45 protein-coding genes and 2 pseudogenes (2 of these 47 running past the window's edge) are annotated in these 57,671 nt (G+C 59.3%); 20 read left to right on the top strand and 27 right to left on the bottom strand.

Annotated elements, in window-relative coordinates:
• From AC0L2X_RS09505 to AC0L2X_RS09490, 4 genes are all read right to left on the bottom strand, one after another.
• Positions 1–419, bottom strand: partial view of a 2-dehydro-3-deoxy-6-phosphogalactonate aldolase gene (locus AC0L2X_RS09505; RefSeq protein ID WP_473554054.1) — the 5' portion only. Its footprint begins 220 nt before the window's first position; only the first 419 of its 639 coding nucleotides appear in the window; its start codon is at positions 417–419; the stop codon falls past the left edge of the window.
• Positions 416–1,366, bottom strand: a complete 951-nt coding sequence (locus AC0L2X_RS09500) for a 2-dehydro-3-deoxygalactonokinase (protein WP_473554201.1) — start codon at positions 1,364–1,366, stop codon at positions 416–418. Before AC0L2X_RS09500 ends, AC0L2X_RS09505 begins: the two co-directional genes overlap by 4 nt.
• A complete protein-coding gene (locus AC0L2X_RS09495; RefSeq protein ID WP_473599645.1) occupies positions 1,366–2,133 on the bottom strand; it encodes an SDR family NAD(P)-dependent oxidoreductase in 768 nt (255 codons plus the stop codon). The genes AC0L2X_RS09500 and AC0L2X_RS09495 overlap by 1 nt, the downstream gene beginning before the upstream one ends.
• A 132-nt stretch (positions 2,134–2,265) precedes the next feature.
• On the bottom strand, positions 2,266–4,062 hold the full coding sequence (locus AC0L2X_RS09490; RefSeq protein ID WP_473599644.1) for a GtrA family protein: 1,797 nt from the start codon (positions 4,060–4,062) through the stop codon (positions 2,266–2,268).
• Between the two features lie 132 nt (positions 4,063–4,194).
• Between AC0L2X_RS09490 and AC0L2X_RS09485 the strand changes: the two genes are divergently transcribed.
• The 4 genes and pseudogenes from AC0L2X_RS09485 to AC0L2X_RS09470 all read left to right on the top strand — a co-directional run.
• Positions 4,195–5,202, top strand: a complete 1,008-nt coding sequence (locus AC0L2X_RS09485; protein WP_473554050.1) for a glycosyltransferase — start codon at positions 4,195–4,197, stop codon at positions 5,200–5,202.
• Between the two features lie 8 nt (positions 5,203–5,210).
• Complete coding sequence (locus tag AC0L2X_RS09480) at positions 5,211–5,585, top strand: GtrA family protein (RefSeq protein ID WP_473554049.1); 375 nt, start codon at positions 5,211–5,213, stop codon at positions 5,583–5,585.
• 216 nt (positions 5,586–5,801) lie between these two features.
• A complete protein-coding gene (gene gshB / locus AC0L2X_RS09475; protein WP_473599643.1) occupies positions 5,802–6,743 on the top strand; it encodes a glutathione synthase in 942 nt (313 codons plus the stop codon).
• Positions 6,744–6,904: 161 nt separating this feature from the next.
• Positions 6,905–7,546, top strand: a pseudogene (locus AC0L2X_RS09470) (magnesium chelatase domain-containing protein); the annotation flags it as partial.
• Between the two features lie 163 nt (positions 7,547–7,709).
• Here the strand turns inward: AC0L2X_RS09470 and AC0L2X_RS09465 are convergent.
• From AC0L2X_RS09465 to AC0L2X_RS09450, 4 genes are all read right to left on the bottom strand, one after another.
• Entirely contained in the window at positions 7,710–8,324 is a 615-nt protein-coding gene (locus tag AC0L2X_RS09465) for a hypothetical protein (RefSeq protein WP_473599642.1), read from the bottom strand.
• Positions 8,325–8,998: 674 nt separating this feature from the next.
• Positions 8,999–9,475, bottom strand: coding sequence for a hypothetical protein (locus AC0L2X_RS09460; RefSeq protein WP_473599641.1), 477 nt, complete (start codon positions 9,473–9,475; stop codon positions 8,999–9,001).
• 1,023 nt (positions 9,476–10,498) lie between these two features.
• Entirely contained in the window at positions 10,499–13,294 is a 2,796-nt protein-coding gene (locus AC0L2X_RS09455; RefSeq protein ID WP_473599640.1) for a hypothetical protein, read from the bottom strand.
• 694 nt (positions 13,295–13,988) lie between these two features.
• Positions 13,989–16,799, bottom strand: coding sequence for a class I SAM-dependent DNA methyltransferase (locus AC0L2X_RS09450; protein WP_473599639.1), 2,811 nt, complete (start codon positions 16,797–16,799; stop codon positions 13,989–13,991).
• Between the two features lie 234 nt (positions 16,800–17,033).
• Here AC0L2X_RS09450 and AC0L2X_RS09445 point away from each other — a divergent pair, with 234 nt between their 5' ends.
• A complete protein-coding gene (locus AC0L2X_RS09445; protein ID WP_473599638.1) occupies positions 17,034–17,693 on the top strand; it encodes a recombinase family protein in 660 nt (219 codons plus the stop codon).
• A gap of 240 nt (positions 17,694–17,933) precedes the next feature.
• Positions 17,934–18,995, top strand: a complete 1,062-nt coding sequence (locus AC0L2X_RS09440) for a hypothetical protein (protein WP_473599637.1) — start codon at positions 17,934–17,936, stop codon at positions 18,993–18,995.
• Between the two features lie 479 nt (positions 18,996–19,474).
• Here AC0L2X_RS09440 and AC0L2X_RS09435 read toward each other — a convergent pair whose 3' ends face one another.
• Complete coding sequence (locus tag AC0L2X_RS09435) at positions 19,475–19,963, bottom strand: hypothetical protein (protein WP_473599636.1); 489 nt, start codon at positions 19,961–19,963, stop codon at positions 19,475–19,477.
• A 711-nt stretch (positions 19,964–20,674) separates the two neighbouring features.
• Here AC0L2X_RS09435 and AC0L2X_RS09430 point away from each other — a divergent pair.
• The 3 genes from AC0L2X_RS09430 to AC0L2X_RS09420 all read left to right on the top strand — a co-directional run bounded on the left by AC0L2X_RS09430 (position 20,675) and on the right by AC0L2X_RS09420 (position 22,056).
• The gene (locus AC0L2X_RS09430; RefSeq protein WP_473599635.1) at positions 20,675–20,980 is read left to right on the top strand and encodes an ArsR/SmtB family transcription factor; all 306 of its coding nucleotides are present in this window, start codon (positions 20,675–20,677) and stop codon (positions 20,978–20,980) included.
• Between the two features lie 99 nt (positions 20,981–21,079).
• Positions 21,080–21,538 carry a Ros/MucR family transcriptional regulator gene (locus tag AC0L2X_RS09425; protein WP_473599634.1) on the top strand — a complete coding sequence of 153 codons (459 nt, stop codon included), beginning with the start codon at positions 21,080–21,082 and terminating at the stop codon, positions 21,536–21,538.
• 56 nt (positions 21,539–21,594) lie between these two features.
• A complete protein-coding gene (locus AC0L2X_RS09420; RefSeq protein WP_473599633.1) occupies positions 21,595–22,056 on the top strand; it encodes a hypothetical protein in 462 nt (153 codons plus the stop codon).
• A 33-nt stretch (positions 22,057–22,089) separates the two neighbouring features.
• Here the strand turns inward: AC0L2X_RS09420 and AC0L2X_RS09415 are convergent, their stop codons facing one another.
• Both AC0L2X_RS09415 and AC0L2X_RS09410 read right to left on the bottom strand, forming a co-directional pair.
• Positions 22,090–22,491: a hypothetical protein gene (locus AC0L2X_RS09415; protein WP_473599632.1), complete on the bottom strand. Its 402-nt coding sequence runs from the start codon at positions 22,489–22,491 to the stop codon at positions 22,090–22,092.
• Entirely contained in the window at positions 22,491–22,817 is a 327-nt protein-coding gene (locus AC0L2X_RS09410; protein WP_473599631.1) for a hypothetical protein, read from the bottom strand. Before AC0L2X_RS09410 ends, AC0L2X_RS09415 begins: the two co-directional genes overlap by 1 nt.
• A gap of 115 nt (positions 22,818–22,932) precedes the next feature.
• Here AC0L2X_RS09410 and AC0L2X_RS09405 point away from each other — a divergent pair, with 115 nt between their 5' ends.
• A complete protein-coding gene (locus AC0L2X_RS09405) occupies positions 22,933–23,196 on the top strand; it encodes a helix-turn-helix domain-containing protein (RefSeq protein WP_473599630.1) in 264 nt (87 codons plus the stop codon).
• 52 nt (positions 23,197–23,248) lie between these two features.
• Here AC0L2X_RS09405 and AC0L2X_RS09400 read toward each other — a convergent pair whose 3' ends face one another.
• The 4 genes from AC0L2X_RS09400 to AC0L2X_RS09385 form a co-directional block, all read right to left on the bottom strand.
• Entirely contained in the window at positions 23,249–23,620 is a 372-nt protein-coding gene (locus AC0L2X_RS09400; RefSeq protein ID WP_473599629.1) for a hypothetical protein, read from the bottom strand.
• 404 nt (positions 23,621–24,024) lie between these two features.
• Positions 24,025–26,712 (bottom strand): DNA polymerase, encoded by a 2,688-nt coding sequence (locus AC0L2X_RS09395; RefSeq protein WP_473599628.1) that lies wholly within the window; start codon positions 26,710–26,712, stop codon positions 24,025–24,027.
• 141 nt (positions 26,713–26,853) lie between these two features.
• Complete coding sequence (locus AC0L2X_RS09390) at positions 26,854–27,741, bottom strand: DUF3800 domain-containing protein (RefSeq protein ID WP_473599627.1); 888 nt, start codon at positions 27,739–27,741, stop codon at positions 26,854–26,856.
• 528 nt (positions 27,742–28,269) lie between these two features.
• A complete protein-coding gene (locus AC0L2X_RS09385) occupies positions 28,270–28,929 on the bottom strand; it encodes a hypothetical protein (RefSeq protein ID WP_473599626.1) in 660 nt (219 codons plus the stop codon).
• 491 nt (positions 28,930–29,420) lie between these two features.
• Between AC0L2X_RS09385 and AC0L2X_RS09380 the strand changes: the two genes are divergently transcribed.
• Both AC0L2X_RS09380 and AC0L2X_RS09375 read left to right on the top strand, forming a co-directional pair.
• Positions 29,421–32,357 carry a TrlF family AAA-like ATPase gene (locus AC0L2X_RS09380; protein WP_473599741.1) on the top strand — a complete coding sequence of 979 codons (2,937 nt, stop codon included), beginning with the start codon at positions 29,421–29,423 and terminating at the stop codon, positions 32,355–32,357.
• Positions 32,358–32,548: 191 nt separating this feature from the next.
• Positions 32,549–33,076 carry a hypothetical protein gene (locus AC0L2X_RS09375; RefSeq protein ID WP_473599625.1) on the top strand — a complete coding sequence of 176 codons (528 nt, stop codon included), beginning with the start codon at positions 32,549–32,551 and terminating at the stop codon, positions 33,074–33,076.
• 86 nt (positions 33,077–33,162) lie between these two features.
• On the opposite strand, the gene AC0L2X_RS09370 is transcribed toward AC0L2X_RS09375, so the two are convergent.
• Positions 33,163–34,935 carry a recombinase family protein gene (locus tag AC0L2X_RS09370; protein WP_473599740.1) on the bottom strand — a complete coding sequence of 591 codons (1,773 nt, stop codon included), beginning with the start codon at positions 34,933–34,935 and terminating at the stop codon, positions 33,163–33,165.
• 82 nt (positions 34,936–35,017) lie between these two features.
• Between AC0L2X_RS09370 and AC0L2X_RS09365 the strand changes: the two are divergent.
• Positions 35,018–35,914: pseudogene (locus AC0L2X_RS09365) on the top strand (YifB family Mg chelatase-like AAA ATPase); the annotation flags it as partial.
• A gap of 41 nt (positions 35,915–35,955) precedes the next feature.
• Here the strand turns inward: AC0L2X_RS09365 and AC0L2X_RS09360 are convergent.
• From AC0L2X_RS09360 to lepA, 8 genes are all read right to left on the bottom strand, one after another.
• The gene (locus tag AC0L2X_RS09360) at positions 35,956–37,050 is read right to left on the bottom strand and encodes a hypothetical protein (protein ID WP_473599624.1); all 1,095 of its coding nucleotides are present in this window, start codon (positions 37,048–37,050) and stop codon (positions 35,956–35,958) included.
• A 132-nt stretch (positions 37,051–37,182) separates the two neighbouring features.
• Positions 37,183–39,357, bottom strand: a complete 2,175-nt coding sequence (locus tag AC0L2X_RS09355; protein WP_473599623.1) for a malate synthase G — start codon at positions 39,355–39,357, stop codon at positions 37,183–37,185.
• A 255-nt stretch (positions 39,358–39,612) separates the two neighbouring features.
• A complete protein-coding gene (locus AC0L2X_RS09350) occupies positions 39,613–41,646 on the bottom strand; it encodes a hydantoinase/oxoprolinase N-terminal domain-containing protein (protein WP_473599622.1) in 2,034 nt (677 codons plus the stop codon).
• 169 nt (positions 41,647–41,815) lie between these two features.
• The gene (locus AC0L2X_RS09345; RefSeq protein ID WP_473554039.1) at positions 41,816–42,187 is read right to left on the bottom strand and encodes an endonuclease domain-containing protein; all 372 of its coding nucleotides are present in this window, start codon (positions 42,185–42,187) and stop codon (positions 41,816–41,818) included.
• Positions 42,188–42,275: 88 nt separating this feature from the next.
• Complete coding sequence (locus AC0L2X_RS09340) at positions 42,276–42,899, bottom strand: CDGSH iron-sulfur domain-containing protein (RefSeq protein WP_473554038.1); 624 nt, start codon at positions 42,897–42,899, stop codon at positions 42,276–42,278.
• Between the two features lie 422 nt (positions 42,900–43,321).
• Positions 43,322–43,693, bottom strand: coding sequence for a hypothetical protein (locus AC0L2X_RS09335; RefSeq protein ID WP_473554200.1), 372 nt, complete (start codon positions 43,691–43,693; stop codon positions 43,322–43,324).
• A gap of 391 nt (positions 43,694–44,084) precedes the next feature.
• Positions 44,085–44,492 carry a hypothetical protein gene (locus tag AC0L2X_RS09330; protein ID WP_473554036.1) on the bottom strand — a complete coding sequence of 136 codons (408 nt, stop codon included), beginning with the start codon at positions 44,490–44,492 and terminating at the stop codon, positions 44,085–44,087.
• Positions 44,493–44,640: 148 nt separating this feature from the next.
• Positions 44,641–46,446: a translation elongation factor 4 gene (gene lepA / locus AC0L2X_RS09325; RefSeq protein WP_473554035.1), complete on the bottom strand. Its 1,806-nt coding sequence runs from the start codon at positions 46,444–46,446 to the stop codon at positions 44,641–44,643.
• Positions 46,447–46,604: 158 nt separating this feature from the next.
• Here lepA and AC0L2X_RS09320 point away from each other — a divergent pair, with 158 nt between their 5' ends.
• The 4 genes from AC0L2X_RS09320 to msrA all read left to right on the top strand — a co-directional run bounded on the left by AC0L2X_RS09320 (position 46,605) and on the right by msrA (position 49,937).
• On the top strand, positions 46,605–47,690 hold the full coding sequence (locus tag AC0L2X_RS09320) for a TadE/TadG family type IV pilus assembly protein (protein WP_473554033.1): 1,086 nt from the start codon (positions 46,605–46,607) through the stop codon (positions 47,688–47,690).
• A 344-nt stretch (positions 47,691–48,034) separates the two neighbouring features.
• Positions 48,035–48,745, top strand: a complete 711-nt coding sequence (locus AC0L2X_RS09315) for a DUF1223 domain-containing protein (protein ID WP_473554032.1) — start codon at positions 48,035–48,037, stop codon at positions 48,743–48,745.
• 78 nt (positions 48,746–48,823) lie between these two features.
• Positions 48,824–49,132: a hypothetical protein gene (locus tag AC0L2X_RS09310; protein ID WP_473554030.1), complete on the top strand. Its 309-nt coding sequence runs from the start codon at positions 48,824–48,826 to the stop codon at positions 49,130–49,132.
• A gap of 76 nt (positions 49,133–49,208) precedes the next feature.
• Positions 49,209–49,937 carry a peptide-methionine (S)-S-oxide reductase MsrA gene (msrA, locus tag AC0L2X_RS09305; protein ID WP_473554029.1) on the top strand — a complete coding sequence of 243 codons (729 nt, stop codon included), beginning with the start codon at positions 49,209–49,211 and terminating at the stop codon, positions 49,935–49,937.
• A gap of 158 nt (positions 49,938–50,095) precedes the next feature.
• Here msrA and AC0L2X_RS09300 read toward each other — a convergent pair whose 3' ends face one another.
• The 3 genes from AC0L2X_RS09300 to AC0L2X_RS09290 form a co-directional block, all read right to left on the bottom strand.
• A complete protein-coding gene (locus tag AC0L2X_RS09300; protein ID WP_473599621.1) occupies positions 50,096–52,660 on the bottom strand; it encodes a mechanosensitive ion channel family protein in 2,565 nt (854 codons plus the stop codon).
• 102 nt (positions 52,661–52,762) lie between these two features.
• Complete coding sequence (locus AC0L2X_RS09295; protein WP_473554026.1) at positions 52,763–53,767, bottom strand: cytochrome d ubiquinol oxidase subunit II; 1,005 nt, start codon at positions 53,765–53,767, stop codon at positions 52,763–52,765.
• Positions 53,764–55,137, bottom strand: coding sequence for a cytochrome ubiquinol oxidase subunit I (locus AC0L2X_RS09290; protein WP_473599620.1), 1,374 nt, complete (start codon positions 55,135–55,137; stop codon positions 53,764–53,766). The genes AC0L2X_RS09295 and AC0L2X_RS09290 overlap by 4 nt, the downstream gene beginning before the upstream one ends.
• Positions 55,138–55,401: 264 nt before the next feature.
• On the opposite strand from AC0L2X_RS09290, the gene AC0L2X_RS09285 reads away from it, so the two are divergent.
• The 3 genes from AC0L2X_RS09285 to AC0L2X_RS09275 all read left to right on the top strand — a co-directional run.
• Complete coding sequence (locus tag AC0L2X_RS09285) at positions 55,402–56,328, top strand: ABC transporter ATP-binding protein (protein ID WP_473599619.1); 927 nt, start codon at positions 55,402–55,404, stop codon at positions 56,326–56,328.
• Positions 56,329–56,342: 14 nt separating this feature from the next.
• On the top strand, positions 56,343–57,104 hold the full coding sequence (locus AC0L2X_RS09280; RefSeq protein WP_352451914.1) for an ABC transporter permease: 762 nt from the start codon (positions 56,343–56,345) through the stop codon (positions 57,102–57,104).
• 156 nt (positions 57,105–57,260) lie between these two features.
• Positions 57,261–57,671, top strand: the 5' portion of a protein-coding gene (locus AC0L2X_RS09275) for a MarR family winged helix-turn-helix transcriptional regulator (protein ID WP_473599618.1). Its footprint extends 81 nt past the window's final position; only the first 411 of its 492 coding nucleotides appear in the window; its start codon is at positions 57,261–57,263; the stop codon falls past the right edge of the window.

Below are 57,671 nucleotides of genomic sequence, written 5' to 3'. Positions count from 1 at the left end.
GCGCCAAGCACGCTTGCCGGGAAGAATTTCAGCGCCGAGGCGCCGAGCCGGATGGCCTGGAATGCCTCGGTTGGCGTGAACACGCCGGGCATCGTCACCATGCCGTACTGCATGGCACGGCCCATGACCTCGGCATCGATATTGGGGCTGACCAGCAGCCGCCCGCCGGCCTTGTGCAGGCCATCGACATCGGCGGCGGTGAGCACCGTGCCGGCGCCGACCAGCGCTGTCGGAGGAAGCGCTTCGACAATGCCGGCGATCGAAACAAGGGGCTCGGGCGAGTTGAGCGGCACCTCGATCGCTTCGATGCCGGCGCCGAAGACCGCCTGGCCGATGGCCACCGCCTCGCTTGGCTTCAGGCCGCGCAGGATCGCGACCAGACCCCGCTCGAGCTTTGGAAAAGGTGCGGTCTCTGTCATGCGGCAACTCCATTTCCGGCGATCATGCCATTTTCGCGCGCGGCTTCGGCAAGGCCGGCGCGCACCGCCTCGTCGGCGTCGACCGCCCTGAAAGCGAGCCCGGCAAGGCCGAGCGCCTCGGCATAGAGCGTGCCAAGTGCGCCCGACGCGATCAGCACGACGGGCCCAGCGCTTACCCCATAACGGCGATTTGCCGAAGCGATCTCGCCGCCGATCAGCAGGCCCGACAGGCAGGCGGCGGCATCCTCCGGCTTCAGATCCTGCAGCAAGCTGGCGGCGCGGATCGAGAACAGTCTTGAAACGATGTCACCGCCCTCGGCCAACGCCTTCAGGCACCAGTCCCGGAAAAACGGACTTTCGGCGGCAACCGGCTTCGGCGGCTCACCCAGCGAATGGCGCAGGATCGAGTGCGCGGCGAGCACCGAAAACAGCTCGCCGGTCGGCCACGTGCCGAAGCCGGCAACAGAGCCGTCCTCGACCAGCACCCATTTCGAATGGGTGCCGGGCATGCAGACGAGGTGGCGTCCCTTTGCCGGCAAACCGGCGCCGGCAAGCTGGGTTTCCTCGCCGCGCATGACGTCAGGTGCATCGGCGAGGCGTTGGGCAAGGCCGGGCACGATGCGGATGTCGCGGCGCTGGCCGGGGATGCGGGCAGCGCCGGCGAGGACAGCATCGATCGGCGCCGGCACGCTGACATAGGGCGCCTCCAGCCAGCCCTGGCGCGAACCGGCCATGCCGCAAATAATGACCGGCAGCGCCTCGGCTGCGCCCATGGCGGCCAGATGCCCTTCGAGAATGGACGAAAATCCCTTGGCCTGGGCGGTGATCAGCCCGTCATCGCCGCGCCGCTCGGCGAGAACCTTGCCGGTGCCGTCGAGCAGCCAGACCCGCATACGGGTGGTGCCCCAGTCGACGACCGCGACGGACGCTGACTTGCTCGGTGAAATCACAGGAACCCCCCGTCGACGATCAGCATCTGCGCGGTCAGCATGCGTGAAGCATCCGACGCCAGGAACAGCACGGTGCCGACGATGTCTTCCGGCTGCATCACACGCTTGATGCACTGCTTGGCGACGTGGGCGGCGAGCGCCTCTTCGGTGACCCAGAGCTTTCTCTGCCGCTCGGTAATTACCCAGCCGGGCGCGATCGCGTTGACGCGGATGCCGTCGACGCCGAGCTTGCCGGCGAGACCCTTGGTGAGGCCGACGATGCCGGCCTTGGCGGCGGTGTAGGCCGGCATATCGGGATGGTTGATGAGAAACGAGGTCGAGGTGAAGTTGATGATCGAGCCGCCGCCGGCCCGCTTCATGCCCGGGGCCACCGCCTGTGCGCTGAAGAAATGCGGGCGCAGGTTGATGGCATGGTTGTTGTCCCAGAACTCGACCGTGACGTCTTCGACGGCATGACGGTCATCCTGCGCGGCATTGTTGACCAGCACGGTGACGTCGCCATGCGCCTCGGCGGCCCTGGCGACTGATAGCCGCAATGCCTCGATATCGCGTATGTCGGTCTTGAGATAGAGCGGCCGCCGGCCGAGTTCCTTCTCGATGCGATCGGCCAGCGCCAGGCTCGGACGGTCGGCGATATCGATGAAGGCGACATTTGCCCCCTGGCGAACAAATCCCTCGGTCAACGCAGCACCAATGCCGGAGCCGCCGCCGGTGATCAGCACCGAAGCCCCTTCGAGGTCGGCAAAACGTGCCGATGGCATCATGAAATTCTCTCCCGGTCCAATGATCTCGGTCGGCCGGCGCGCATCCTATCCAGCCGTGTCGGGCGGGCAAGGGCGAAAGAGTGGATTATCAGGACTTATGTCCGACAAAAGGCCGCACGCGCCGCGGATCGATCAGCTGCCCGGCCGGACGCGGTACAATTCGACGGCGGCTCCGCTGGTCCCGGCAACCGGCTCAAGCCATTCCGGCACGCTGCCGCGCATCAGCCCGGCAAGAAAGCCTGCCGGCGCCTTGGTTGCGAGGAGCCTGCTTTCGGCGCTGCCGGAGCACAACGCGACGAGGCCGACGTGATGATCCGCCAGGACCGTCCTGGCATCGGCATCGGACCCAAGGAAGGCATCGAGCACCAGCAGGTTGCCGGCGACGTTGCGATGATAAGGCCCGGCGAAGACGCGATGTCCGGAATAGGCCAGGATCGGCGATCCGAGATTGGAAATTGCCAGCACGGTAGTGCCGGGCAGGCGGCCAAGCGCCGCAAAGGAGGCCATGCGCTGGCAAGCGACATCAGTGCCATTATCGGCCGTGGCGTTGCTGTCGTCGAAGGCTACCGAGGTTGCCGCGGCAGCCCCAGTCCAGACCGCATTCACCGAAACCAGCCAGACGGCAGCCATGCGCAGCGCCACGCCACGCGATGCGCTGGCCTCGGCCCGTTGACGCCATTTGGCAATCCAGGCGGCAAGCGGGATGACAGCGAAGGCGATCGAGAATGTCGAACCGCGCACCTGCCAGGCGCTGACGATGAACGCCACGACAAGCAGCGCACCGACAAGGCTGTCCTGCCGTCGCCAGCCGCCACGGCCAAGGCGAAGCGCCATCAGCACGAGCGCAATGAGCGGCGTGGCATAGCGCGCCACCACCTCAGCCGGATCCTCGGCGAGCAGTTTGAACAGCGACTGCGCCTCGTCGATGTGATCAAGCCATAGCTCCTTGAGGCGCGGATCGAGGTTGGCGTAGGGCGCTGCCAGGCATTGCGGAAACAAAAGGACGACGACAGTGCCCAATGCCAGTGCAAGCAGGCCAAGCGAGGCGAACCGCCTCCCGCGCGTGCGGCCGGCGGGCTCGATCGACGCTATCGCCGCAAGGCCGGTTCCGGCAATCGCTGCGACGACGAACTGCACGGTCGAGAAGGCGTCGCATTGCGCCTGGCCCCAGGCGGATGGCGCAATGGTGGCGACAAAGACGAGAGCGGACACGCCGGCAAAGCCGAGACCGAAATCCCTGGCGATCAGCCTCTCGCCATTGGCCTCGAGGGCAAACAGCGTGGCGACAGAGGCGCCGATGGTGGCGACATAAGGCGCGGTTTCCATGCCGACGGCCAGCATCAATCCGGCGCACAGGCCGGAGAGCAATGCCGCCGCCCTGCGCGACGGCGCTTCAAGCAGAAGGCTCAGGCTGGCCATGCTCAGCATCAGCTGGACATTGTGGTGGTCGAGCGCGCCGGGCGAAAAAATGCCGAGGAAATACAGTGCTGCGGCGCCGACGACGACAGCCGGCAGCACAGCGCCGTCACCGGCAAAGCTGCGAGCAGTGCGGGCGGTGAAAAACACGGTCAGGCAGAAGAGCAGCGCCGGCCACAGCACTTGAGCGACATTCTCGGCAAGGGCCGCGCTGCCGGTCAGGGCCGATACGGCGATGATGACGGCGGCGATCGGCGCATCGACCAGCCGCGACCAATGCATGACGAAACCGCCTTCCAGGCCCATCCGGTACTGGTGCAGATCGAACCAGCCCTGGCCGGCCAGCATGTCGCGAACTTCGACGAGGCGCAGCAGATTGTCGTTGTCACCGCCGGCATTGTTCAATTCCGGGAAGCCGGCAAAGGCATTGACGGCCAGCGCCAGCAATGTGGCAAGCAGCGCCAGCGCGATCTCGGACCTCCAACTGGAGGCGCCATCGTCGGCTGTGCTCATATCAGGACCTTTGGAAGGAATACTGGGCGGTTTAAACCTAGCCTTAACAGCTTCAATAAATAGTAAAGCCGCCCGAGCGAGGCCGGCGTTTGAGCGGCCAGGGGCCTCCTCACAGGGCATCCGGAGACGAAAATGCCACAAGACGTGCGCCATGAGCCGAGCATCGCCGTGCTGCTGCCTTGCTACAATGAGGAGCTGACGATCGGCGAAGTGGTGCGGCGCTTTCGCGAAACGCTGCCTTCCGCCGCGATCTATGTCTACGACAACAATTCCCGCGACCTGACGGCGCTCCGAGCCCGCGCCGCCGGCGCCATCGTGGTGCGCGAGCCGCGCCAGGGCAAAGGCAATGTCGTGCGCCGCATGTTTGCCGACATCGAGGCCGACATCTACCTGATGGCCGACGGCGACGGCACCTATGCGCCGGAGGACGCGCCGCAACTGATCAACACGCTGCTGACCGAGCGCTCCGACATGGTGGTGGGCACAAGGCGCGGCGTTGCCAACGATGCCGGCAGGACAGGCCACGCCTTCGGCAACCGCATCTTCAATAGCCTCTACAAGCGGCTGTTCGGCTCGGACTTTACCGATATCTTCTCCGGCTACCGCGCCTTCACCCGGCGCTTCGTCAAGAGTTTTCCCGCCGTTTCCGGCGGTTTCGAGATCGAGACCGAAATGTCGGTGCACGCCTCGCAGCTGAAATTGCCCGTCAGCGAGATCGGACTCGACTATGGCCGCCGGCCGGAAGGCTCCTCGTCGAAGCTGTCGACCTTTCGCGACGGCGCGAAGATCCTGTGGATGTTCGCCATGCTGATGAAGGAGACGCAGCCGCTGCGTTTCTTCGGCGCTTTTTCGGTGTTCTTCCTGGCATCGAGCCTGTTCCTGATGGCGCCGGTGCTGATCGAGTTCGCCGAAACCGGGCTTGTGCCGCGCATGCCGACCTGGGTGCTGTCGGTCGGGCTGCTGCTGCTGTCGATGCTGGCGGCGGTGACCGGGGTAATCCTCGATTCGGTGTCGCGCGGCCGGGCCGAGCAGAAGCGCATCTTCTATCTGTCGATGCCTTCCGGCCGCGTCGAACGCGAACGCGCAAGTGCGCTCGCGACTTTGAAGGCCGGACCGCGCAAGACCCCGCGGGCGGCTTAGAGCTCTAAATGGGACGCCTCGCCCGCTTCGTTATCGCCGGCGGCATCGGCTTCGTCGCCGATGCGGCGGCGCTTTGGCTGGTGCTGACGATAGCGCCGCTCGGACCCTTCGCGGCTCGCATCATCTCGATCGGTTTTGCCCTGTCCGTCACCTGGCTGATCAACCGCCATCTGACCTTCTCGCCTTCCAGCCGCGGCGTCGCGCAAGAGGGCGCACGCTATGGCGGCGTCGGCATTGCCACCAGCCTCGTCAATTATCTCGTCTATTGCGCCATGCTGTTCGCGCTGCCGATGGTGCCGCCGCTCATAGCTCTTGCGGTCGCCTCGCTGGTTGCCATGGCGCTGTCCTTCCTCGGCTATTCCAAGCTGGTCTTCGACCGCTGAAGGCACATCGCATTGGGGTCTGCGCCAAGCGAAGCGCAGCCTCATCATGATCTTGGCCGATTGGCAGAGGCCGCCGATTTCCTTATATCGCTGTCGTCGATGCATCGGCCCGAAAACCGGAATCGATTTTCGAAAAGCACGGTGCATGGATTCAAAAGTGTTGGAGCGTACTTTGTGCATCCAAGTGGATCGCCCCAAGTGCGCCGGAGAGCTGCCATGCCCCTTAAAGTCGCCGTCCAGATGGACCATATCTCCACCGTGTCGATTGCCGGCGACACGTCGTTTGCGCTGTCGCTGGAAGCGCAGCGGCGCGGGCACCAGCTGTTCCACTACACGCCCGACCGGCTGTCGCTGCGCGACGGCAAGGTGTTCGCCCGTATCGAGGCGATGCAGGTCCGCGATGAGAAGGGCAACCATTATTCGCTGGGCGAAGAAATCCGCACCGACCTATCGGAGATGGATGTCATCCTTTTGCGGCAGGATCCGCCCTTCGACATGAACTACATCACCACCACGCATATCCTCGAGCGCATCCATCCGACGACACTGGTGGTCAACGACCCGGCCTGGGTGCGCAACAGCCCGGAAAAGATCTTCGTCACCGAATTTCCCGACCTGATGCCGGACACGCTGATCACCAAGGACCCGCTCGAGGTCGCCGCCTTCCGCAAGGAGTTCGGCGATATCATCGTCAAGCCGCTCTACGGCAATGGCGGCGCCGGCATCTTCCATCTGCACGAAGCCGACCGCAACCTCGCCTCGCTGCTCGAAATGTTCGGCCAGATGTTCCGCGAACCGTACATCGTGCAGCGCTACCTCAAGGAGGTGCGCGCCGGCGACAAGCGCATCATCCTTATTGACGGCGAGCCGGTCGGCGCCATCAACCGCGTGCCGGCCGAGCACGATTCGCGCTCCAACATGCACGTCGGCGGCCGCGCCGAAAAGACCGAGCTGACGGAACGCGAACGCGAGATCTGCGCCCGCATCGGCCCCTCGCTGAAGGAGCGCGGCTTCATCCTCGTCGGCATCGACGTCATCGGCGACTACATGACCGAGATCAACGTGACCTCACCGACCGGCATACGCGAAGTGCGGCGTTTTGGGGGCGCCGACATCGCCAGCCTGTTCTGGGATGCCGTGGAGGAGAAGCGTAACTAGTCTCGCTTCGGGAGCGGCCGCGTTGCAAACCATTGCAGCCGTTGCGTTCACCCGTTCCCCAAATGTTCTTGCCTTCGCCGGAAATCTGTGGTTGTCTCCGGTGACGCCGTTCGCGGCATGATCGCAAAGGCTGGGGCAAAGCCTGCATCCGGGGTGACGACATGGTGGCGCGGGTTCGCACGGTTGCTTTCCAGGGCATCGAGGCCGTGCCGGTCGACGTGCAGGTGATGATCGCGCCGGGCAAGGTCAACATGCACATCGTCGGGCTGGCCGACAAGGCTGTAGCCGAAAGCCGCGAGCGGGTGCAGGCAGCACTGCATGCATCCGGCCTGTCGATGCCATCGAAGAAGGTCACCGTCAATCTGGCGCCCGCCGACCTGCCCAAGGAAGGCAGCCATTACGACCTACCGATCGCGCTCGGGCTGATGGCGGCGCTCGGCGCCATTCCGGGCGACATGCTGGCCGGCTATGTCGTGCTTGGCGAATTGTCGCTCGACGGCACCATTGCCGCGGTGGCCGGGGCGCTGCCGGCGGCGATCGGCGCCAATGCCGAAGGCAAGGGCCTGATCTGCCCGTTCGCCTGCGGGCCGGAAGCGGCCTGGGCCGGCAAGGATTTCGACATCTTGGCGCCGCGCAGCCTGATCGCCATCGCCAATCATTTTCGCGGCACGCAGGTCCTGTCGCGGCCGGAAGCCGGCATCCATGCTTCGGCGCGCGACCTGCCCGACCTTGCCGACATCAAGGGGCAAGAGACCGCCAAGCGGGCGCTGGAGGTGGCGGCGGCCGGCGGCCACAATCTTTTGAGAATGTGCGGTATTAATTATTTTAATAACATACAATATCCTAATGTTGTGCCTGATTAAACGTCGCACGATTGTTGCCGTCTCAGCGGCGGGGAGGCGTCCGGACTAGCAACCACGATCCAACAGTGATGAAGTCAGACGACGGAAATCATACGTAAATCCTCTAAGGCACAACCGGGACTATTTCAGATATTCCATACATAGCAAGTGTGTCGGACATCTCTGCAATACTGAGATTTAGGTCAGCTGAGCCGGTTTTAGTAAGCCAATCGTTGGCATAGGCGACGTACAATTCCCTTGAATAAGCCGCCAGGAAGGCCCAATCCATCGCAACGACTTGGCCCCAGGTTATGCAGTAGATCCAAGACTGATCGTATCCGCTGATAGGCACACAATGCCCACCGGCGCTTTGGCTGTCCATGTCGGCGGCACGCCATGGTCCTGCCGGATTGCTCCATGCTACGTACGGCAGATCGAGCGCGATAGCGGCCCCACCAAATCCGCATAGCAATCGATAAAGTCCAGCGCGGCGCATGGCGTGGACGTCCTTGTTCCATTGTCCGTCGCCAAGCGCATAAAGAGATCGGTAGAACCCACCCAGCTTATGGCCCGAAAAGCCAGCATCCATAGCAAACTGGAGACCCGACTTGACGGTCATGCCTGGATCTGGGTCTCCAGGATTCTTCCAGCCAGTGAACTTGCCATAAGCGGCAAGCACCTCATCGTCTTTTATTGCGATCCATTCCCTTTTGGCATGCCACGATGCGGCCTGCATCATGTGAGCGGCACAGGCGAGAACGCAATCCCCAGCTACATTGTTTCCGAGTGTGGTCCACCCGGAGCTGCCTGTTGTGAAATCTCTCGCGGACATCGCAACCCACGCCGAAATGGGCAGAGGCACACAGGCAAGGCCTTTCTCTGTAGCGGCGAGTGCCTCAAAGGCCGGATCAAAGCTATGAAATGGTGGTTTGGAATTGCATATTCTGGTCTCCTGTCTCGAGGGAGGCCACAAACCCGTTTCCCACCATCAGGCATGGCAGACCAGTGCCAAACATACGAACTATTCGACCGAAACTGCGAGCTTTCGCTTCAGGGACATCGCACGCTTCTAGGACACGCTTGCCCACTGAACTTGTCTTTTTTCGACATAGCGCTTGCATATTCTGACCGGAGACACGCAGAGCTTCTGACGTTGTTCCGAATGCCACCTGCCTGGCAAGCATGCAAGCATAAGCTATTTGCCGAGTTCACTTTCAAGAAGGCTCACTGAAGCACTGAAGGGTCTCTGCCGCTGCGAATCGCGTGTCCACCACGTCCCCGAGTAAGCTAATGGATCGTGGGCAGCGAACAGCGGCTAATCGGGACTGCAGGCGTGAGATGAAGCGTCGAATTCCCGGCGAGTCGGCCAACAGGAAGGTTCCGGGGCTCCCCGGGGGCACGGATAATGATCCCCTAGGGAAAGCTGCAGGTGACGGTCACCGGAAGATATGGTGTGTCGCGGCTTGTACAATAACCCATACCTCCATCGGTCGCAGTCATATACTCTTCGCCCTGACTCACACAAACGGCGGCTATAGCGGCGGTTCCGGCCGGACAGTACGCGATCTCATCCGACCTGACAACGAAGGTTCTGGGAGCCCACGGCCTCGAAGCGACAAGGCCGTTGATTTGCTTGACAAGCGTTTCGAGCTGTTCCACGCGGTCCGCCAACGCTTTGTTTCGCTCTAGTAGCTCAGTGACGCGATCGTCCATTAGCGTTTGATATGCGTCGGCATCCGTCTCCGCTGCCGTACTCGGTGTATCCTGCGCCGCAACTCCGAACGCGGTGGTCAAAAAGGCAAACCCCGCGATAAGCCTCAACAGTGAGCGATGGACTTGGACTAACCCGTTTCTGAGTGGCGGCGCTTCCGGGACTGCTGCCTTTATCATTGTGGATCCTCGGCTTATGTCTGGCGGTGCAAAACCAGGAACGGTAGCCAAGCTTCGAAAGTTTGGGGTCCAGCGCCCTTCGCAGGCTCGGAAGTACGGCAGCGTCCTTTCATCGGCAGGCAACTTGAGCGACGCCGGCAAACCGCGCGGTCCAGGCTCTGGACGTCTTCATCTCAGCCAACGGTGAATTGATCGCTTCATACTCCACCTTGGGCCGGCCTCCGCCCGGGCAATTCGCGTAGACTGGAATCTTAAAGAGAGGACATCGTGCAGGCTCGCCGACGACCATCTGAGAGTCGTTCCATGGTTTGGAATCAATGACGTTTCTGATCCTCTCATTTTCCGCCTTGAGTTCGTCAATTGTAACTAGAAGCGCTGCCAAGCGGTCGGCAACTAGGTCTTGGAACGCTTGGTTGTCGGCCTCTGTTGCGACGGTCCCGGGCTCCTCAGCTAACGTGCTAAATGCCATTGCAACGCTACCACGCTCAGCGGGACAAAAACAGCACGCTTGCCGAGCCAGAAACGCATTAAAACGTCACTTGCAAGCCACGTGCGCCTCGCGTCCGCCGTCGCACCTTGCGAACCAAACTCCTAGTACAGGTGTGGCTTGCCGGAATTCCACCGTTGGGGTTCCGCCGTCTGAACAATCCACATCGACGGGAGTCATCGGGAAAGGACACTGAACGCTGCCGCCGCTCCCGGGGGAGACGACCACCACAACATCCTGTGCCGCCACGGCTGCGGCCTCTAGCGCCTCGATTCTTTTTTGTGCAGCTTCATTTCTCGCCTTGAGTTGGTCGACCGTTGTTAGAAGAGCGGCTAGCCGATCGGTCATAAGATCTTCGAATGCATTCGCGTCATCGGAGGGGGCCGCCGCCGTCTCGTCGTTCGCTTTGACATTCACAAGGGTAAACGCCAGCGCTGCTATCGCCAGCACCAGTCGGGCAGTGGCCCAGGAAGGAACGTAGCCCAAATATTTCGATCTTTGTCGGTCTTGAGCCGGCATTGCAGTCTGGTCCATGATCAGCGAAGGAGGGTAAGAGCAAACTGCTCACGCTCTGCGGCGGGCACCGAAGAAAGCAGTCCATAATCTAGATAACGGTCGACGAGTTGGTCTCTCATTCTTAACACGGCGTAGAAGCGCGGCGGATAGACTAGTCTGCCGTTGGCGAATTCGTCCGGAGGTGGAAGGGGAATTTCGATTGTCTCTGCGCCTGATTTGACGACGAGGCTCGGCGGCGCATCGTCCGCTATGCTGAATTCGAGCCCGGGAACGAGGCCATTTAGCAAGAAGAACCCATCGGCCTTGCTCGCCTCTGCAAAGGTCCATGCCTTGCGATAGATCTTTTCGTTGGTCGGCCGTACATCGCCGCCCGCCCGCCACTTGGCTCGATATGAGCGATCCAGGAGTATAGAGGCGACGTTTTCAGCTAAATACGGATTCCTCTTAAGAAGGGCGATAGCGGCAGCGCCTTCGGCACGCTTGACCGCCCCGGAATCGTCTGCTGGAGCGGCCATGGCCGCGTCGAGCGTCCCTACGATGCCAAATGCCGGCGCGGCGCCATAAACCTGATTATAGGAGGCCACTACTAGATCCATCATAAAGATCGACTTGTCGATCAGCCAGCTTCCGCGAACATCGTTTGGACGCGCCGCGACCAACGCATCCAAGTCGCTGTAGAAATCATGGCCGTCATTGATGTCCGCCAGTTGCGCAATGACTAGCACCCAGTTGGCCACATCGAGGGCAATGTCGGCAAGCAATGGCCTTTCGATGAGCCGGCCGGCAATCACATCTTCGGATTCGCGCTGCCCGCAGACAACGGCACGGGCTCGGCTCATGCGCTCGTTCTGGCTCGCGCACGAAAAAGGTTCGGCCGTCAAACTCGCGATTTGCGCCTCGAAATCGCGTAGAGTCGGCGCCGGCGTAGAAAGCACTATCACTGACGTTGCGCTCGACATTTTCGCCCCGGCAAAATACCTGTCGGAGAGGGTGCGTGCCGGTTGGAATACATCTTCCTCGTAGTGCTTCAGGATGGAGCCAACGTCCTTCGGATCGGCGCCGACTTTAGGGTCAAGGACAAGCCGTTCCTCACGCGCCCGGCGTGCATCGAGGAAGTTGCCAAACCACTGCAGCGCATTGAAGCTCGACATGCTCTTGACGATCGTCGACTTGCATTCCGTGAACTCGGTCAGCCAGGAATGGCCGACAACGCTAGCATTTTCGAACGACGAGAACTTGAGCGTCCGGGGCGAAAGATAAAGGTAGCCTCCTGCTCCGCCCCGAGTCCTCGCTCCAACATAGACCGCATTGCAGCTTGCCCAGGGTGCCCAGATTAGCGATCGGATGTCGTTCGACATCCCATCCACGTCGAATTGCAGCTTATCCAGACGCCGATCCAGGGAGGCGAAACCTTGCCGCATTTCCGCGTTCATCGCCAGGACGGCATCGAAAATCTTCTTCTGATTTTCGATGATGACATCGAGCTTCATATTTATTTGCGCGAATTGTTGGGTGAGAAACGCCATCATCGCTTTATGGCGTTCTTCGGCAGGATCTTTCTTGCTGCCGAAAATGCCGGTGATGGCCGCCACGGCTCCAAGCGGATTGCCCGATGAAAACGCGGCGAACGCACCCATCGCGCTATTTCCAATTTCTACGGCCTTGTTAAGTTCAGGCGGCATCTCAATGCCGAGATTGGCGGCAATGTTCGCTACGTCAGAGAGGCCGTTGACGACGGCCGATGCAGTCTTCAGGACATGCTGAACGTCCGCCTCGCGCTGAAAGCGAGTGATCATCGCGTCTTTGAGCTTCCCCGCGTCGCAATCCTGCTTGTCGTCTGGGCAGACGAACCGCTCTTTCAGAAACCCACCTTGCAGTGCCTCGACCTTCTTCTCAGGCGGCATCTGATCAAGGACGAAATCCGCGATGAAGGCTTGATCGCGGCCCAGAGTGCTGACTTTTTTATCGACATCGCCAATGCTTTGCTGAAGATCCGCCACTTTCGTCGAAAGCTCTCCAAGCACCGCTTCATGCGCGCCGAGGCGCTTGTCGGTGTTTTCTCTGTATTTGACCATTTCATCGACGAAGTCGCCTAGCCCCTTCTCGACGCCATCAAGACGCTTTTCGTGATGGGCGATCCCGTCGATGACAGTATCCATGGTCGTAGTAAGACTGTCGAAAGTGATGTCGATTGCGAAATCGCGGGCATTCTGATTGCCAACAGATCGAGTTCTCAGATCCTCGAACTGTCCGGATGTGTCCTTGAAGCGTTGTTTGGCAAGGTCGAGATTGCTGCGTATCTCCTCGAAGGAGCCCATGCCAGTAGCCTTCAGAATCTCCTCTTTCCGGCCGGCGAGATACAGCTGCCCTTGCCTCTGTGCAGCTTTGTCGAGCATGTCGGCCGACGTATCGAGGGCAAGGCCGACGCCAGAAGCTACCAGCACGGCAGCCACGGTCAATCCTACAGGCGGAGCGGCCACGGTCGCTACCGCGACACCGTAGAGGGCCGCAGCGCCGAACGCGGCCTCGACCCCAATCTTTGTGGCGCGCAGGGAGTTGCTGGCCGCATAGAACATATTCTGCTGCGCTGCATAACTCTCGAGAGTACTTTCGATAAGCGCGCTTTGACGCTCAGGAGGCAGCGTAGATCTTGGAATAGAAACGTCTTTGGCGCTGAGATAGAGTTTGGTTGAATCGGTTCCTATCTTCGCAAACAGCTCGGCTGTTTTTCTTGCGTCGATCGACTGGCCGGATGCAAGCGCTGGCGCCAAACCTATTGCGCAACAAACGAAAAACACAGATGGCTTTCGAAGCATAAGACGTCCCCCCGGATACTTCTTGTGCTGAAATGAACGGGCAGTAGACCACGTCGTCTCGCGACAAACAACCCGTGACCGAGGTGATGTCAATGCCGGGTTCCGCTCGGCTCACGATCCGTCATTGTCCCGCGCTGTTACTGTGCGCCGGGTCATGGAGCGCGTTCGAACCTACATGGTCGGTCTAGTCACGACCGCCCAGCGTCCACCAACACGAAACCGAGGGTATGACTGGGACGCAATTGCCATCCAATGCGACATCGCATTGGAGCACATTGGTGTGGCAAGAAGGGCAATTGAGCCGGGACTTGATGCGATCCTAAGGGCGCTGAAGAATGCCACCAAGCGGGAAAAGAGAACGGTTGCCCAACCAGCCAAGTCAATCGCTGAAATCTCGACTTAGACCTCGTATCAGGCGACTCGCCTGACTTTGGGAACGAACGTCATGTCGTGGTGGTCGGTAACGGCAATAGCCCTCAGGCCCCTCTCTCAGCAGGCCTCCACAAGTGTCGTGGCATACGCAATCCGGTCGGCGTCGGTACTCTATGAGCGCCTGTCCATTGCCTGTCTCGCGGCGAATGGACCTGGAAGTCGCTCCGATGGTAGTGGGCACCCCTGTCCGTCATTGCATCACACCCAGAAAGTATCTCTATTCATGACCGAGGCCGCTAATCACCCGAAACAGCTAATGGTGTCATGCTGTGACCCGCTTCCTGCGCGCTTTGGGCGCTGCGGCAGCGGCCGTCGCAAGCGGGGCCATCATATTTTCGTAAAGCGCAATTAAATGCTCGGCCCTCTCCCGGTCAGAGGAAAAACCTGCGCGCTGGTAGAGGCGATCCACGGCGCGGTCTAGAGCCTTGTGTGCTGACCTCAGGTTGGAAGGCATGACGGTCGGGTCATAAAGTTCAGCGAGCGTAGACGTGGAATGTTTCTGGCGTGCGGCAATCACGGCTTTGCCAAGCCGCTCGATGTCAGCTGCCTGCGTGGCATTCATCATAGGCCAAGGGAAGCAGTTGTAATTGATGCCGATGGAATATTGGTAATCGCTCTTGAGGCGTCCGCCCACATACTTCGTCCAGGCCATGTGCATGGCGGAGGTCAAGACAGCAAATTCGAGAGCGCTGCCGTTCAGAATGAAACGAAGCTTATTGCTCGGGATGACCGGCGGCTGTAACCAGCCGATCGGAATGTAGTCCCGCGTCTCAGAACTCACTTCCGGCACGGCCAGAAATGGCGAAGCCGGAATGACTTCTACATTGAATCGTGTAGGGTGGTCCGCGATTGCCTTTGTCTGAGCGCGCTTGCTCTTTGCCCGGAAAGCTTTGACTGCCTTGATACGTTGAAGAACGAAGGGCATGCGCTTGAGGTCTGCTGGTGTGGCATCTTGAAGCGCGAGTATCCACCGCCCCTCGCCGGTTATGAAATCAACTCCGCTCAGATAAGGACGGACATATTTGGCGGCCGACGGCTCCTCCTTCACGAAAGCCTTTTTGTCGTGGAGCGTCTCGAAGATGTAATGACCATCGTCGATGGGCTGGCAGCCGCTGATCATCTTGGCTTGACCAAATTTCGGTCGCGAGGCTTCCTGAACGACAAGATGGCGGTTCTTGAGATTCGCGGCGTCGAACAGGTACGCTGTCAGCGCGGGGCACGATAGCTCGACAGGGTCTCCACCAATATCCGCGTACTCGAAGAGCCGTTTGATCTTCGGCTCCATATCGCCCTTGGCAAGGCCAATGATGACAACGTGAACATGCGCCTTGCCGCGCGCGTCGGAACCCCACGCAAAGGTTCGATGGGCGAACGCTATTTCTAGCTTGCACTTGTCGAATAGCGTCGGCCACAGCTGAGCAACCTGTTCGCCCTGCGTGATCGAGTTGGTGGCGACAAAACCAATACGAGCTTTACTGTCCTTCAGGTATTCCCCCGCCTTGATGAACCACGCTGCTACAAAGTCGAGCGTCCCGCCCGTGTTTCCGAGCGCGGCGATGCGCCTTACCTGTGCGCGCTGTATGTCGGTTTGGTACTTGGCACCGACAAAAGGCGGGTTGCCAAAGACATACCTGCATTTCGCGGGGGAGAGGACGGTCGTCCAGTCCAGTTCAAGCGCGTCGCCTGGATGGATGTGCGGCGACTTCTGAAGCGGGATGCGTACGTAAGTTTGCCCAAACTCCAAGCTCAGACGGTTGTTCATGATGTGGTCCATCATCCACATCGCCGTTTCGGCGATGCGCGCGGGAAATTCGCTAATTTCAATGCCGTAGAACTGATCAACGTTGACGACTGAAAGATCGGTAACATCTAACTCCATCGTCTTGTCGTCTTCACGGTACGCCCGCAATTCCTTTAGGACCTCAATCTCCAAAGCCCGGATTTCACGATAGGCAATGATAAGGAAATTGCCGCAGCCACAAGCCGGATCGAAGAATGTTAAGTCGGCCAGTCGATTGTGAAATGACTGAAGTTCCACACGGCGGCGACTGTCCTTACGACTTCTCAGGCGCGCGAACTCGGCCAGCAGGTCATCGAGGAAAAGCGGCCCGATGACCTTCATGATGTTCTTTTCGGTGGTATAGTGAGCGCCCTGCGACCGTCGCTCGTGCTTATTCATCACCGACTGGAAAAGAGAGCCGAAGATCGCCGGTGAAATCGCTGACCAGTCGAACTGGGACGCGTCGATAAGGCGTTTCCGCATTTTGGAATCGAAGGATGGAATCCTGAGGGGCTCTTTGAACAGGTCGCCGTTCACATAGGGAAACTGCGCCAGGTCCGAATCCAGAATTTTTGCGCGGCGATCCTCGCGCGTATCGAGAGCTTGAAAGAGCTGCGCCAGCCATCCGCCAAGGTCCGATCCGTCCTCGCGCGTCCGGTTTTCGAGAAGGTCGAGAAAAATCCCCCTAGGTTCGAATATGCCGGTGTCGTCTGCGAAGAGACAGAAGACTATTCGGACAAGAAATTGTTCCAGATCGTGGCCAGTGTACCCCGATTCTTCCAAGGCATCGTGCAACTTCCCCACCAACTCGGAAGCCTTGATGTTTACCGGGTCCTGGTCCTTGAATGACCGCCTCTGGACGCCAAGGATAAAACCCAGCTTCTCGACATGCTTGGGCAGCTCGGCCAGGGAGAACGAGACGGCTGCATCCTCCTCAAGGTCAAACAGTTCGAAACTTTGGAAATCGCTTAGCAGCACGTAGCGCGGTAGATCGACGTCTTTCAGACCGGGAAAGTAGTCGAGCGCCTGAGTTTTGGCCTTGGCCAAATCCAACCCTACGCTTTTTTGCTCGACCAGAAGGACTCCCTTCCAGAAGAGGTCCATGAAGCCGCGTTTCTCGCCAAGCTTCTTGACAGGCTCCTCGAACGTGGCCACGCGGCGAACTGGCATTCCGAAAACTTCAAAAAAATCGCGGTAGAAAAGCTGCGTCTGCCCCTTCTCGTATCCCTCACCTTTCCACTCTTTAGCAAACACGGCCGCGCGGACGCGTATTTCATTCCAGGAAAGCCGCATCGTTAAATCACTCTTAAGTTGTCAGTCATGCGTATCGGGGCCCTTTCGTCTCGCTCTGCGCAAAGGTTTGGAGGGAACGGGCTGTCGCCGTCGCGCACCCGCACGGGCCGCGTAATCTCCTCCCCGACCTCAAGCGAGTTTCGACTATGGGATGACACTTATGCCGTTGTCCGAAGCCGCATTCAAGGAGGAGGCCTTAAAACGTGAACCAGCGTTTACGTTTGACGGGGCTCCATGAAATATGTCGGCTACTACAGGGTTTCCACGAAGAAGCAGTCCAGGTCCGGGCTCGGCCTAGAGTCTCAGCAGCAGATGGTCCGGCAGTTTGCCGCGACCCATGGGACGCTGGTCGCTGAGTTCGTTGAGGTGGAATCGGGCAGGAACGATCAAAGATCTGAACTGGCAAAAGCGATGATTGCGTCGAAAAAGGCGGGAGCTGCGCTGTTGATCGCCCGCCTGGACCGCTTTTCCCGCCGTGTCAGCTTCATCGCATCGATGATGGAAAAGGGAGTCCAGCTTGTGGTCGCTGAAATGCCCCATGCAACTGACTTCCAGCTGCATATTTTTGCTGCGCTAGCTCAGGAGGAACGTCGACTGATATCCGAGCGAACAAAGGCTGCACTCGCTCAGGCAAAACGTCGAGGGCAAAAACTTGGACAGAACGGGAGCGTCCTGGCTGCTGCAAACAAGGTTAGGGCATTGGAATTTGCGTGCCAAGTTAACAGGCATTTTCCGCCTAATTGGCAAGCGATGTCACATTCGGCATTGGCTCGCCATCTGAACGATGCAGGTGTCGTTACAATCAATGGTTGCTGCTTCTTCGCGCAGACCGTTAAGAATCTTCGGCGAGCCATCATCAGAACCTCTGAGCAGACTTGCGTCAAAGCGATTTAGAGGTGCGGCAGACCGCCAGAGTTCGATGATGTTATCAAGCGGTTTCGTCCGCATACTCAGTTCTCGAAGCACTACAGCCCGCCATCATCAAGCGATCTCATTCGAGGTTTGGACGAGCGGATGGATTAATCAGCAAGGCTTTTGGCGGTTAACCTGCCTACGGGGGACAGTTCTGTAGCCAGACCATGATAGAATTTCTGATATTGCTACAGTGATTTTTGATTCATGACAGAGGAATAAATGGCCGAGCCGTCTGATGACCAGCGCGAGATTTGGAAGTCCTTTTGTACGGCCCTAGGTGCGGAGTACCGCGAGCACAAAGAAATTCAGGGAAGTAGCGGCCTCACGCATGACGTCCAGGCCATAGCAGTGGACGATAAGTCCAAACGGTTGATTCTGGTATCGGCGGAATACAATCCGCGCGTTGCTGCGCTCATGCGAGTTGATGTCCAAGCTACCATGCCGGATGTCCGCGTGCTTGTGGCAAGACCGTTGGCCGTTGATCTGGCACATACTGCACGCACCGTGTTCGGCGATGAGAACGGCGACTTGGATGTGCATAAGATCGCTGAGCTTGGCGGTATGCTGGCTATGGGCGAAGCTGGGCAGGATGTGCTTAAGCAGTCATATGGACCTGCTCTGGCGCCGTTCTTCCGCGCGATCGGGCGGAGTCATCTACCGGTGCTCTCTCATATCCTCAACGGTATCCAACAAGCGGCATCGATCGATTGGGAAAAGTTGCGCAATGCGGATGGGTCGCCCGATTCCAATGGAATGATGCGTTTCGCCGAGTTTTTTCTTGGTCAATTCCAGTCCATAGACAACTTGGCTGAGGATAGAAAGCAGGGGATTTGCCCCGTTCCCACATACGAGCTCACTGACGCCGATTGGGAGTTGATGCTTTCCGGAAGGCACATAGACGACGTTCAAGAACGTCTAAAAGCCCTTGGAGTCTTTCAATACTTCTTTCCTCCAAAAGATGACGTCGCTCTCGGCCTAATCGATCGCGGGATGAATACGGTCGGCATGGTCGAGCGTGGGTTAGAGCTTGCCGAACAGCAGGGCCATCAGCTTGCTCCCAACACCTTCGTCCCCGATGCCGCAGACATTCCCGACCTGATCGATGAGCTCAGGGCTAGGGGATTGACCTTGGAAGCAGAATTCGAGATCGAACGGTTGACGGCGGACGGCCAGAAGATTCGAAAGGTGCTGAAAGTTAAACCTGCCGAGGGCCTACTTGAGAAAATCTCCAAGGTTTTTAGCCTTAAGGCAGATATCAATCTAAAGGACTTTCTAAAGTAAGCACTATGCGCGGCTGCTTTGGTCGTGGTCGTGCCGGGTACGTGGCCTAGCCACGGCACAACCAACCCAGACTTCCTCTTGAGGTTTTATCGACAAATAGCCCGGGGATCTCGGCCAACGATCGGACAATTTTCTGCATGGTTGTTCTCAGCAGGTCCGCGATTTGACCATTTGACCGGCCTGCCAGTTGGCACAATATCCACCCTGCTTGCCCACACTTTCGGAACCAGAGAAGCGCTGGCGAAGAGCGTTCCCAATGATAAAAATATGCCTGGCCTTGTTGCACTGCCCGACTGCCTTTAGCTGGCCGGCGCTGGTAATTGGGCTAAGATGACGGTCTGCCTGGAATGGTGATTTTGAAAACGCCGATAACCCGAACAGGTCGCTAATGATTGCGGCAGGGTAACGCGACGTGAGGATCGTCCGTGTCAGCCGCTCGTCGTGCCTGGTTGCCAATCGTGCGATAACTCCATAGCAGTTCAACTAGCACTGGGGCCGGGATCTTTCACTTCAACAGCGCTCGGACAACTCGTTTCGACACTCGGCATCGTCGAGGCTGATGCTAGCGAGTCAATGTCGTCGTCCAAGAATTCTGTCGGTCCGCCTGCCGAAAGCGCTTGATGAAGCGCCACATAGACGTGTTTCGGCCTTGCAAATGGTCCGAGTTTTCCAAGCGCAGAGATCATCCCGGTAGGGCAGGATCCGAATGCATCCGCCACAATTTGCCGGGACTTGGCAAAGGTGCAAAGCTGGTAAGTTTCGGCGATATCGTGAGTGGTTGTGCCACGTGCAGCTAGCCATGCGTTCCAAGTGTTCCGCCAGCTCTCTGGAGCAAGCAGGTATTCAGAAATGCGGTCATTCCTCCATATTGACAGAACTTGACGGCCATTTGGCCGTGCCAACAGGTCGACAATCGATTTTCCCGATCCAGTGTCGTCAAGCGTCGAGCATTTTGGCTGATGATCCATGGCTGTTATCTCCTGATAGCCGGCCCTTCGGTTCGAAAACTGTTGGAGGCAACGGCACGAACAATCGCACCGATCTCCAAGAAGAATGCACGTGTAATAATACCGGGAGTCGTATAAGATAAGCTCCCACTGACATTTGCCACTGCTTTGAATAATGGGAGGGCTGAATGCGCACATTCCTGCGGTCAATGACTATATTGGCAATCTCAACAATGGCAACGAGCGGTACTGCTCTGGCATCCTACACCGGCCCATGCGGTGGGGGGTGGAACTATCCCGACAATCGACCGAACCTTTGCTGTAGCCGGGCCGAGCGCGTCGAATGCTCCGCTGCAGATAATTCCGACTGCACCTGTGTTCGCAGAAAAATATGTGTTGAAGCCTGCACCGCGAAGAACAACTGCTCTGAGATCCCCACTGCTGCGAATTGCGAAGAGGGTTCATTGCCATCCCAGACGGAGCCGGTAGGATACAAAGATAAGGCGCACCACATGTTCTTGAGGCAGCTTATCGATCGCTCGGTCCGATAACGTCGAATCTTGTTCAAACCGCGTCCGTGCAAGGATGGCTGAGTTGCTGGCTACATGCTGGGCCTTTGATTCAACTACACCTTCGAGCTTCAGTGGTCTGATCTGCCTCATAGGCTGTTGTCGATAGCCGCCCTCCCAGGGATAGCGCCGCCCATCGGAAACAAGCTGATGGAGAACGGCTATGGACGCTCGCATTATCAAGGCGCTTGCCTGCGAGAGCAGACTTAAGATTCTAGATTTTCTTAATTGGCCGGAATTGTATTTTCCGGATGTTCCCAACGCACGACAAATGGGCCTGACGAACAAGCTGATCTGCGGCAGGCTTGGCCTCACGCAGGAGTCCGTCAGCCTACACATGCGTTGGCTCACTGAAACCAAATTGGTCTCTGCAACGAAGATTGGTACACGCGTTTTCTACAAGAGGAACGAGGCAGCAATTGACGAAGCAATCAATTCACTGTGCGAAATCCTACAAAAGCAACACTGACGGCGATGGTGGCCTAACAAATCGTCCACATACGTTGCAGACACCAGATGAACTGTTTATGTCGCTTTCGTGCGATTTGTCCGATTAGGAGATAGGAAATTGTCCGAGGAAACCAACAGCGCGATCATCGAACTAACAGCCGACATTGTTTCGGCTTACGTGTCAAACAATCCGGTCCTCGTCGGCGAACTGCCTGGTGTGATTGGACAGGTTCACCAGTCATTGAGCGGACTGCATTCCGGTTCTCAAACCCAACCGGCGGCGGACCCCCTGAAACCGGCAGTCCCGATCAAAAAATCAGTGACGCCGGATTTCATCATCTCGCTGGAGGACGGCAAGAAGTTCAAATCTTTGAAGCGCCATCTTGCGACGAGCTACGGGATGACACCGGAGGAGTACCGCGAGAAATGGGGCTTGCCGGCTGATTATCCGATGGTTGCTCCGAACTACGCGGCTTCACGCTCTGTTTTGGCTAAAAGCATCGGTCTGGGACGGAAGCCCAGGGAAATGGCAAAGGCTCCGCCGAAGAAAATACGCAGCCGAAAATCCAACAGTTAGGTTTATGGGTTCCCAACGGTTCGAGATTTCATTCATTCTTGAAGATGGAGGCGAGAGTGTGGACCGAGGTCAATTTCGGAAAATGGGCGGGCAAGGGAAAGACCTTGCCGCAGATAATTGTAAGTGACCCGGATTGGTTTTTCTGGAGCCTAGAAAACGAAGCCTTCAAAGGTGTTCTTGCGGGTCAGGCGGAAAAGCTGGCGCGACGCGCAAAAGCGATCAAGCTTCCCCCAAAGGTTTCAGATGATCACTGCATTCAATACATGTTGGCGCCGGATGGCAAATTCGCGGGCTTCAAGATCATTCCAGTGAGCCAGCCGGCGCACCTGGGTTCCAGCGCTGAAGTCCGAAGGCCGGCACTCAATCTGTCAGCTCCGCGCGTTTTCAAATCATACGACAAGCTGGGAGCTGGCATCTTGCTCAAAACCTTTAAGTATCACTGGTTCGCCAATGAGGCTTTCAGCAAGAAACGGGTCGAGGAATTCTTCGATAATCCCGCAAACTTCGTAGACCCGTAACCGAGGTTGAATAGCCGCACCGGTTCAAGTTTCCTATTGTTCAGGCATTGTGGGCCGACCGTCCTCATCGAACACCTGGACGACCTCATCCTGGCCGTTTTCCGTTGTGATTTGGCGGCCATCGACGCAGCGGTGCTTAAAATTCTCCATCTTGGTTGAGTCGAAATAGACAGCCTCGTCGCGATCGAACGTGATGAACCAGCCGGAACGTTCGCCGGCATAGGCACGGATCGACCGAACCAGGTTCGAAACGCATGCCCCCGTACCAATCGAATATCCACGCTGGATCGCGACCTCAGTTTTTCGATTGTATTTTTCGAGGGGAATACGGATTCCATCGTCGGCATGCAGAGCCGAGGGTGCTGTGATCGAGACGGCTAGCATTAGCGCTAATCTGCTTGCCATGGACGGACCAGGCATGGTGCGAAGAGTCATCAATAATAGTACCGCTTATTTCGGAACAGATACATGAGGAGGTAAACCGGCGCCCAAAGGCCAGTGGTAATGATCGACAGCAGGATGTGGAACCAGTGCGGGAAGCGTCTCAAGGTCCCGGCCCCTGACGCAGCCGCGGATGCCGCTCCTCCGCCGGCATTCATAAACACCTGAGGAGCATGCTTCTGGCTCTTTAGGAATTCGATTTCACGCATTTGCGGGTCGAGAATTTCCCCACAGTGCTTGCATTTTTTGGACTTGGGATTGATCGGCTCCGAGCAATACGGACAGTCAATCGTGCTGATCGGCGCTGCTGCTTCTTCCAAGGGGTCCCCCAACGGTTCTGAATACAGGGCCGAGAAGCTGGCGCCATCGCCCAAACCGTAATCATCGTCCTACAATACGTGGTTTCAGACAAGTCCAAATGATTGCTTCCGGTCGATGGAAGTTCAGTCTTTGGTAGCTTGGAACTTGAGGCAGCTGAGGGTGCAACGCGGCATCTCTCAGGACGATCTCGCGTACAGCTCCGGCGTTGAGCGGGCTTATGTAGGCCACCTCGAACGCGGAGTACGCAATCCAACTATCACCACATTGGCGAAGATTGCGAAGGCCCTCGATGTCCACATCGGACAGCTGTTTCGCGAGCCTGAACCTGGCGAAGTTGTTCCCTCGACCCTGAAGGCAGGACGTAAAAAAGGTAGTTAAGTGTTCCTATCCCGCCGTTTCAGCGGGATAGGCCGTCGATTTTCCATGAAGATCAGCGGCCCTTCTTGAAACGAGCCCTGACCTGCTCGGACACGGTGGCCAACTGACTATCGAACGTTCCGTCGACGGCTGCTGCCCGGGCCTTCTGAAGCGCATCGGTAACGCCGGCGATATCGGCGCAGGCGATTGCATGCTTACCCTTGGCAAGTTCCAGGGGGATTTTGCCGTACTTGATCGCCAGAGTCGGCTTGCCATCCAAATCCATCGTCCACCAGCGGCCACGGAACTTCCGACCCTGGTTGTCAGGCTCGGCCAAATAAAGCTGATGATCGATCTGCATGACCAGCCTTTGCCGACGCTTCGATGCAGGGTCCGATGCGTCCTGCTTCGGGGTAGCGACCAGCTTCAATCCTTCGAATGCCATTGTGATCTCCTTCCTTGTTGATCGACAACGGCATCCGGCAGAACGACCGAGAAGGTCAACGATGGCTGAAGGAACCAGTCACTTCACTATCTGGAATGGAGGGAAGTCACACGAAATGATAGTAAGATGGTCAATTTAGTAAGACGGTCAATTTATGAAAAATAAAGAAATCCGTAAAAGTTATATATGGGTGTGGGAGGAGTAACAATTACGGAAAACCAAACTTCATCCCGAAGGGATGTCGTTATAATATTCAACGTAAATTCGAATTCAATAGGAATTTCGACATCCAAGAGAAACTTTACCTTCAAAGGGAAACTTGCTGTTGACGGACCGTTTGTCAGGGTGGACGGTGTTATCAGTGAAAGATGGGAAGGAATTGCGTAGCCTGAAATTCGACGGTCCTAAGAACTGGCTGGCTGGATGATGGCGGAGTAATTCGTTTCCAACTTTTGCTGATCGAGGAACAGGTCGATGTCCAGTTCTGGAAAATGCTCCTGCTTGAGTTGGTTGAGAGCCAATACGACCCGGTCTGTCGGCGGTGTTTTGTACGGAATGAAGTCACTCCTCTTTGCATTTTCGACATCATCGACCGAGCACGGAATTTCGACTCCTTCAAGGATCTCAACCAGAGTCTTGTGCCGGATTTTTCCAGTCCGCAGAAGGATAGCATCGAACCCTGCCTGCTGATGACGGAATGCCCTTGTGATGTCCCTTCTTAGTCGTAGAAGATCGGCATCTTCGGACTTGCGCATATAGGTTTGTGATGACGGATTGGACTTCCTATTCGTCTCCAAATAATTGAGAAAACTGCTTAAATCCGTGCCGGATTTAAGCAGCCTGAAAGGCTGGCGATCCCATTTCTGCCACGCATCCCTTATCCCAAGGAATTCCTCGAGGCTGTCCAACGGTTCGGATTGGAATGATAGGTGTGTGTAATTTTTGCCGTTGAATTCGACTGTGCGATCCTGAGGGTCAACCGCACGTCGTTTCCAGTCGAACTCCATCGACAGCCGTTTGGTGATCGAGCGATAGACGAAGTCCGATCCGTAGCGAATCGTGTCCTTCAGACCGATTCCGGATGTGTATTGCTGGGTTTCACCGGGCGTTCGGTTGAAGAAGAGCTCAACGACGCGAGCGTTTTCTTCCTCGTCTGTTAGGTCCCGCTGGGCTTTGATACCGCCCTTCTGGATGACGATATTGCCCTTTTCCCCATCGCCAAGCTTTAGCGTTGCTGAACCCCTGGTGCGCCATCCCAGTGGTTGTCGGATCGTGTGCTTGACCTCCAACGGCTGATCGTCCTGGACCAAGCGGTTTCTTGCGGTGCGGAATGACTGAAACAGTGGGCCGCTTGTCGCGTCTGCAATTTCCGCATCGCTGGCATGTGACAGGAACCCGTCGGTGGTTACGCTGAACACCTGCACACTGATGGGAAACCGGTTGAGAATCTCACCGAGCACGGCACGTGTGTACGATGTGATGAACGATGCAAAGAATGGTTGGGTCAACGCGCTTTCGGGTAGCTCAACCATGTCATCATCACGAAGATCGTACACCCGCTTCTTGCGAAGACCCTGGGCGGTTTTGCCGTATGTGCTATTACCGACTTCCTTCCAGAAAAGCTCCTCGAACGTTTTCTTTTTGTACGCTGACCGTTTGACAATGCAGTCGGCAATGAACCTGCTGAATATTCCGGTATCGGATTCGACCGGAACCTTGATCGATCTCCTCAGGATCAACTGCGCTCCCAGCTGTTTGGCAAGGATCAGTTCTGGCGCAGCACAATAGGATCGCCCTTTTCGGGGAAAAATGATCCCGTTTGGTGACCTTACAGGAAGCGTGGGAAAGCGGACCGTTTCGGGAAACTCGAAATCAACTGACACGAATGCCAAGTCCAGCACGTCAATCTCATCAATGTTCTCCACCCGATGAATCTGGTCCCAAACCGGCTTCCCGATCAGCGACATTGCCGTGGTATATGCGGAGCTTAGGTCGTGATCCCGCCATATGTGCTCGTCGCATATGCCAAAGAGGAACTGTTCGTTCCGGCCGCCATGATAGGTTTCGGTGACGAAATCCAACTCAAAATGCACGTCTTCCAAGTAGGGATTGATCGTCTCTATGACGGAATATCCTCTCTTTTTGTCGAACCGGGGCTGTGTCTTTTCCTCCTTACCCAGGACTTCATTTGGTTCCCATCCCTGATTTTCCCAATCGGAAATCACCAGTTTCGAACCGAATGACGTGAGAGTCAGCGGCATTTTGAATTGTTTGAACAAAGCGTCGTATTGCCTGATCACCCGCTCTGCGTATTCGGTGCAGATTTCCGCGTCTCGAATCGCGTAATCTCGGAAAAGTGGCCAGTTTTCTTCCCGAAACTGCTTCATATTCTCTTTGATTTGCCGTTCTGAAACCCGATCCTTGTGCAGCTCGATCTTTTCCATTCCAAGCATATCGCCGATGTCCGCCAGCTTTTTGGCATTGGCTGGCGCCAGCAGGATCGTGTCCCTAAGCCTGATCCGGAAGCTCTCGACCTCGTTCCCGTCGCGATCCTCGATCGTCATTGGTATGAAATTCTCGATCGAGACGAACGTGTTGCGGACGTTGTTCAATGACCGTTTGGCTTCACCGCGGAACTCATGGAACATTGGCAGATCGGCACGGGTGAAGTGTCCGACCAGATAGATGTCGGTGGGAATCTTTACGGTCGGGAATTCCTTGATCAGCGAGCCAATTGCTGCGGCGACAAAATCCCGCAGGAGCCATCTCTGGTCGTTTCCTCCCGGGATGATGATCCCGCTACATTGAGGTGCCGGCTGCAACGGATCCTTGGAGACCAACCTCGTGCAGAATTGGTATGAGAGGATTTCGTTCTTGGCATCCTGGGCCTCATCCTTGGTTGGCCCGATCGGATCGCGCGACTGATACTCGCTGTCGAACCCAATTATCAGATGCGATACCGGCGGCGGCTTTTTCTGGCCGCCCTTGCGCTTCGGAGAATGTAGGATGTTTTCAGGCGGGATAAAAACTGTAACGGGCTGATCGTTTGGATCGATCGTGGCGAAATATGTTTGCTCGTTAGCTGTGCCCAACCTGGTCCCTCCGCTGCTGGACGGCAGCAAATAGTGGACATCTGGTCAGATTGCTAGGGGGCGTGAGAAATATCGCGAACTGGCAAGGGAGCAGGTACGTTTGCAGTTTGGATTTACCGCTCGGGCCGGCTCTGATCGGAATCAGCTATCGGGCGGTGGCTCAGTTGATATCTCTACAGAAACCTCCTTGGTGGTGACGATCTTCGTTATCGTGGTTGTAAACTTCGTTTCTTGTGCTGCCTTAATAGCGATGCCAAGGCTACCCAACCGATTTGTCGAAGGTGGCTGCTGCGCATTCGGCCGTTTCATAACGGTGCTGTGGGTTGTCACCGCATGTAAACGTTGCCAGAAATACGTGTGGTAGGGTGCGTAGTTGCCGAAACCTGTCTCATCCAGTTGGTAATTCCATAGCCTACCGATGATGGTGGCTAGCCAATCTGCAGCCTGGATGTTTTGATTGAGATAGCTCTCTACCTCAAACGGCGGACTGAGCATCCGTCGTGTTGGCTCGGTGCCAAACATCGTTTTAGCGGCTGTCTCAAGAAGCTCCTTTCTCACCGAGTTCTCGTCCAGAACGATGACAAAATTCTCGTCGACACTTTCGCAATATGAATTGATCTGCCGGATAGCGTTGGCAAAAATCGTTTTGTAGAGGCCGTTAGCATTAAGGTCATCGCGGGATCTGAGCTTCTCCCGACCATAGTAAAAGACCTTCCCGTTGCGAGCCCGAATTTCGTTCAACATGCGCAACATGACTGCGCGGATCGCCGGGTAGCGTTCAATAGAATTCGCTGTGAAAAGGTTTGTCCCCTTTTTCTCCCATTCGTATGCCTGCTTACCCGATCGGCTGATGTCTCCAGACAGAAGATCGATCTTGCGTTTAAGGAAGAATGTTCCAAAATTGCGCACGGACTGTTCCGGCATGAGATATCCGGCTAATCCGAAAACAGGGCTGGTATTGTGTTTGGAATGGTTGCGATCGAAGTACGGACCGTTGTGTCCAAACTCGTCGAGGAATGCGAAGATCATAAAACGCGGAAGCCCACGCTTATCAAGCGCGGGCCCCTGAATGAGCGCGGATAACTGTTTCCAGCTCCCGCATCTCCGTCCTCTAAATACGCGAAACGCGTTTTGGTTTCAAGTGCGTATGACTTCATGTTGGTTTTTGCGGTCACTCGTCGGTTAATTCGCTACTTATCCGCTTAGCGAAGAATCCGCAATCCGAGTGATATCCCACTAACCAGGGGTGGAAATTCAACGGGTATGACTTTCTATGAGTCTAGTTGCCGCGTCAGCTGCGCATTCGCACTAAATCAGACCGCTCGTGCAGGTGGAAAAGGATGTCGGGAGCTACACGGCTTCGTTGACCCTATCAAAAAAAACAAGGAGTAAACGGCCACATAGACCCACACACCGTTTCACGCAGAATTTTGAGAACGCATCGAATTGGTCATGGTGTCAGACGGATCACTGGAATCCTGCACATGGCGACTCACCTCCGATTCTAAAAGGCGGCTATCCCCTCTCAATAGCCCAACGCCCTGCCTAAACCCTGCCTCAGTTCACTGTTTTCTCGGGCTGAATCGGCAGCACCCTGAAGTCGTCAGCGGCCTTCAGCTCGTGATTATTGTGCACCATGAATTTGGCCATGTACGAGGATGCACGACTCTCACCCGTCGAATTTCGATGGTCATGATCCAGCTGCTGGATATCTAATTCTCGGATCGAGAACCGTTCTTTGATGGATATAAGTCGTTCTTGGTCGGCTAATAACTTTCGAAATCCATCTCTGGTTTGATCGGTGAAAATCCAGATCGAATGGATATGAGCGTTTTCCAGCTCTCCCATCGACCTCCAGTATCTCGATCCATTCATGTCCAGACAACCGATAGCCAGAGGTTTCAGGTCGTGGAATGACGGTCGATGGTAGTTCCGTCCAATTAGGTTGCGACAGATCAAGTTGTACAGGTCTTGGAACGTGTCCATCTCCGTTTTGGCACTGAGACCGTCGATCAGGTCGGAACCTTCTAGCCGCTGCTTGCGACTGTAGTGATCGAACGAGATCGTGATGAAAAACCCGTTCCGTCGTTTGAAAAATGAGGTGGGTTCGAATCTACCTTTGTGAGCTTCGATGAACTGCTCGATCCTGTCGTCGAACCAGGATGCATATTGAGATGAGATGGAGGGTGGAGAAGCGTGTGAGTGGCTCTGGAGCATGTGGGTTGGTCTTCTTCATAGGGGTATAGACCCATCGAATCCGATGGGTGAAACTTGTATTTGGGTGTTTGAGGGCGTGCGAGGATAGCCGTCGGCACGGTTCAAAACAGTTCTATATGGAGCGTGGGGCGTGGGCTTGATTAAGAGGTGAAATTGGTTCTGTGGGAAAAGCTGGTTATACTAGTTGCTGCTATATTTATGTTTGATCGTAGACGGAGCTAGTTGAGACCTCTCAGAACTTCGTCAATCCCCGTGAAATTTCTAGAACCAAGTCGGAAAAGGCCAGGGGCCCGGTAAGTGTACGGTTCGATCGCAATACCCTCGTTCCGGGCCGTTGGAGGTTTTTATCGACCATGGTCGATAAAGTTGGGCTAACAGGTGTTGCTTGCACAACGCGCGGTAAGCAATTGCCCACGGTCGAGCGCTGTAGCGCGAACAACTTGTCAAAGCGTTGCCTAGGCCACACAGTGTTTTTGGGGGGTTCAGTGTCCATGTTGTCAAAGGGGTCCGACTGGCTGCGGTGGGAGCCGCATATTCATGCGCCGGGCACGGTTCTGGAGGATCGCTACCCCGCAGACGGGTGGGAAGCGTACATCACAGCGCTCGAAAATGCCTCACCGGCAATGCGGGCAATCGGCATTACCGATTATTGCGTAACTTCGTCATACGAGCGCGTGAAAGCGGCGAAGGAGAGCGGCCGTTTGAGCCAATGCAAGATCCTGTTTCCCAATGTTGAACTCAGGCTGGAGATGGGCACCGTAAAAGGCCACTTCGTGAATATCCACCTGTTGGCCAATCCGGCAGATCCCAAGCACGTTGAAGAGCTGAACAGATTTCTTCGGCACCTCAAGTTTTCAACGGCCGAAGACGCATTTTGCTGCTCGCCGGAAGATCTGATCAGGCTGGGGCAGCGGACGGACCGAACGATTACCGACGACAAGGCCGCGTTTCGTCTCGGCGTGACGCAGTTCAAGGTTTCTCGCAGCGCGCTTCAAGATGCGTTCAGGAGCATGGAGTGGGCCAGGAACAACATTATTATCGCCGTGTCGGGGAACGCGGATGGAACCTCCGGCGTCCGGGATGGGGCAGACCGGGTTGTCAGGGAAGAGATCGAAAAGATCGCACATGTGATCTTCGCCAGCAGCACCAAACAGCGAGATTTCTGGCTTGGCCAAGGCCCAGCGGCGACCCCGCAGGAGATCCTTGAGAGTTACGGCGGCCTGAAACCTTGCCTATGGGGAAGCGACGCGCACGAGCTGTCCTTGGTCGGAAAGCCCGCCGAAGACAGGCTGTGCTGGATCAAAGGCCAAGCTAGTTTCGATGGCCTTCGACAGGCCTGCATCGATCCGGAGCGCGCCTACGTAGGCCCGACACCGCCCAGCTGGTCGTCGGAGTCTCAGACGATCGATCACATCAGGATCCATGGAGCACCTTGGGTACGGACGCCTCACATCGCGCTTAATCCGGGACTGGTGACCATCATAGGCGCGAGGGGTTCAGGAAAAACCGCCTTGGCCGACATCATCGCCGCCGGCTGCGACGCCTATCTTGAGGATCAGGACCGCCCGTCCTTCCTGGAACGTGCACAAGAGCACCTGTCGGGGGCCGAGGTTTCCGTGAAGTGGCTGAGCGGGGAAACCTCGGATGCGAAGGAACTGGAGCGTCCAGGTGCCGACCGGGACACTTTTCCACGTGTTCGCTATCTCTCCCAGCAGTTTGTCGATCGGCTCTGCTCGCCGGAAGGCATGCCCCAAATGATCCAGGAGATCGAACGGGTCATTTTTGAAGCTCACACCGATCGGGACGGAACGATCAACTTCCATGAGCTGCTGGAGCTTCGTGCCCAGGGCCATCGGGAGGCTCGGCTACGCGAAGAAACCGCAATGAACAACATTTCCGAGCTGATCGCGGCAGAGCGGGAAAAAATTACGGCCGTAAGTGGCCTGACAAAACAGATTACCGAGAAGGACGCGTTGATCAAAGGATATGAGAAGGATCGCGGCATTCTCGTCCCCACCACAACGAGCACGGTCGTGGCCCAACGGCTGCAAGATCTCCTGGCGGCCGCCGACAAGGTACGCGGATATCTCAGGTACTATGCAAAGCAGCAAGCGGGACTTGAGAACCTCCAGAGCGACGTTGTGGATCAAAGGCAGAACCGTGCGCCACAAGCCCTTCGGGACTTGAAGGTCGCCCATGCTGCCAGCAAACTGGACGACCCTGACTGGGAGCGCTTCATGCTCAACTTCACCGGTGATGTCGACGGGGCCATCAAGGCCAAGGCTGCGCTGTCCAATACTGCGGTTGCCCATTGGAAGGGCTCTGTACCCAGCCTGCTGGAGAACGGGAGTTTCGTGGCCGATGGTGCTGAATTGACCAAGCTTTCGCTGGCGGTGTTGGAGACAGAAATCGAGCGGGTGCAGCAGCTTGTCGCGGCCGACCGACAGACTGCGGAAAAACTTGCCATCAATGCCAAGAGAATCACGGAAGAGACGGCGAAACTCGCCGTGCTCAAGGAAAAGCTGACCGATAGCGAAGGGGCTTCCGTTCGCCGGATTGAGCTGATCGAGGATCGCAAGGGCGGCTATAAAAGGGTGTTCACGGCAATTTTGGCCGAAGAGACCGTCCTGAAGGATCTCTATGCCCCGTTAATGGTGAGGCTGGCCACACAGGGCGGAACCTTGGCAAAATTGTCATTCACCGTGTCGCGCGTTGCTGACGTCAAGGCATGGGCGGACAAGGCGGAGAAGGAGCTTTTTGACCTCCGTACCGGCCCGTTCCGGGGAACCGGCAAACTCCTAAAATATGCAAACGATGAGCTCAAAAAGGCATGGGAAATGGGCGACGTCGAGGCCATTGCTGCAGCCATGGAAGCGTTTCGTGAAAAGCATCAAGAGGAATTGCTTGAACCCGCACCCGATCGGACCAAGGACGCAGATGGCTTCCGAAAGTGGTTAAAACGCTTTGCACAGTGGCTGTATAGCTCCGACCATATTTCGATTGAATACGGCATCAAATATGATGGGACGGACATCAAGAAGTTGTCTCCGGGCACCCGGGGCATTGTCCTGATCCTGCTCTACCTGGCTCTGGACGACGCCGATGACAAACCTCTGGTCATCGACCAGCCCGAAGAGAACCTGGACCCCAAATCAATCTATGACGAACTGGTGCCTCTCTTCCGGGCTGCGAAGCTGAAACGCCAAGTGATCATGGTGACCCATAACGCCAATCTGGTCATCAACACGGATGCAGACCAAATTATCATTGCCAACGTTTCTGAAATGACGGGGGACGGCCTGCCGGGGATTACATACCAGTCAGGTGGACTGGACGAGGCAGATATCCGCCAAAGTGTCTGCGAGATTCTGGAGGGCGGAGAAGCGGCGTTTCGAGATCGAGCAAGAAGGCTGCATATCAGGTTCTAGCCAAACTAGAACGGAATGAGCGCTCACAATTAGATATTACCGGAACATGTAAAAGAAAATTTTTAGATTTGCCATCGGGGAGACAAATCCACTCTCTGAAGTTTGGAGCATAACATCGCATCGAAGCGACATCTATATTACTGCTTCAACACAAAAGAACAAAATGAAAGAGCGGTGTCTGCCAATATGCCATGCTGGGTGAGTTCTTTGCCTATCACGATCCCGATCTAGAAAGTCGTACGATCCTTAGGTGGAAGCGAGATGAGACTCCTTTGTCTGGTGGATTGGGAGCATTCCGGCTGTTATTTGCATCGGACGGTGCTTGGCCAGCGCAAACCGAAATGAACCCAAGGAAACGGCCTCTACTCATCCCGCCTCCACCACCAGGTTGGGTTGTCGAAGTGGCATGTTTCTATTCGCATGACGATCCTGTCAGCCACCTTGCTGAAATGCAGGCAGACGCGATGTTGCTGAACGTGTTGCGTCTGGGCAACGGTGAGTGCGTTAGCGCTTTTGCCTCTCTTCACACCCACGGGCCTGACTTCTTTATGGCGCAACCAATTCCTTCTACGGACGGATTTATGACTGATGGATTCAATTTGACCGATGAAGGGCCGGAGGTCGGAGAACTGGTCGTGCATTTCATTGGCCAATTTCACGAAGGAATGGCCAGCCTATACTCCCTTCACAACATGACCTTGCTAAGGAACTCAGCCTGATGTGACATTGTCTGGCTTCCGTTTTCCCTTTGCATTCTCCCTCGCGACATTTGCGCCATGAGCAGGCAAACTCTGTGCAGCGAATCCTAATGTACGGAATTCAAACCAAACAACGTTTCCAGGTCTATGCCACGATCGCTACCAGCCGGATTGCCTGCGGCATCCACGGTGACCATTGCGACGAAGTCCGTTGGGTCGTCATTGTTCAGCACGATTCTACGGGAAATTCCGTCGGCAAGAACGACCGTGAAGCTGCGATTGTATCGGTTTGCCTCAATGTCGGTTTGTTCGATCACTTCAAGAATGCTCTGGCGCTCTAACGGCCCGGTCCCTGCCTGATCGAAGAGCGCTTCCGCCTTCTTCAACCGGGGTTTGGTGCCTTCAACATCTAATCGCAGGTCGCTGACGATTTCGCGCAAGCGGCCGGCAAGCATTGTCCTTTGCGCGAACGCGTCGGGACCTTCTGTCTCTTGAAGCTGGTCAATCAAACGGTGCAGTTCGTCAGGCGAAATCGACTGCTGTTCGCGGATTGAAGACAGCTGTAGCTCGACGTCGGTGATCTGCACGTCAACTCCGGCTAGATCGTTTTCGCATTCCTTCAGTTTTGCCGACACGAAATCGATCGAAATCGCCTGATTTATAAGAGCGTAGCTTCGTTCCCGTTGAACCTCTAACTGATTACGTTTCTCCTTCAGCGAAGTCAGGCGATTGTCCAAGGCGATTGCATCAGATTTCGTGGCCGATGCGGCAAGTATTTCGCCCAGATCGATCTCCTTGACGTACAGAAAGAACGACCTCTCAAAATCTTGATATCGCCATGGGGTTGAAACGCAATCCAGTCCACGTAATGCCTGACTGCATTTCAGGTATGTTCCGCCTCCCGGCCCAAACCCCTTGTTGAGGAAATGCATAGGCGCACCGCAGTACCCGCATTTGGCCAGGTGGGTGAACAGGTTGCGCAGCGCTTCTCCCTTCCGCCCCCCGCCTTCTATACGGCGTTTGCCCCTGGCGAATTGCGCTCGAAGAAATAGTTCTTCGTCGACGATTTGCGGATAATAGCCAGGAATCGAGTCGCCAAACGGTATCCGTTTTCCATTTTGCTTGGTGTGAGGCTGAAACTCGCCTAATACAGCACGCGTCTGAAGGATCTTGGTGACATATGACTGCACCCAGCCGTTTGACCTCCCAAACGCTGGAACGCCCAGGTCATTCAATCGTCGCGTAATGACAAAAGATCCTTGGCCGCATGCGCTATCCTCAAACATCCGCCTGACAATATGGGCACGATCCTCCAACACGCCAAAGCTCTTTCGGTTTTCCGATAGCTCCAGCCATGCCGGGCACAATCCGGTCAGTTTCTTGTCGCCGATTGCTTTTCGTTTGGCGCCCCATGCAGCCGACAAACGCTGGCTTTTTATCTCGGATTCCTCGTTTGCTCGGGCCATCACGACTATCGACATGATCAGTTGTGGAAACTCAGCTTCCCCGGCTTTGTAGAGCTGATTGTCCGATAAGGTGACGAGGTTGATTCCGTTTGAGATGATGCCGAAGAACAGCGCGACCGAGGCGTTAAGTTTTTGGCGTGACAGACGGTCAAACGACTCGACTAGCAGATACGACCCCTTCGCAATCCTGCCTGCTTTGACCGCGTCCAGAAACTTGCCAAGCGCGCCCGAGGAGACGTTGTCCCCCTTGAATGCGGAGACACCGATGTCCTCTAGTCCGAAGTCCTCGACGAGTTGGAGGTCGTGATCCTCGGCATATTTCTTCGACCGCTCCGTTTGCCTTCGCAAACTGTCGCCTTTCAGCTGGATGTCGGTCGACATGCGGACGTAGGAATAGGCGAGCGGCTTTGTCAGGGGGGGAACTCCGGATTGCAGGATTAATACTCTACAATGCTGTCAATTTTCAACCCCACGAGCGGCTTTAATACTGCTCACTATCTTGATGGTCGGGCCGCCGGGGTCGGGAAAGTCGATGCTGGCGCAGCGGCTGCCGTCGATCCTGCCGCCGCTGGCGCCGAAGGAATTGCTCGAAGTCTCGATGATCGCCTCGGTGGCCGGCGAGCTCGGTGAAGGCAAGCTCACTGACCGGCGACCGTTCCGGGCGCCACATCATTCGGCCTCGATGGCGGCGATGGTCGGCGGCGGCCTGCGCGTGCGGCCGGGCGAGGCCTCGCTTGCCCATCACGGCGTGCTGTTCCTCGACGAATTTCCAGAATTCTCGCCGCAGGCGCTCGATGCGCTGCGCCAGCCGCTGGAGACCGGCGACTGCATGATCGCGCGCGCCAACCACCGCGTCACCTATCCGGCGCGCATTCAGCTGGTCGCGGCGATGAACCCGTGCCGCTGCGGCATGGCCGGCGAGCCGGGCTATCGCTGCCTGCGCGGCGACCGCTGCCGCACCGACTACCAGGCGCGCATTTCCGGCCCGCTGCTCGATCGCATCGATCTCAGGATCGAGGTGCCGGCGGTTTCGGCGAGCGATCTGATCCGGCCGGACCGGGCGGAGAAGAGTGCAGCCGTGGCACTGCGCGTCGCTCGTGCCCGTACGATCCAGCGCGAGCGCTTCGAGCGGCTCGGCGCGACCTCCGCCACCACCAACGCGCATTGCTCGCCGTCGGTCATCGAGGAAATCGCCATGCCCGATGCCGCCGGCCTGTCGCTGCTCAGGGATGCCAGCGAAAAGCTCGGCTTTTCGGCACGAGCCTACCACCGCGTCTTGAAGGTGGCGCGGACGCTGGCCGATCTCGAGGCCAGCGAGACGGTCGGCCGCATCCATCTGGCCGAGGCGATTTCCTACCGCATGAGCTCGGAGCGGATGGCACAAGCGGCGTAGGAGCGTCCCGTCCTGCGGCCGAACACGACAAAGAGCTCTGGTCAATTCCCGATACGAATTCCGATTTCTTTCGCTTCAAGATCAACAAGTAAACTATTCGTTTCAAAATACCGTATGCCAATGATGTTGTGGGCGATCGTTGGAGAGAATTCCAACTCGGATCTGTATGACGTGTCGAACTTCCACTCCCCCAGCATCGCGATTTTTACCGCCACTCTGGTCCCGACAGCCATTGATCCGCCCGAATCTTTTGGCGGGCTGTCCGCTATTACGATTGTCGAATTTCCCGTGTCGTAAAGCGTCGGCCGGCAAGTTGTCTTTTCTCTCAACAGTATACATGAACCTATGGTTGGGAAATTATAGCGATCGCTAGCGGTTTTCCACTTATCCATATTGAACCCGCTTTTCACGCTGTCCGATATCCCAATGTGAAGTGCCTTAACTGCCGGGCAATTCGCCTCCTCGTTCGTGCAAGCTCTCCAATCGGCTCCTACCGGAGAAAGATAATACCCCTTTCGCAAGCCATTTCTGGGACTCACGGCATCCATCGGGGATTTCAGCATTTGATTTGGTCCACCACCCCCAATAGGAGAAATGCCAAAAATTCCTTTTGGCCAGAGCCGGCCACCGACAATTTCACCTGTGCTGCGTCTGACCTCCTTATAGCGAATAAGGAAGGGGATGGATGCCTCGGTGGAGATGGAAGAGCCTCGGGAGCCGAAAGTCACTCGGGCCAACGCAACATTTCCGTACTCGTCGTAGGTTCCGTAATTCATGACGGCTTTTTGGGTGGTAACAGTTATCCCATCCCGTTCCAGATCTTTCGTGATTTTTATTCCTTCGACGGAACACAGCTTCTTGGGAAGCACAGAAGCACAGTCGATCGTCATGCCACTGGATCCGGTATCCAATAAGAGCGGTTGATTTACTTTTCGGTTACCAAGGGACAGCACCTTAACATACAACATCCGGATATTGGGTGGATTTCCCGGGTACTCCAATTTTATCAGAGGAACAGCTAATGGCACCTCTTCTGTAGCCTGGGTCGGCAGCGAATTGAATAGCAATGCTTCCCAAATGACTATTATCGATACAAAGAATTTTCTGACGTTTAGTTCAGACCTGTTGTTGCTCATTTGGCCCCTGAGAAATTCGTCGCACGTTGTCGTGGCGGTATCCAGTCACGCTCACCCCACCCTACAGTACATTGTTCAAATATTTAATGCCTGAGGATCCGCGACCGTTCACAGCCTGACTGTCATAGGTTTTTATCCCGCCTGCTCTTTCGCTTTCAGTTCCAGCCGCCGCTTATGCAGCACCGGCTCGGTGTAGCCGTTGGGCTGGACGCGGCCTTTGAAGACGAGGTCGCAGGCGGCGAGGAAGGCGATGGACTTGTCGAAATCCGGCGCCATCGGCCGGTAGAGCGGATCGCCTTGGTTCTGGCGGTCGACGATATCAGCCATGCGCTTCATCGTCTCCATGACCTGCTCGGGCGTGCAGACGCCGTGATGCAGCCAGTTGGCGATGTGCTGCGAAGAGATGCGCAGCGTGGCGCGGTCCTCCATCAGGCCGATATCGCTAATGTCGGGCACCTTGGAGCAGCCGACGCCCTGGTCGATCCAGCGCACGACATAGCCCAGAATGCCTTGTGCGTTGTTGTCGAGTTCCTTCTGGATGTCTTCAGGCGACCAGTTCGGCCGCCTTGCTACCGGCACCGACAGGATGTCGTCGAGCCTGGCCTTGGGCCGGCTCTTCAGCGCCTTCTGCACGGCGTGGACGTTGACCTTGTGGTAGTGCGTGGCGTGCAGGGTTGCCGCCGTCGGCGATGGCACCCAGGCGGTGTTGGCGCCGGCCTTGGGGTGCGCGATTTTCTCGGCCAGCATCGCCGCCATCAGGTCGGGCATCGCCCACATGCCCTTGCCGATCTGGGCGTGGCCGGCCAGTCCGCATTCCAGCCCGATGTCGACGTTCCAGGCTTCGTAGGCGGCAATCCAGGCGGCCTGCTTCATGTCGCCCTTGCGGATCATCGGGCCGGCTTCCATCGAGGTGTGGATCTCGTCGCCGGTGCGGTCGAGGAAGCCGGTGTTGATGAAGACGATGCGGTCTTTCGCGGCGCGGATCGCCTCCTTGAGGTTGACGGTGGTGCGCCGTTCCTCGTCCATGATGCCCATCTTGATGGTATTTTTGGCCGTGCCTAGCAGCGCTTCGACGCGGTCGAAAATCTCGACGGCGAAGGCAACTTCGTCGGGCCCGTGCATCTTGGGCTTCACGATGTACATCGAGCCGGCGCGGGAATTGGCGCGGCGCCCGCGCGGGCCGATGTCGTGCAGCGCGATCAGCGCCGTCATCGCCGCATCCATGATGCCTTCCGGCACCTCGTTGCCGCCGTGGTCCGATATCGCCGGATTGGTCATGAGGTGGCCGACATTCCTGACCAGCATCAGCGAGCGGCCGGGCAAGGTCAGCGAGCCGCCATCCGGCACAGTGTAAGTACGGTCGGGGTTGAGCCTCCGGACAAAGCTCTTGCCGGCCTTGGTGATCTCCTCGGCCAGGTCGCCCTTCATCAGGCCGAGCCAGTTGCGGTAGACCAGCACCTTATCCTCGGCATCGACGGCCGCCACCGAATCCTCGCAGTCCTGGATGGTGGTCAGCGCCGATTCCAGCACGACATCGGCAATGCCGGCCGGGTCGGTGCGGCCGATCTGGTTGTGGCGGTCGATGACGATTTCGATGTGCAGGCCGTTCTTGACCAAAAGGACGGCTTCGGGTTCGGCGGCATCGCCGCGATAGCCGGCAAACTGTTTGAGGTCGGCAAGCGTGGTGGCGCCGGCACCCTCGCCCAGCCGCAACATGCCGTTGGCGACCGAAAGCCCGTTCACCCCGGCCCATTTGCCTGTGGTGAGCGGCGCCGCCTCGTCGAAGAGGCTTTTCACCCAGGCGACGACCTTGGCGCCGCGCGCCGGATTGAATTTGTCGCCTCGCTCGGCGCCGTCCGTCTCCGGAATGGCGTCGGTGCCGTAGAGCGCATCATACAGCGAGCCCCAGCGCGCGTTGGCGGCATTCAGCGCATAACGCGCGTTCATCACCGGCACCACCAGCTGCGGCCCGGCGACCGAAGCGATTTCCGGGTCGACATTTTCGGTGGTCACGCTGAAGGCCGGCCCCTCGGGCAGGAGATAGCCGATCTCGCGGAGGAAGCTCTTGTAGGCCTCCATGTCGACGGGCGCGCCATTGTCGCGATACCAGCGGTCGAGCTTGTCCTGCATGGCATCGCGCTTTTCGAGCAGCGCCCGGTTTTTTGGCGAGAGATCATGGACGATCGCCGAAAACCCGCTCCAGAACGCCCCAGCCTCGATGCCGGTGCCCGGCAGCGCCTCGTTCACGACGAAATCATGAAGCTCGCGGGCAATCCGCAATCCGGCGATCTCGACGCGATCGGTCATCAGGGCTTCTCCAGACGAAAGGCTAGGCCGGGCCTTTGACATGTCACGGTTGCAGGGTCAATTCGGCATAGGTGAAGGTAGGGCGTTTTCGCTGCCGATCTCCCCCCTCGAGGGGGAGATGGCCGCGAAGCGGCCAGAGGGGGTCGGTCCGACCGGGCCCGGCCTCCTGCGACAGAAGAAAGTCGCGCTTCATGCGCGGCGACCCCCTCTGTCGCCTTCGGCGACATCTCCCCCTCGAGGGGGGAGATTACGCGCTCACACCGCAATCCTTGGCCGTCCCGACGCCACCGCCACGACATGCGCCTCGATGAACATGCGCTGGCCCTCGACGGTGGAGACGCGGAACTCGCTGGCGATTTCGATCTCGGCGCTGTCGGTGCCGGCGTCCTTCGCCCGCCCGGCGGCGATCGCCCGCACATCTTTCTCCGCTGCGGCGATCGCCGCCGCCTCGTTGTTGAAATCGCGCACGCTTTCGCCGGAGGCAACGCGGAACAGCCCTTCCTTGGGCTGGCTGACCCGCGCCTCGGCCGAGACCCGGACCTGGCCGACGACGGCGCCGAGCGCGTTGGCGACATCGGTATCCTGCGGCACCACGCATCGATTGCCGACAAGCTCGGCCAGCCCGGCATAATGCAGCGGCGCCGAGGCGCCGAGGCCGATCACCGGACGGTCGAGGGCGACGCTGAGGCGGGCGATACCGGGATGGGCGTCGACGGCGCGCTGGACCAGGGCATGGGCGACGGTTGCCGCGCCATCCAGTCCATCCTCGGCGAAGGCGGTCTCGAGGATGACTTCCGCCGACAGGCGGGTCAGCGCGGTCAGCACCCGTTCCGAAATCGCCTCCGGCGAGGCGGCGATGAACTGGCCGCGGCCGTCACGCCTGCGCGCGAACAGCTCGGCACCCAGACGCGCCGCGGCCGCATCCCAATTGGCCTGCCTGCCCAGCACATGCGCGGCATCCGATGGCGTGAAGCCGGCGATATGCACCAGCCCGCGCGACACCAGCCGGTTCAGGGTGGCGTTCTGGGCATTCGAGGTCAGCAATCTGTCGAGAGCCAGCGGCACGGCACCGATCAGCTCGTAGAGTTTCGCCTCTGCGCCGGTCAGGCCGGCCGCCAGCCGCTCCGGCACGCCGGTGCGCACCGCGAGGCGGCCATCCATGCGGCCGGGGTTCGGCGCGCGCAGCTGGCGTTCGAGCTCCGCTGTGACGGCGTCGCCATGCATCATGCCGGCCAGCGCCAGCGGCACCAGGCGGCGCGGCCCGAGCAGGATTTTCGGGCTGAGCACGCCGTCCTCCAGCGCCACTTCGGAATCGCCGCCGAGGCCAAAGGTGCGCATGGCGACGGCCTCGACCATGGTGCGGAAGCCGCCGACGGTGGCGCCTTCCGGATCGAGCCGCGGCCGACCCTTGTCGAGCACGGCAACGTCGGTGGTAGTGCCGCCGATGTCGGAGACCACGGCATCGTCGAGGCCGGTCATGTGGCGGGCGCCGACCAGGCTGGCTGCCGGGCCGGACAGGATGGTCTCGATCGGCCGCTGGCGGGCAAAGGCGGCCGAGACCAAAGCGCCGTCGCCGCGCACCACCATCAGCGGCGCGGCGATGTTGCGCGCGGCCAAAAAGCCTTCGGTCGCCGCGACCAGCCGGTCGATCATCGAGATCAGGCGGGCGTTGAGCAAGGTCGTCAGCGCCCGGCGCGGGCCGCCGAGCTTGGCCGAAAGTTCATGGCTGGCGGTGACCGGCAGGCCGGTTCTGTCGCGGATCAGGTCGCGCGCAGCAAGCTCATGCGCCGGATTGCGGGTGGCAAAATAGGCGCAGACGGCAAAGCCGGACACCGATTTTTCCAATTCCGGCAGCGCCGCCTCCAGCCCGGAAAGATCGAGCTTTGCCGCATTGCCGTGCACGTCGTGGCCGCCGGCGCAGAACACCACCGGGTCGGTGCCGAGCGCCGCCCTCAGCCCGTCGCGGGCCAGGTCGCCCTCGGCAAAGCCGATCATCACAAGTGCGACCCGCCCGCCCTGGCCCTCGACCAGCGCATTGGTGGCCAGCGTCGTTGACATCGACACCAGTTTTATCGCAGTCGGGTCGGTGCCGGTGCCGGCCTTTTGCAGCACCGCATCGACCGCGCCCGATATGCCGACCGCCAGGTCGTGGCGCGTGGTCAGCGCCTTGGCCTTGGCCAGCACTTTTCCGCCGGGGCCGCCGGCTTCCGACCACAGCACCGCGTCGGTATAGGTGCCGCCGGTGTCGATGCCGAGGAACAGGGGTGGCGATTTGGTCTTGGCGGTCATATTTGGGTCCGGAGAATTTGCTCTCCGCCCTTAGCGGATACCGGCCGATCGATAAAGCCGTGATGGCTGGGCCAAGGGCGATGATCGTGGTGACGGCCAATCTCCCCCCTCGTGGGGGAGATGTCCGGCAGGACAGAGGGGGGCGCTGTCCCGCCGACCTTGCCACGATTTAAGGCATCTCGGCGATTCCAACCGCAATCACAATATGCTGGCAGACGTTGTCGATGTCGCGGAGAATGTCGTCGTTCCAGAAACGCAGGACGGTCCAGCCATCCTGTTCCAGGCGCACTGTCCTTGCTTCGTCTCTGGCAACAGCATCGGCTTCGGTATGCTGGGAGCCGTCGACTTCGACAATCAGCTTCTGCTCCGGGCAAGCGAAATCGACAATGTAACCGGCGATCGGAAGTTGACGCCGGAAGCCAAGTCCCATCAGCCGGTGCGCGCGAAGCTCGTTCCAGAGCTTCAACTCAGCTGATGTCATGACCTTACGCATCGATCGCGCATTTGCGCGGTGTTTTGGAGGCAATTGCGTATGAGGCATTGTACTGCCGAAATTAGCGCTCTACGGCGCCCCCCTCTGTCCTGCCGGACATCTCCCCCACGAGGGGGGAGATTGGCAGCTTTGCCGCCTACCCGACAAACCCCACGCGCTTGTGGCTGCCATCGCAGAACGGCTTGTTGGCGGAATGGCCGCAGCGGCAGAGGAAGGCGCGTTGGGTGCGATCGACCGTGTGGCCGGTGCCGGTGACGATTTCGACATTGCCTTCGAGCTTGAGCGGGCCGTTGGTGGTCGGCGTGACGGTGAGCGGCCCATCCCTCGCTTCCAGCGCCGGCGTATCCTTCAGCGGCGGCTCGCCGGTGGCGGTGAAGCCCGCCTTGGCGTGGCTGCCGTCGCAGAACGGCTTGTTTTCCGAGGCGCCGCAGCGGCACAGCGTGGCGCGGAAAACCGTTTCGCCGCCCAGCACGATCTCGGCATGGACGGCCAGCGGGCCGTTTTCCCTTATGCGCACGGTGTTGACCACCGGCGGCTGTTCCTGCGGCCCGCCATCCTTGCGGACATAGGTGATGGCGCCAGACGGACAGGCTTCGGCGAGCGCCACGATCTTCTCGACGCTGGCCGCCTCGGGGTGGATCCACTGGCCGGGCGCATTGGGCACGAAGACACGCGGATCGCCCAGCACGCAATTGCGCGAATGGATGCACCGGCGCCCGGAAAAGCCGATATCGATCTTCTCGCCTTCGACCACTGCCATGGGTGGGATCTCCTGTCGGACTACGCTATGGCCACGGTCAGGACGACGTCAAGGTAGCATTCTCCCCATCGTGAGGGCCGACCTCGGGTGCGGCGGGGGAGCGAATTCGCTTTTTTGCCGCCGCGCCACATTTTGTTCTTGCTTTGTGCCGGCAGCTATGCTACTAATCTGGGTATGGTGCTAATTGGCTCCAACGACCCGCCCACCGAGGCGGGTTTTTTGTTTTAGTTTTGAGTTCCGGCGTTGCCAGCCTGCACTCGCGGGACGGCCAATCTCCCCCCTCGAGGGGGAGATGGCCGCGCAGCGGCCAGAGGGGGTCGGCACGACCGGACTCGGCCTACTACTGCAGAACAGGTTGGCGCTCTATGCGCGGCCCTGTCGCCTTTGGCGACATCTCCCCCTCAAGGGGGAGATTTGCCACGTCACGGAACCAGATCGATCTCCTCGGTCTCGCCGCCGCTGCAGGTGTAGCAGCAATCGTCGCACTTTTCCGTGTTGCCTGGGCCGACGCCCCAATAGGTGTTCTCGTCACCATCGACCCAGGCGCCGTAGCAGATCGATTCGCCGTCGTTGCAGGACAGCGGGATCGACTTGGTCTCGCCGTCGTTGAGATAATAATCCTGATTGTTGCCCGGCCAGACATGGTCGCGGTCCTGGCTGTAGAGCTCGACGCGCATGGCGTTGGGGTGGCTGTTCCTGATCTCGAAAGTGACATCGCCGGCATGCGCGGCTGGCGCAAACAACGCGGCAAGGCAAAGCGCCGCGCCGGCGCGGCGCGCGAAAGCGTAAGACAACATGATGATTCCCCCCGGAATGAAACGGCCTGCCCGGCCGCACGGAGAACATCGCATGGCGGCGGGATGGGTGGAAGAGGCGATTGCGGCATTTGCGCTGGGAAAGGCGCAGCGTTGCCGAGGAAGACCCGTCTCCGGTTTGCTTCGCAAACCACCTCTCCCCACTCCGTGGGGCGAGGAATGCCAATCGCCGAAGCCTCACAAAGCTTGGGTTCCTCGCCCCCACAAAGTGGGGGAGCCGCGAAGCGGCCGGAGAGGGGGTGGTCCGACCGGACTCAACGGCCTGGCTTCAGCAGCGTCCAGATCCAGCCGATGAATGTGAGAACCAGGAAGGGATATCCGGCAGCGGGCAGCGGCGCCGAGGTCGGCAGCAAAGGCGCGCCCCACAGGATCAGGCCCGCCGAGACGACAAACAGCAAGGCGGCCACGACAGCCGTGAGCCGCATCCACAGCGCGAAAGTTTTCGGCGCGCTGACCATGACCAGCGCCGCCGCCCAAAGCGAGATACCCCGACATAGGAGGGCACGCTGGCCTCAAGCCCCGCCGCATTGCCGGCGAGCAGCAGGCTCTCGCCGGCAAGAAAGGTCAGAAATCCGGCCGCCACCCAGTCATTGCCCAGCCGCTGATACTTCATCGTCAACAGCGCGGTCGCCACCACGAGCGCCACGCCGTCGATCGTCCAGAGCGTTTCGCGAAGGGCGGCGCTCGCCACGAAGGTGCCGGCGAGGCCCAGAGCGCCGCCGATGGCGAGGCCGATCGCGGCGATAACGTCGGAGATAGCAGGGCTGGCGGGACGCATCGAGACCTCCCTTTCCAAGCTCAAGGATACTTCAAGACGGGACGTTCTCCAATGGCGGCCCGCTGCCTAGAGCGAAGGGCATTGGCCGGCGCGTATTTGATCGCATCGGGAGGCGGTTCGGTCAGCTCGAAATCGGGAACGGCCCAGCTCAATCGCCCATCTTCAGCGCCTGAATAAACGCCTCCTGCGGGATATCCACCTTGCCGAACTGGCGCATCCGCTTCTTGCCCTCTTTCTGCTTGTCGAGCAGCTTGCGCTTGCGTGAGACGTCGCCGCCGTAGCATTTGGCGGTGACATCCTTGCGCAGCGCCGAGATGGTTTCGCGGGCGATGACCTTGCCGCCGATCGCCGCCTGGATCGGGATCTTGAACAGATGGTGCGGGATCAGCTCCTTCAGCTTCTCGCACATCTGGCGGCCGCGCTTTTCCGCAGCCGTGCGGTGGACCAGCATTGACAATGCGTCGACCGGCTCCTCATTGACCAGGATCGACATTTTCACCAGGTCGCCCTCGCGATAGTCGGTGAGGTGATAGTCGAAGGAGGCGTAGCCCTTGGAGATCGACTTCAGCCGGTCGTAGAAGTCGAAGACCACCTCGTTGAGCGGCAGATCGTAGATCAGCATGGCGCGCTTGCCGACATAGGACAGGTCGGCCTGGATGCCGCGCCGGTCCTGGCAGAGCTTCAGGATGCCGCCGAGATAGTCGTCCGGGGTCAGGATGGTGGCGCGTATCCACGGCTCCTCGATGGCCTGGATCTTGACCACGTCCGGCATGTCGGCCGGGTTGTGCAGTTCCTTGACCGTGCCGTCGTTCAGCAGCAGGCGGTAGACGACGCTCGGCGCGGTGGCGATGAGGTCGAGGTTGAATTCGCGCTCCAGCCGCTCCTGGATGATTTCAAGATGCAGCAAGCCCAGGAAGCCGCAGCGATAGCCGAAGCCGAGCGCGGCACTGGTTTCCATTTCGAACGAGAAGGACGCGTCGTTGAGGCGCAGCTTGCCGACCGCGGCGCGCAGATCCTCGAAATCGGCGGCGTCGACCGGGAACAGGCCGCAGAACACCACCGGCTGCGCCGGCTTGAAGCCGGGCAGGGCCTGTGCTGTCGGCCGCTTGTCCTCGGTGATGGTGTCGCCGACGCGGGTATCGGCGACTTCCTTGATCGAGCCGGTGAAGAAGCCGAACTCGCCGGGGCCGAGCTCGTCGACATTGATGCGGGCGGGCGTGAAGACGCCGGTGCGTTCGACCAGGTATCTGGCGCCGGTGCCCATCATGCGAATGGTCTGGCCCTTCTTCAGCACGCCGTCGATGATGCGGACCAGCACGATGACACCGAGATAGGCGTCGTACCAGCTATCGACCAGCATCGCCTTCAATGGAGCCGTGATGTCGCCCTCGCGCGGCGGCGGAAGATCGTTGACGATGGCTTCGAGCACGTCGGGAATGCCTAGCCCGGTCTTGGCCGAGATCAGCACGGCGTTGGAGGCGTCGATGCCGATCACCTCCTCGACCTGCTCGCGGATGCGCTCGGGCTCGGCGGCGGGCAGGTCGACCTTGTTCAGCACCACGACGATCTCGTGGTTGTTGTCGATCGCCTGGTAGACATTGGCCAGCGTCTGCGCCTCGACCCCTTGCGAGGCATCGACGACCAGCAGCGAGCCCTCGCAGGCGGCGAGCGAGCGCGACACTTCATAGGCGAAGTCGACATGGCCGGGCGTGTCGATCAGGTTGAGGATATAGTCCTGCCCATTATTGGCGCGGTACTTCAGCCGCACCGTCTGCGCCTTGATGGTGATGCCGCGCTCGCGCTCGATGTCCATGCTATCGAGGACTTGTTCCTTCATATCCCGCGCTTCCAGCCCGCCGGTCGACTGGATCAGCCGGTCGGCAAGCGTGGATTTGCCATGGTCGATATGGGCAACGATGGAGAAGTTGCGGATGTTCTTGATCGGCGTGGTCATGCGGCGCGCTTTAGCAGGGGCACGGTATATCGGCAAGCGGCGGGGCGCGGGTGCGGCGGCGGCGAGGCAAAGTCGTTAAACTTTGATCCATGAGATTAGAGCATAGTTCGCGCCCGGCGTGATAGCCACTGGCCTATCACCGTTTCGGGGGGATCGGAATGCCGCTGTCAGCATGCAAATTTCTCACATCGGTGAGCGGTTCGTTCGCGCCATTGCTCGCCATTTTGCTTATCCCGATGGTTGCCGCATTGGGTTTTTCCATCGACTATACCTCGGCGGTTTCAACCAGGGCATCGATGCAGAACGCCCTCGATGCAGCGTCGCTGTCGATCACGACGCTGGAGACGACCACGTCGTTGGCGGACCGCCAGGTGAAGCTGCAGGAGTCCTACCTGGCCAATGGCGGGCAAGGCACGGCCAAGCTCGACAGCTTCGTCGTCGCCGCCGACGGCGCCGCCAGCATCAAGGCTTCGGCCGGCTTTGCCATGCCGACGAGTTTCATGCAGATCGTCAAGATCAACACGGTGCAGGTCGGTGTCGCGTCGGGAGTGACCAAGAGGCCGGCACTGGTGGAGGCTACGTTCAAGGTCGACAAGATCTCGGGCTGGTGGGACAAGACAGTGACGCTCTACGGCACGAAGTCCGGGGACACGGTGGCCAACAAGCTGATGAGGATCTCCTACGCCTACAACAGGTTTGGCGATCCGAAAGGCTACGGAACGTCCTCTGTGTACACGATCAGCGGAACGACGGAGACGCTGGTCCAGAAACAAGTATGCACGACCACGACGGTGCTCAGCTTCTACGGCTTGCCCACCGGCACAATCACCCAGATCAGCGGCACCAGGAAATACGCAACCACCTGCGTCAACACCATGTATCCCGCGACCGGCGCCGGTGCGGTGATCGACGTGAAGGACATGGACAACCTGTCTCTGGAGATGAAGATACCGAATCCCAATCCTGGTCTTGGCGGCAGCTACCTGGAGACGGGCACGAAAACAACCCTGCGATCGGACGATCCGGTAACCTCCGATCGCTTGTTCATCGACAACGTCAAAACGCTAGCCAACACGACCGTCGACATCTTTACGGCCGTGCCGTGCGGCATCACCAGCAGTCAAGCGTGGGAAGATGGCGGATCACTTACCAACAACACCATAACCGACGCCGATTTTTCTTATTTTGTGACCGGCAAGTGCGCCTTCAACAAGCGCCCTTCGGAGACCGTGCTTACACAATAGACGAGGCGACATCCGATCTCCCCCCGCGTGGGGGAGATGGCCGGCAGGCCAGAGGGGGGCGCTGTCCCGCGGCCCTCGCAATCTGCAAGTCTGGCGACTCGCTTGGCCCGCTGTTGCATTGAGTTGGCGTTACTCGGCGTCCACGTAGGATGACGCTCCGTGGCGCCCCCCTCTGTCCTGCCGGACATCTCCCCCGCAATGGGGGAGATCGGATGTCGCCTCGGCTCTCGCCAATGCGCCAGGACGAAAAACTCGGACTTCTCCTCAATCACGAAGCGGTGATGCTGTAACGAACCGTGTGTCGGCGGCGAAGTGTGGGCATGGAACCGCACAGGAGAACAGCGATGACCGGATCGAAACGCAGCACAGCCCTGATGGGGCTCGCCGCGGCACTGTTTTCGGCGACTGTGCTATCGGCAGCAAGCGCGGCTGCCGGCCAGACGCTGACCGTGGTCGAGCTGTTCACCAGCCAGGGCTGCTCGTCCTGCCCGCCGGCCAACGCCAATCTGATCAAGGTCAAGGACCGGCCCGGCGTGCTGGCGCTGTCCTTCAACGTCACCTACTGGGACTATCTCGGCTGGAAGGACACATTCGGCAAAGAAGAATTCACGCAGCGCCAGGTCCGCTATGAACCGTCGCTCGGCCGTTCCGGCCCGTTCACGCCGCAAGTGGTGGTCAACGGCAAGGCCGATGCGGTCGGCGCCAGGCCAGGCGAGATCGAGCAGCTGATTTCGAGCGGCGGCCACGCCGACGGACCTTCGCTGTCGCTCGCCGGCGGCAAGGTCAGCATCGGCGCCGGCCCGGTGCCCGGCGGCAAGGCCGATGTCTGGCTGGTGCGTTACGGCAAGGGCGTCATCGAGGTGCCGGTGGCGCGCGGCGAAAACACCGGCCGCACGCTGCCGCACGCCAATGTCGTGCATTCGCTGACCAGGCTGGGCAGTTGGACCGGCGACGCCACCGCGCTGCCGCTGCCGGTGACGACGGGCGGCCTCAGCACCGCGGTGCTGGTCCAGGTGCCGGGCGGCGGGCCGATCCTGGCTGCCGCCACGAACTAGAAACCCTCGCGAAATTCCCCCAACGCGCAGCGGCGCCGCCGCATGCCGTCAACCCCTGCCAAACCCAAGGAGATCATCATGACCAATCGTTTGACCAATCGCCCGACCCTGGCGGCCTTCGTACTTTGCTCGACGGCGCTGTTCGCCGGTGGCGCGGCGAGGGCCGAAGATGCGATGAAGCCGGCGATGGCGACAAACGCCATGAAACCGGCAACGGACGCCATGAAACCAGCTGGCGCCATGAAGCCTGATGCGACGGCCACGACTGCGATGAAGGCGACAGATCCGATGAAGGCCGACTGCATGGACAAGGCAGCCGCCGAGACGGACGCCATGAAGAAGGCCGAGGCGACCAAGGCCTGCGATGCCATGGCTCCGGCCAAATAGGCGATGCGCACAGCAATGTGAGAGCCCGGCGGATCTATCCGTCGTATAATCCACACCACATCATGGGAGATCAGACATGACCGCAACCGTGAAACGACCGTCGATTTTCGCAAAAGCAGCGCTTGCCGCGCTCGTCCTCACGGCCGCCGCCGCCGTGTTCTGGCAGACGCCGGCAGTCTCGGCCGAGGACGCGGTGGTGATCCCGCCGCCGGCAATGGACGAGAAGGCCACCGCCGGCACCGAAAAGGCGGTCTTCGCCGGCGGCTGCTTCTGGGGTGTGCAAGGCGTGTTCCAGCACGTCAAGGGCGTCACCAGCGCCGTCTCCGGCTATGCCGGCGGCGACAAGGACACGGCCGTCTATGAAATGGTCGGCACCAGCCGGACGGGCCATGCCGAATCCGTCGAGATCACCTACGAGCCGTCCAAGGTGACCTATGGCCAGCTGCTGCAGGTGTATTTCTCGGTGGCGCACAATCCGACGCAACTGAACTACCAGGGGCCGGACAGCGGCACCCAGTACCGTTCAACGATCTTTGCCGAAAACGACACCCAGAAAAAGATCGCCGAAAGCTACATCGCCCAGCTCGACAAAGCCAAGGTGTTTCCCAAGCCGATCGTGACGACGCTGGAGACCGGTAAGAGCTTCTATCCGGCCGAGGACTATCACCAGGACTTTCTGACGCTCAACCCGACCTATCCCTATATCGTCTACAATGATCTGCCCAAGGTTGAGAATCTGAAGCGGCTGTTCCCCAACCTCTACAGCGAAAAGCCGGTGCTGGTGCTGGCCGCCAACAAGAGCTGAGCTTTTGGGGAGATAATCTCCCCCCTCGAGGGGGAGATGTCGCCGAAGGCGACAGAGGGGGTCGGTTCGGTTGGCGCGACGCGGCCGGCATCCCGAGGAAAGACGAAGTTGGCGCTCCACGCGCGGCGACCCCCTCTGGCCTGCCGGCCATCTCCCCCTCAAGGGGGGAGATTACTACCCCCCTTTTTCCAGGGCAGGCTCCAGCGCACTTTCTCCAGCGTCGCCTTTGCCTCGGCCGAGTCCGGGTCGGGCTCTGTCCCGCGATAATGCGCCGAGCCTTCAGGCGGATAGGCAAGCGTGTTGTTGAGGGCGAATTTATCGATCTGGCTGAAGTCGGGGAAAGGCAGATTTTGCGCCTCGCGCCAATCGCTGACCCTTTTCTCCGCGGCGATGCGTTTTTCGTCGTCGACCGGAAGGTCGGTGGCTCTGTATTCCAGTGACGAAGGGAAGGCGAACTGCGCGCCGGCATCATCCATGATGTTGATCATGGACAGCAGGATGTCCTCGCGGATGGCTTGAAATTCGGCCACGTCGGCGGTTTTCACGTAGGTGAACACGTCGATGTCGAGCGAATAGGCGCCGAAGCCGGCAAAGCGCACGCGGCAGGGATCGTCGATGACGCGCGGATGGGCGATCAGCAGCCTGCGCAGCTCGGCCAGGACGTAACGCAGCTGATCGGGCGTCGTCTCGTAGCGCAGCTGCAGCGTCGTCGCGAACCGGGTGCGGTCGCGATGCGCGTAGTTCTCGATCTGCATGCCGGCGAAATCCGAGTTCGGCACCGAGATGATCGTGCGGTCGAGCGACCTGATGCGGGTGGAGCGCATGCCGATATGCTCGATCGTGCCGGACTGGTCGCCGAACTTGCAGAAGTCGCCAACGCTGACCGGCCGGTCGGCATAAAGCGTCAGGCCGGAGAGGAAGTTCTGCAGCGTCGGCTGCGCCGCCAGCGCTACCGCCAGACCGCCGATGCCGAGACCGGCGATGACGCCTTCGTAGGGGATGGCGAGCACTTCGGCCAGCAGCAGGAAGGCGACGACCAGCACGGCGACGCGCGCCACGCCGGTGGACAGCGAAATCAGCGTGTCGTGATAGCCGGGCACCTGCCACAGCCCGCGATAATGGTCGGCGACCTTGCCGATCAGGTGCCAGACCACCGGCACGGCGCCGATCACGATCAGGCTCCAGGCGATTGCCTTGACCGGAGCGGCGACCACTTGCGGCAGACCGAGCGGGCGCAGCGTCAACAGCAGGAAGAAGCCAAGCACGATCGAGCGCACCGCCCATTCGACAATGCGGAAGAAGGCCGGGCTGTCCGTCCTTCGCACAAACAAGGAAATCAGCGCATTGGCGATGAAGCCGAAGACGATGCCGGCCAGTACGGCAAGGCCGAGCATCCACCATTGCCAGTGCTCCATCGGGCCGGCGCGGGTGAGCAGGCCGGGGCTGATCTCGCGGGCGAGGCCACGGGCGATGAAGAACGGGTCGGTGCTGGCGAAGGCGGCGAATTCCGGCGCCACCGGCACGTCTTCGACATCGGCGTAGAGCGCGCGGATGTGGGCGAGCGTCTCGGGCGTAAACTGCCAGATCTTGCGCTTGCCGGTGCCGTCGGGGTCGGTCTCGACCGGACCGATGACGATGTTGCCGGCGGGATGCTCGAAATAGACGAAGGGGGTGTTGCTCTTCGGGTCGTCGGGGATCTCCTGCCAATAGACATAGCCGATGCGGTCGATGACCTTTTTGAGATAGCGCTCGAGCAGGAACGCCTCGTCGCCGCGCACCGCCTGACTATAGTTGCGCAGGTCGAGCGCCGCCTGTGCCGGGTCGCCGGCTTCGGTGAGGCCGCTCAACAGTACCTTGAACGTATCGCGCGGCGAGGCGAGCATGCTCGGATCGTCGACCATGTCGACGGCTTCGCCATGCGCTTCCTGGAATTCGGCGAGCTTGGCCTGAAGCTGGGCAAGTGGCGGCCCGACGATAAACCAGTCGCCATTCTTGCGGCGAAAAGTGACGTCGAAGGCGACCCTGGTGCCGTATTGCGGCAGCGTCGCCGTCACCTCGTCGCCGGCGATGTTGTCATGCGGCAGGCTCCAAAGACGGAACGTCGCGTTGTCGATGACGGTGAACAGGAGCTTGGTATAATCGGGCATGTTGAGGCCGCCGCGGTCGGCCTTGGTGACGTCGACGAGACCTGCTGCCAGACCGGCAAGACCCATGCCGCCGCCGGTGGCGCGCGGCACGTTGTCGGCGCCGCTCTCGTTCATCGTCTGCAGGAACGAGCGCATGGTGCTCATCGGGCTCGACTGGTCGACACGGACGTCCTCGACGGCGCTGACACGCACCCCTGTCCACCATTCGGCGGTGGCGGCATCGAAACGACCCATGAAGCTGCCGCCGTCGGGCGACTGAACGAAGGTGAAGGCGCCCTGGCGGTCGCCTTCGAACCAGTGGCCGACAAGCTTGTCGCCTTCGGCCTTGGCCTCGATACGGCCGTTATAAAGCGGGTACACGCCCTTTATGTCGGTGCCGGTCTGCTCGAACTTGATCTGGGCGCCGCCGCCGCGCCACTTCGTGTCCCACACGCCCGCCCAGTTGGCCGCGTCCTGGGCATGCGCCTGCGGCATGGCCGGCAGCAGGCCGGCAAGCGCGAGTGCGCCGATCAGCGCGACCGTACGGATCAGCAAAAGCAGCAGCCGGTCCTGTGCTGCCGCAGAAAAGGGGTTCATTCTGTTGCCCTTCTTCTTGCCGGCGATTCTGCTGGGCCGGCCAGAGAAGGTTATTCCGCTTGAAGATGAATATTCTGTTTCAGGCGGCGACGGCGATGCCGGTCAGTCATAGGTCAGATCCGTCGCCTTGCCGGCGAACACTCGGTAGGCAAAGAACGAATAGAAGATGATGATCGGCAGCACGACGACCGTGCCGACCAGGATGACGGCCAGGCTTTCGGGTGCCGAAGCAGCCTGCCAGATGGTCAGCCGGTCGGGTACCACGAAGGGGTAGAACGACCAGGCGAGCCCGGCAAAACCGAGCGTGAAGATCGCAGCCAATGTCAGGAACGGGAGCAGCGCGTGGCGGTCGCCGGGTTTCGGCAGATGGAAGGTCTGGCGCCATAGCCACAGGAACAGCACTGCCGACAGGATCGGCAACGGCGAGAGGTAGAGCATGGCTGGCCAGACGAACCATTTGTCGAAGATGCGCGCGCTGGCAAAGGGCGTGGCCAGCGATACCGCGACCATGCCGAGCGCGGTCAGCACCAGCGCCGTGCGCAGCCACAGCACCGCCTTCCTCTGCAGGTCGCCTTCCGTCTTGTAGATGACCCAGGCCGCGCCCATCGCCGCGTAGGCCGCGGCAAGGCAGAGCGCCACCAGCGCCCCGAAAGCGACGCCGCCAGGACCGACGTCGAGGCCGAGCACATAGACGCCGAGCATGTAACCCTGCGCCAGCGACGCGATGACCGAGCCGAGGAAAAAGATGCGGTTCCAGCGATGTTTCCTGCCGGCCGGCACCTTGGCGCGGAAATCGAAGGCGACGCCGCGCAGGATCAAGCCGACCAGCAGAACGAAGACCGGAATGTAGAGCGCCGTCAGGATGGTGCCGTGCGCCAATGGGAAGGCGACCAGCAGCAGGCCGACCGCCAGCACCAGCCAGGTCTCGTTGGCGTCCCAGAACGGGCCGATGGCGGCGATCATCGTATCCTGTTCGGTGTCTTCGGCTGCGGCGAACAGGATGCCGATGCCGAGATCGAAGCCGTCGAGGATGACGTAGATCAGGATGGCGAGGCCCATCAGCCCGGCAAAGATCAGAGGCAGCAAGGTCGGCCAGTCGAAGCTCATGATGTTTCTCCCGGTTGCGCAACCGGCTGCGACAGCGGCCTGTCCATGACGCCCGGCAGCGGCGAGGTGTCACCATCCTTCGCCGCCTTCAATGCCAGATGCACCAGCACGCCGAGATAGGCGATCAGCAGCAGCACATAGAGGATGAGATAGACCGCCAGCGACAGCGCGACATGGCTGCCGGCGACCGGGCCGACAGCATCGGCGGTACGCAGCACGCCGGTGACCAGCCAGGGCTGGCGGCCGATCTCGGTGGTGTACCAGCCGGCCAGCGTCGCCAGCCAGCCGGACAGCGCCATCGGCACCATCACCAGCGCCAGCGGCTTAGGCAGGCTGTGGCGGCGCTTGAGGAAGAAGGCGGCCGACCAGGAGACAGCGAGCATCAGGAGCCCGGTGCCGACCATGATGCGAAAGCCCCAGAACACCGGAAATACCGGGGGATGGTTGCCGGCATAATCGTTCAGCCCCGGTACGATGCCGCCGGCGCTATGCCTGAGGATGAGACTGGCGCCGTCGGGAATGGTGAGCTCGAACCTGTTCTCCCTGGCCGCTTCATCGGGAAGCGCAAACAGCACCAGCGGCACGTTGGGACCGGTGTTCCAGTTGGCCTCCATGGCGGCGATCTTCTGCGGCTGATGTTCAAGCGTGTTGAGGCCGTGCTGGTCGCCGGCAAAGATCTGGATCGGGATCAGGATCGCGGCGGTGAAGACGCCGGTGCGCAAGGCCTTCCACATCGATTCCGAGCGATCGCCGTAGAGATAGCGCAGCGCCGACAGGCCGGCGATCAGGAACGAGACGGTCAGCCCCGAAGCAAGCAGCATATGGACGAGCCGGTAGGGCATGGACGGATTGAAGACAACGGCCCACCAGTCGGTGGCGTGCGCCACACCATCGCGCATTTCGAAGCCCGCTGGCGTCTGCATCCACGAATTGAGCGCGATGATCCAGAAGGCGGACAAGGTGGTGCCGCCGGCCACCAGCACCGTCGCCAACGTATGGACGCGGTTCGAGACGCGGCGGAAGCCGAACAGCATGATGCCGAGGAACGCTGCCTCGAGGAAAAAGGCGGTCAGGATCTCGTAGGCCAGCAGCGGGCCGGCGATGTTGCCGACCGTCTCCATATAGCCCGGCCAGTTGGTGCCGAATTGAAAACTCATGGTGACGCCGGAAACCACGCCCATGGCGAAGGACAGCGCGAATACCTTAACCCAGGTGAAATAAGCGCGCATCCAGGCCGAATCGCCCGTCGCGTTGTAGCGGAGCTTGAAGAACAGCAGCACCCAGCCGAGCGCTATGGTGATCGCCGGGAACAGGATGTGGAACGAGATGTTCGCGCCGAACTGTATGCGTGACAGAATGAGCGGGTCCATGGCGGCTCCGGCTGCTGCTTGTTTGTTGAAGGATAGGCTTGATGCACCTGACGGTCAAAGCGGCGTCCCGCCGCGAGGCGGAACGCCGCAGTGCCGGTTAATCTGCTTTTGCATGGAATTTTGGCTGGACGACCGGGCAGGTGTTGCTTATTCCGGCGAACCTCAATGTCCCGAACTGTCAGGAGCGGCATTGACATCCGGATTTGCGGACCGACATTCAGCGGATTAAATCAACAACTCTGTTTCAAGCAGCCGTTTTCAGCCATGCAGCCGATCATCTCGATTTCCGGGGTCACCAAGACCTACGCCACCGGCTTCAAGGCGCTGAAGGAGATCAATCTCGATATAGTGCGCGGCGAGATCTTTGCGCTGCTCGGGCCGAACGGCGCCGGCAAGACGACGCTGATCTCGATCGTCTGCGGCATCGTCAACCGCTCGTCGGGCAGCGTCACGGTCGACGGTCATGACATCAACCGCGACTACCGCGCCGCGCGCAGCCTGATCGGGCTGGTGCCGCAGGAACTGACCATCGACGCCTTCGAGAGCGTATGGGCGACGGTCAATTACAGCCGCGGGCTGTTCGGCAAGCCGGCGGACAAGGCGTTCGTCGAAAAGGTGCTGCGCGACCTGTCGCTCTGGGACAAGAAGGACGCCAAGGCGATCACGCTGTCCGGCGGCATGAAGCGCCGGCTGATGATCGCCAAGGCGCTGTCGCACGAGCCGCGCATCCTGTTCCTCGACGAACCGACGGCAGGCGTCGATGTCGAGCTGCGCCAGGACATGTGGGCGATGGTGCGCCGGCTGCGCGAGGACGGCGTCACCATCATCCTGACCACGCACTACATCGAAGAAGCTGAGGCGATGGCCGACCGCGTCGGCGTCATCAACCGCGGCGAGATCGTGCTGGTCGAGGACAAGGCCGAGCTGATGCGCAAGCTTGGCCGCAAACGGCTTGTGCTGGAACTGCGCAGTCCCCTGGCCACCGTTCCCGACGCTTTTTCGAGCTACGCGCTGGAGCTTTCGGCAGATGGAGGACAGCTGACCTACACTTATGACAACCAGAGCGAACGGCCGGGCGTCGCCTCGCTGATCCGCGAGCTCGAGGCGGCCGGCATCCAGTTCCGCGACATCGATACGGAAAACAGCTCGCTCGAGGAGATCTTCGTCAATCTGGTGAGGAAACCGGCATGAACCCGCGTGCGGCCATGAATCTTCATGCGGTATGGGCGATCTATCGGGTGGAGATGGCGCGCGCCCTTCGCACCGTGCTGCAGAGCATTGTTTCGCCGGTCATTTCCACGTCGCTCTATTTCGTCGTCTTCGGCTCGGCCATCGGCTCACGCATCACCGAGATCGACGGCATCAGCTACGGCGCCTTCATCGTACCGGGGCTGATCATGCTGTCACTGCTGACGCAATCGATCTCCAACGCTTCTTTCGCCATCTATTTTCCGAAATTCGTCGGCTCGATCTACGAATTGCTGTCGGCGCCGGTGTCCTATCTGGAGATCGTCATCGCCTATGTCGGGGGCGCGGCGACAAAGTCGATCGTGCTTGGCCTGATCATCCTGGCGACGGCCTCGCTGTTCGTGCCGTTGACGATCGAGCATCCGTTCTGGATGCTTGCCTTCCTGGTGCTGACGGCGGTGACCTTCAGCCTGTTCGGCTTTATCATCGGCATCTGGGCGAAGAGCTTCGAGCAGCTGCAGCTGGTACCGCTGCTGATCATCACGCCGCTGACCTTCCTCGGCGGCAGCTTCTATTCGATCAACATGCTGCCCGGCATCTGGCGCACGGTGACGCTGTTCAACCCGGTGGTCTACCTGGTCAGCGGTTTCCGCTGGAGCTTCTACGGCAAGTCCGACGTTTCGGTCGGCGTCAGCCTCGGCATGACGGTGGTCTTCCTGCTCATCTGCATAGCGATCGTCGCCTGGATATTCAGGACCGGCTACCGGCTGCGCAACTGATCGACTGGCCTTGTCCCGGCGAAGCCGCCTTATCGATCGACCTTTCCTCGCCGAAGGCGATGTAGGCCCGTGGCCCCGAGCCGGAGCTTGAATGCTCGATCTTGCTTTTTATGCGTTGTTATATATCATGTTATAGATTTTGAGGTGAAGCGACCTATGGAAGACGTCATACGTTCGCTTGGCTTCCTATGCCTGGGTAGCAGGTTGAGGCGTATAGGCGAGCAACTGCAAGCGGAGGCGCAGCGCCTGCTCGACCGGCTGGATGTTCCGGTTCAGGCGAGCCAGTACCCGCTGCTGGCTGCGCTCGACAGGCTGGGTCCGCTGTCTGTCGGGGAACTGGCGCAATGCCTTGGCATCGCGCAGCCAGGCGTAACGCGAAGCGTCTCGCTTCTGTCCGAATTGGGACTGCTCGAGGTCAGTCCGTCGACCGATGACCAGCGGCGCAGGATTGTCTCGCTCACTCGGGACGGCCGGCGACTGGTCGATGTCGCAGAGCGCGACGTCTGGCCTTCCATCGAGAACGCCGTCGCGGATTTGTGCGCGGATCTTTCGGGGCCGCTTCTTGAG

It is taken from the genome of Mesorhizobium sp. WSM4828 (assembly GCF_055811175.1).
This window is presented reverse-complemented; position numbering and strand designations above follow the sequence as displayed.

What these genes read in the sequence shown, in the direction of transcription:
- AC0L2X_RS09495 (WP_473599645.1), bottom strand. Translation starts at nt 2,133, where the DNA reads ATGATGCCATCGGCACGTTTTGCCGACCTCGAAGGGGCTTCGGTGCTG.
- AC0L2X_RS09490 (WP_473599644.1), bottom strand. Translation starts at nt 4,062, where the DNA reads ATGAGCACAGCCGACGATGGCGCCTCCAGTTGGAGGTCCGAGATCGCG.
- AC0L2X_RS09485 (WP_473554050.1), top strand. Translation starts at nt 4,195, where the DNA reads ATGCCACAAGACGTGCGCCATGAGCCGAGCATCGCCGTGCTGCTGCCT.
- AC0L2X_RS09480 (WP_473554049.1), top strand. Translation starts at nt 5,211, where the DNA reads ATGGGACGCCTCGCCCGCTTCGTTATCGCCGGCGGCATCGGCTTCGTC.
- gshB (WP_473599643.1), top strand. Translation starts at nt 5,802, where the DNA reads ATGCCCCTTAAAGTCGCCGTCCAGATGGACCATATCTCCACCGTGTCG.
- AC0L2X_RS09465 (WP_473599642.1), bottom strand. Translation starts at nt 8,324, where the DNA reads ATGATGCAGGCCGCATCGTGGCATGCCAAAAGGGAATGGATCGCAATA.
- AC0L2X_RS09460 (WP_473599641.1), bottom strand. Translation starts at nt 9,475, where the DNA reads ATGATAAAGGCAGCAGTCCCGGAAGCGCCGCCACTCAGAAACGGGTTA.
- AC0L2X_RS09455 (WP_473599640.1), bottom strand. Translation starts at nt 13,294, where the DNA reads ATGCTTCGAAAGCCATCTGTGTTTTTCGTTTGTTGCGCAATAGGTTTG.
- AC0L2X_RS09450 (WP_473599639.1), bottom strand. Translation starts at nt 16,799, where the DNA reads ATGCGGCTTTCCTGGAATGAAATACGCGTCCGCGCGGCCGTGTTTGCT.
- AC0L2X_RS09445 (WP_473599638.1), top strand. Translation starts at nt 17,034, where the DNA reads ATGAAATATGTCGGCTACTACAGGGTTTCCACGAAGAAGCAGTCCAGG.
- AC0L2X_RS09440 (WP_473599637.1), top strand. Translation starts at nt 17,934, where the DNA reads ATGGCCGAGCCGTCTGATGACCAGCGCGAGATTTGGAAGTCCTTTTGT.
- AC0L2X_RS09435 (WP_473599636.1), bottom strand. Translation starts at nt 19,963, where the DNA reads ATGGATCATCAGCCAAAATGCTCGACGCTTGACGACACTGGATCGGGA.
- AC0L2X_RS09430 (WP_473599635.1), top strand. Translation starts at nt 20,675, where the DNA reads ATGGACGCTCGCATTATCAAGGCGCTTGCCTGCGAGAGCAGACTTAAG.
- AC0L2X_RS09415 (WP_473599632.1), bottom strand. Translation starts at nt 22,491, where the DNA reads ATGACTCTTCGCACCATGCCTGGTCCGTCCATGGCAAGCAGATTAGCG.
- AC0L2X_RS09405 (WP_473599630.1), top strand. Translation starts at nt 22,933, where the DNA reads ATGGAAGTTCAGTCTTTGGTAGCTTGGAACTTGAGGCAGCTGAGGGTG.
- AC0L2X_RS09400 (WP_473599629.1), bottom strand. Translation starts at nt 23,620, where the DNA reads ATGGCATTCGAAGGATTGAAGCTGGTCGCTACCCCGAAGCAGGACGCA.
- AC0L2X_RS09390 (WP_473599627.1), bottom strand. Translation starts at nt 27,741, where the DNA reads ATGATCTTCGCATTCCTCGACGAGTTTGGACACAACGGTCCGTACTTC.
- AC0L2X_RS09385 (WP_473599626.1), bottom strand. Translation starts at nt 28,929, where the DNA reads ATGCTCCAGAGCCACTCACACGCTTCTCCACCCTCCATCTCATCTCAA.
- AC0L2X_RS09380 (WP_473599741.1), top strand. Translation starts at nt 29,421, where the DNA reads ATGTTGTCAAAGGGGTCCGACTGGCTGCGGTGGGAGCCGCATATTCAT.
- AC0L2X_RS09375 (WP_473599625.1), top strand. Translation starts at nt 32,549, where the DNA reads ATGCTGGGTGAGTTCTTTGCCTATCACGATCCCGATCTAGAAAGTCGT.
- AC0L2X_RS09360 (WP_473599624.1), bottom strand. Translation starts at nt 37,050, where the DNA reads ATGAGCAACAACAGGTCTGAACTAAACGTCAGAAAATTCTTTGTATCG.
- AC0L2X_RS09355 (WP_473599623.1), bottom strand. Translation starts at nt 39,357, where the DNA reads ATGACCGATCGCGTCGAGATCGCCGGATTGCGGATTGCCCGCGAGCTT.
- AC0L2X_RS09350 (WP_473599622.1), bottom strand. Translation starts at nt 41,646, where the DNA reads ATGACCGCCAAGACCAAATCGCCACCCCTGTTCCTCGGCATCGACACC.
- AC0L2X_RS09345 (WP_473554039.1), bottom strand. Translation starts at nt 42,187, where the DNA reads ATGCCTCATACGCAATTGCCTCCAAAACACCGCGCAAATGCGCGATCG.
- AC0L2X_RS09340 (WP_473554038.1), bottom strand. Translation starts at nt 42,899, where the DNA reads ATGGCAGTGGTCGAAGGCGAGAAGATCGATATCGGCTTTTCCGGGCGC.
- AC0L2X_RS09330 (WP_473554036.1), bottom strand. Translation starts at nt 44,492, where the DNA reads ATGCGTCCCGCCAGCCCTGCTATCTCCGACGTTATCGCCGCGATCGGC.
- lepA (WP_473554035.1), bottom strand. Translation starts at nt 46,446, where the DNA reads ATGACCACGCCGATCAAGAACATCCGCAACTTCTCCATCGTTGCCCAT.
- AC0L2X_RS09320 (WP_473554033.1), top strand. Translation starts at nt 46,605, where the DNA reads ATGCCGCTGTCAGCATGCAAATTTCTCACATCGGTGAGCGGTTCGTTC.
- AC0L2X_RS09315 (WP_473554032.1), top strand. Translation starts at nt 48,035, where the DNA reads ATGACCGGATCGAAACGCAGCACAGCCCTGATGGGGCTCGCCGCGGCA.
- AC0L2X_RS09310 (WP_473554030.1), top strand. Translation starts at nt 48,824, where the DNA reads ATGACCAATCGTTTGACCAATCGCCCGACCCTGGCGGCCTTCGTACTT.
- msrA (WP_473554029.1), top strand. Translation starts at nt 49,209, where the DNA reads ATGACCGCAACCGTGAAACGACCGTCGATTTTCGCAAAAGCAGCGCTT.
- AC0L2X_RS09300 (WP_473599621.1), bottom strand. Translation starts at nt 52,660, where the DNA reads ATGAACCCCTTTTCTGCGGCAGCACAGGACCGGCTGCTGCTTTTGCTG.
- AC0L2X_RS09295 (WP_473554026.1), bottom strand. Translation starts at nt 53,767, where the DNA reads ATGAGCTTCGACTGGCCGACCTTGCTGCCTCTGATCTTTGCCGGGCTG.
- AC0L2X_RS09290 (WP_473599620.1), bottom strand. Translation starts at nt 55,137, where the DNA reads ATGGACCCGCTCATTCTGTCACGCATACAGTTCGGCGCGAACATCTCG.
- AC0L2X_RS09285 (WP_473599619.1), top strand. Translation starts at nt 55,402, where the DNA reads ATGCAGCCGATCATCTCGATTTCCGGGGTCACCAAGACCTACGCCACC.
- AC0L2X_RS09280 (WP_352451914.1), top strand. Translation starts at nt 56,343, where the DNA reads ATGAATCTTCATGCGGTATGGGCGATCTATCGGGTGGAGATGGCGCGC.